The sequence below is a fragment of the Pseudomonas sp. Soil_N_39 genome (assembly GCF_057655955.1).
Genome location: NZ_JBDGLI010000003.1, coordinates 324,010 through 381,680, shown reverse-complemented (window position 1 = coordinate 381,680; position 57,671 = coordinate 324,010). Strand labels below are relative to the sequence as shown.

48 protein-coding genes, 2 pseudogenes and 1 riboswitch (1 of these 51 running past the window's edge) are annotated in these 57,671 nt (G+C 56.0%); of the genes and pseudogenes, 19 read left to right on the top strand and 31 right to left on the bottom strand.

Features of this window, described 5'->3' with window-relative positions:
- Both alaS and ltaE read right to left on the bottom strand, forming a co-directional pair.
- A protein-coding gene (gene alaS / locus AC3A5O_RS06510) for an alanine--tRNA ligase (RefSeq protein WP_305468152.1) crosses the window boundary here: on the bottom strand, nt 1-1,775 show its 5' portion. It extends 847 nt beyond the left edge of the window; only the first 1,775 of its 2,622 coding nucleotides appear in the window; it begins with the start codon at nt 1,773-1,775; its stop codon lies beyond the left edge, outside the window.
- 146 nt (nt 1,776-1,921) lie between these two features.
- Nucleotides 1,922-2,926, bottom strand: coding sequence for a low-specificity L-threonine aldolase (ltaE, locus tag AC3A5O_RS06505; RefSeq protein WP_487752978.1), 1,005 nt, complete (start codon nt 2,924-2,926; stop codon nt 1,922-1,924).
- A 267-nt stretch (nt 2,927-3,193) separates the two neighbouring features.
- Nucleotides 3,194-3,361: riboswitch (FMN riboswitch) on the top strand.
- Between the two features lie 100 nt (nt 3,362-3,461).
- On the opposite strand from ltaE, the gene AC3A5O_RS06500 reads away from it, so the two are divergent.
- Nucleotides 3,462-3,971, top strand: a complete 510-nt coding sequence (locus AC3A5O_RS06500) for a 6,7-dimethyl-8-ribityllumazine synthase (protein ID WP_122569283.1) — start codon at nt 3,462-3,464, stop codon at nt 3,969-3,971.
- Between the two features lie 122 nt (nt 3,972-4,093).
- Here the strand turns inward: AC3A5O_RS06500 and astE are convergent, their stop codons facing one another.
- The 13 genes from astE to acs form a co-directional block, all read right to left on the bottom strand.
- Nucleotides 4,094-5,101: a succinylglutamate desuccinylase gene (gene astE / locus AC3A5O_RS06495; RefSeq protein ID WP_122569284.1), complete on the bottom strand. Its 1,008-nt coding sequence runs from the start codon at nt 5,099-5,101 to the stop codon at nt 4,094-4,096.
- Nucleotides 5,102-5,113: 12 nt separating this feature from the next.
- Nucleotides 5,114-5,401 (bottom strand): hypothetical protein, encoded by a 288-nt coding sequence (locus AC3A5O_RS06490; protein WP_003178862.1) that lies wholly within the window; start codon nt 5,399-5,401, stop codon nt 5,114-5,116.
- A 69-nt stretch (nt 5,402-5,470) separates the two neighbouring features.
- Nucleotides 5,471-6,817, bottom strand: a complete 1,347-nt coding sequence (gene astB, locus AC3A5O_RS06485; RefSeq protein WP_122569285.1) for an N-succinylarginine dihydrolase — start codon at nt 6,815-6,817, stop codon at nt 5,471-5,473.
- 226 nt (nt 6,818-7,043) lie between these two features.
- Nucleotides 7,044-8,513 (bottom strand): succinylglutamate-semialdehyde dehydrogenase, encoded by a 1,470-nt coding sequence (astD, locus tag AC3A5O_RS06480; protein ID WP_487752977.1) that lies wholly within the window; start codon nt 8,511-8,513, stop codon nt 7,044-7,046.
- Complete coding sequence (gene astA, locus AC3A5O_RS06475) at nt 8,510-9,535, bottom strand: arginine N-succinyltransferase (RefSeq protein ID WP_122569287.1); 1,026 nt, start codon at nt 9,533-9,535, stop codon at nt 8,510-8,512. Before astA ends, astD begins: the two co-directional genes overlap by 4 nt.
- Nucleotides 9,536-9,589: 54 nt before the next feature.
- On the bottom strand, nt 9,590-10,609 hold the full coding sequence (gene aruF, locus AC3A5O_RS06470) for an arginine/ornithine succinyltransferase subunit alpha (protein ID WP_003178851.1): 1,020 nt from the start codon (nt 10,607-10,609) through the stop codon (nt 9,590-9,592).
- Between the two features lie 235 nt (nt 10,610-10,844).
- On the bottom strand, nt 10,845-12,065 hold the full coding sequence (locus AC3A5O_RS06465; RefSeq protein ID WP_305468160.1) for an aspartate aminotransferase family protein: 1,221 nt from the start codon (nt 12,063-12,065) through the stop codon (nt 10,845-10,847).
- A gap of 358 nt (nt 12,066-12,423) precedes the next feature.
- Nucleotides 12,424-13,404: a GlxA family transcriptional regulator gene (locus AC3A5O_RS06460; RefSeq protein ID WP_122569289.1), complete on the bottom strand. Its 981-nt coding sequence runs from the start codon at nt 13,402-13,404 to the stop codon at nt 12,424-12,426.
- Nucleotides 13,405-13,517: 113 nt separating this feature from the next.
- Nucleotides 13,518-14,282: an ABC transporter ATP-binding protein gene (locus AC3A5O_RS06455; RefSeq protein WP_053124413.1), complete on the bottom strand. Its 765-nt coding sequence runs from the start codon at nt 14,280-14,282 to the stop codon at nt 13,518-13,520.
- 56 nt (nt 14,283-14,338) lie between these two features.
- Nucleotides 14,339-15,037 (bottom strand): ABC transporter permease, encoded by a 699-nt coding sequence (locus AC3A5O_RS06450; protein WP_122569290.1) that lies wholly within the window; start codon nt 15,035-15,037, stop codon nt 14,339-14,341.
- Nucleotides 15,034-15,723: an ABC transporter permease gene (locus AC3A5O_RS06445; protein ID WP_014339811.1), complete on the bottom strand. Its 690-nt coding sequence runs from the start codon at nt 15,721-15,723 to the stop codon at nt 15,034-15,036. The genes AC3A5O_RS06450 and AC3A5O_RS06445 overlap by 4 nt, the downstream gene beginning before the upstream one ends.
- Before the next feature lie 90 nt (nt 15,724-15,813).
- Nucleotides 15,814-16,587: an ABC transporter substrate-binding protein gene (locus AC3A5O_RS06440; RefSeq protein WP_122569291.1), complete on the bottom strand. Its 774-nt coding sequence runs from the start codon at nt 16,585-16,587 to the stop codon at nt 15,814-15,816.
- 686 nt (nt 16,588-17,273) lie between these two features.
- Entirely contained in the window at nt 17,274-19,229 is a 1,956-nt protein-coding gene (acs, locus tag AC3A5O_RS06435) for an acetate--CoA ligase (RefSeq protein ID WP_122569292.1), read from the bottom strand.
- A 582-nt stretch (nt 19,230-19,811) separates the two neighbouring features.
- On the opposite strand from acs, the gene AC3A5O_RS06430 reads away from it, so the two are divergent.
- The 3 genes from AC3A5O_RS06430 (at nt 19,812) to AC3A5O_RS06420 (ending at nt 23,351) form a co-directional block, all read left to right on the top strand.
- Nucleotides 19,812-20,075, top strand: coding sequence for a DUF2790 domain-containing protein (locus AC3A5O_RS06430; RefSeq protein ID WP_487752976.1), 264 nt, complete (start codon nt 19,812-19,814; stop codon nt 20,073-20,075).
- Nucleotides 20,076-20,564: 489 nt separating this feature from the next.
- On the top strand, nt 20,565-21,815 hold the full coding sequence (locus tag AC3A5O_RS06425; protein WP_305490977.1) for a ribonucleotide-diphosphate reductase subunit beta: 1,251 nt from the start codon (nt 20,565-20,567) through the stop codon (nt 21,813-21,815).
- 402 nt (nt 21,816-22,217) lie between these two features.
- Entirely contained in the window at nt 22,218-23,351 is a 1,134-nt protein-coding gene (locus AC3A5O_RS06420; RefSeq protein ID WP_487752975.1) for a hypothetical protein, read from the top strand.
- A gap of 161 nt (nt 23,352-23,512) precedes the next feature.
- Here the strand turns inward: AC3A5O_RS06420 and AC3A5O_RS06415 are convergent, their stop codons facing one another.
- From AC3A5O_RS06415 to AC3A5O_RS06380, 8 genes are all read right to left on the bottom strand, one after another.
- Nucleotides 23,513-25,324 (bottom strand): hypothetical protein, encoded by a 1,812-nt coding sequence (locus tag AC3A5O_RS06415; protein ID WP_487752974.1) that lies wholly within the window; start codon nt 25,322-25,324, stop codon nt 23,513-23,515.
- 15 nt (nt 25,325-25,339) lie between these two features.
- Nucleotides 25,340-27,730 carry an ATP-binding protein gene (locus AC3A5O_RS06410; protein ID WP_487752973.1) on the bottom strand — a complete coding sequence of 797 codons (2,391 nt, stop codon included), beginning with the start codon at nt 27,728-27,730 and terminating at the stop codon, nt 25,340-25,342.
- Nucleotides 27,731-27,761: 31 nt separating this feature from the next.
- Nucleotides 27,762-28,589, bottom strand: a complete 828-nt coding sequence (locus AC3A5O_RS06405) for a phosphoadenosine phosphosulfate reductase family protein (protein ID WP_487752972.1) — start codon at nt 28,587-28,589, stop codon at nt 27,762-27,764.
- Nucleotides 28,567-32,028 carry a hypothetical protein gene (locus AC3A5O_RS06400; RefSeq protein ID WP_487752971.1) on the bottom strand — a complete coding sequence of 1,154 codons (3,462 nt, stop codon included), beginning with the start codon at nt 32,026-32,028 and terminating at the stop codon, nt 28,567-28,569. The genes AC3A5O_RS06405 and AC3A5O_RS06400 overlap by 23 nt, the downstream gene beginning before the upstream one ends.
- On the bottom strand, nt 32,021-32,926 hold the full coding sequence (locus AC3A5O_RS06395; RefSeq protein WP_039591847.1) for a DUF4007 family protein: 906 nt from the start codon (nt 32,924-32,926) through the stop codon (nt 32,021-32,023). Before AC3A5O_RS06395 ends, AC3A5O_RS06400 begins: the two co-directional genes overlap by 8 nt.
- A complete protein-coding gene (locus tag AC3A5O_RS06390; protein WP_039591846.1) occupies nt 32,919-33,119 on the bottom strand; it encodes a hypothetical protein in 201 nt (66 codons plus the stop codon). Before AC3A5O_RS06390 ends, AC3A5O_RS06395 begins: the two co-directional genes overlap by 8 nt.
- Nucleotides 33,120-33,893: 774 nt before the next feature.
- A complete protein-coding gene (locus tag AC3A5O_RS06385; protein WP_487752970.1) occupies nt 33,894-34,364 on the bottom strand; it encodes an antitoxin Xre/MbcA/ParS toxin-binding domain-containing protein in 471 nt (156 codons plus the stop codon).
- 158 nt (nt 34,365-34,522) lie between these two features.
- On the bottom strand, nt 34,523-35,425 hold the full coding sequence (locus tag AC3A5O_RS06380; RefSeq protein ID WP_487752969.1) for a site-specific integrase: 903 nt from the start codon (nt 35,423-35,425) through the stop codon (nt 34,523-34,525).
- Nucleotides 35,426-35,845: 420 nt separating this feature from the next.
- Between AC3A5O_RS06380 and AC3A5O_RS06375 the strand changes: the two genes are divergently transcribed.
- Nucleotides 35,846-36,151 carry a hypothetical protein gene (locus AC3A5O_RS06375; protein ID WP_487752968.1) on the top strand — a complete coding sequence of 102 codons (306 nt, stop codon included), beginning with the start codon at nt 35,846-35,848 and terminating at the stop codon, nt 36,149-36,151.
- 606 nt (nt 36,152-36,757) lie between these two features.
- Nucleotides 36,758-37,765 carry a DNA-binding protein gene (locus AC3A5O_RS06370; RefSeq protein ID WP_487752967.1) on the top strand — a complete coding sequence of 336 codons (1,008 nt, stop codon included), beginning with the start codon at nt 36,758-36,760 and terminating at the stop codon, nt 37,763-37,765.
- 74 nt (nt 37,766-37,839) lie between these two features.
- Here the strand turns inward: AC3A5O_RS06370 and AC3A5O_RS06365 are convergent, their stop codons facing one another.
- The gene (locus tag AC3A5O_RS06365) at nt 37,840-38,700 is read right to left on the bottom strand and encodes a hypothetical protein (RefSeq protein ID WP_487752966.1); all 861 of its coding nucleotides are present in this window, start codon (nt 38,698-38,700) and stop codon (nt 37,840-37,842) included.
- A 256-nt stretch (nt 38,701-38,956) separates the two neighbouring features.
- Between AC3A5O_RS06365 and AC3A5O_RS06360 the strand changes: the two genes are divergently transcribed.
- The 4 genes from AC3A5O_RS06360 (at nt 38,957) to AC3A5O_RS06345 (ending at nt 44,947) form a co-directional block, all read left to right on the top strand.
- The gene (locus AC3A5O_RS06360; RefSeq protein WP_487752965.1) at nt 38,957-39,646 is read left to right on the top strand and encodes a hypothetical protein; all 690 of its coding nucleotides are present in this window, start codon (nt 38,957-38,959) and stop codon (nt 39,644-39,646) included.
- A gap of 177 nt (nt 39,647-39,823) precedes the next feature.
- On the top strand, nt 39,824-41,749 hold the full coding sequence (locus AC3A5O_RS06355) for a transposase (RefSeq protein WP_487752964.1): 1,926 nt from the start codon (nt 39,824-39,826) through the stop codon (nt 41,747-41,749).
- Nucleotides 41,742-42,674: a TniB family NTP-binding protein gene (locus AC3A5O_RS06350; RefSeq protein WP_487752963.1), complete on the top strand. Its 933-nt coding sequence runs from the start codon at nt 41,742-41,744 to the stop codon at nt 42,672-42,674. The genes AC3A5O_RS06355 and AC3A5O_RS06350 overlap by 8 nt, the downstream gene beginning before the upstream one ends.
- The gene (locus AC3A5O_RS06345) at nt 42,671-44,947 is read left to right on the top strand and encodes a TniQ family protein (protein ID WP_487752962.1); all 2,277 of its coding nucleotides are present in this window, start codon (nt 42,671-42,673) and stop codon (nt 44,945-44,947) included. Before AC3A5O_RS06350 ends, AC3A5O_RS06345 begins: the two co-directional genes overlap by 4 nt.
- A 70-nt stretch (nt 44,948-45,017) precedes the next feature.
- On the opposite strand, the pseudogene AC3A5O_RS06340 reads toward AC3A5O_RS06345, so the two are convergent.
- Nucleotides 45,018-45,211, bottom strand: a pseudogene (locus AC3A5O_RS06340) (IS5/IS1182 family transposase); the annotation flags it as partial.
- 344 nt (nt 45,212-45,555) lie between these two features.
- Entirely contained in the window at nt 45,556-47,181 is a 1,626-nt protein-coding gene (locus AC3A5O_RS06335; protein WP_487752961.1) for a hypothetical protein, read from the bottom strand.
- Nucleotides 47,182-47,280: 99 nt separating this feature from the next.
- Between AC3A5O_RS06335 and AC3A5O_RS06330 the strand changes: the two are divergent.
- From AC3A5O_RS06330 to AC3A5O_RS06320, 3 genes and pseudogenes are all read left to right on the top strand, one after another.
- Nucleotides 47,281-47,573 (top strand): annotated as a pseudogene (locus AC3A5O_RS06330) (IS5/IS1182 family transposase); the annotation flags it as partial.
- Nucleotides 47,574-48,214: 641 nt separating this feature from the next.
- Complete coding sequence (locus tag AC3A5O_RS06325; protein ID WP_305468164.1) at nt 48,215-48,748, top strand: BRO-N domain-containing protein; 534 nt, start codon at nt 48,215-48,217, stop codon at nt 48,746-48,748.
- A 109-nt stretch (nt 48,749-48,857) separates the two neighbouring features.
- On the top strand, nt 48,858-49,391 hold the full coding sequence (locus AC3A5O_RS06320) for an HNH endonuclease (RefSeq protein ID WP_487752960.1): 534 nt from the start codon (nt 48,858-48,860) through the stop codon (nt 49,389-49,391).
- Nucleotides 49,392-49,601: 210 nt separating this feature from the next.
- Here AC3A5O_RS06320 and AC3A5O_RS06315 read toward each other — a convergent pair whose 3' ends face one another.
- Complete coding sequence (locus AC3A5O_RS06315) at nt 49,602-49,847, bottom strand: type II toxin-antitoxin system Phd/YefM family antitoxin (RefSeq protein ID WP_487752959.1); 246 nt, start codon at nt 49,845-49,847, stop codon at nt 49,602-49,604.
- Nucleotides 49,840-50,271: a helix-turn-helix domain-containing protein gene (locus AC3A5O_RS06310; protein WP_487752958.1), complete on the bottom strand. Its 432-nt coding sequence runs from the start codon at nt 50,269-50,271 to the stop codon at nt 49,840-49,842. The genes AC3A5O_RS06315 and AC3A5O_RS06310 overlap by 8 nt, the downstream gene beginning before the upstream one ends.
- A 314-nt stretch (nt 50,272-50,585) precedes the next feature.
- Here AC3A5O_RS06310 and AC3A5O_RS06305 point away from each other — a divergent pair, with 314 nt between their 5' ends.
- A complete protein-coding gene (locus AC3A5O_RS06305) occupies nt 50,586-51,575 on the top strand; it encodes a hypothetical protein (protein ID WP_305468171.1) in 990 nt (329 codons plus the stop codon).
- A 6-nt stretch (nt 51,576-51,581) separates the two neighbouring features.
- Here AC3A5O_RS06305 and AC3A5O_RS06300 read toward each other — a convergent pair whose 3' ends face one another.
- Nucleotides 51,582-52,397 carry a sulfite exporter TauE/SafE family protein gene (locus AC3A5O_RS06300; protein WP_487752957.1) on the bottom strand — a complete coding sequence of 272 codons (816 nt, stop codon included), beginning with the start codon at nt 52,395-52,397 and terminating at the stop codon, nt 51,582-51,584.
- 112 nt (nt 52,398-52,509) lie between these two features.
- Here AC3A5O_RS06300 and AC3A5O_RS06295 point away from each other — a divergent pair, with 112 nt between their 5' ends.
- Together AC3A5O_RS06295 and AC3A5O_RS06290 are read left to right on the top strand one after the other, a co-directional pair.
- Nucleotides 52,510-53,286: an AraC family transcriptional regulator gene (locus AC3A5O_RS06295; RefSeq protein WP_305468173.1), complete on the top strand. Its 777-nt coding sequence runs from the start codon at nt 52,510-52,512 to the stop codon at nt 53,284-53,286.
- Between the two features lie 83 nt (nt 53,287-53,369).
- Nucleotides 53,370-53,687 carry a helix-turn-helix domain-containing protein gene (locus tag AC3A5O_RS06290; protein ID WP_003204826.1) on the top strand — a complete coding sequence of 106 codons (318 nt, stop codon included), beginning with the start codon at nt 53,370-53,372 and terminating at the stop codon, nt 53,685-53,687.
- A gap of 15 nt (nt 53,688-53,702) precedes the next feature.
- Here the strand turns inward: AC3A5O_RS06290 and AC3A5O_RS06285 are convergent, their stop codons facing one another.
- On the bottom strand, nt 53,703-54,761 hold the full coding sequence (locus tag AC3A5O_RS06285; RefSeq protein ID WP_487752956.1) for an MBL fold metallo-hydrolase: 1,059 nt from the start codon (nt 54,759-54,761) through the stop codon (nt 53,703-53,705).
- A gap of 189 nt (nt 54,762-54,950) precedes the next feature.
- Between AC3A5O_RS06285 and AC3A5O_RS06280 the strand changes: the two genes are divergently transcribed.
- Nucleotides 54,951-55,559 carry a TetR/AcrR family transcriptional regulator gene (locus AC3A5O_RS06280; protein WP_122569303.1) on the top strand — a complete coding sequence of 203 codons (609 nt, stop codon included), beginning with the start codon at nt 54,951-54,953 and terminating at the stop codon, nt 55,557-55,559.
- A 3-nt stretch (nt 55,560-55,562) separates the two neighbouring features.
- Here AC3A5O_RS06280 and AC3A5O_RS06275 read toward each other — a convergent pair whose 3' ends face one another.
- Nucleotides 55,563-56,510 (bottom strand): LysR family transcriptional regulator, encoded by a 948-nt coding sequence (locus tag AC3A5O_RS06275; RefSeq protein ID WP_487752955.1) that lies wholly within the window; start codon nt 56,508-56,510, stop codon nt 55,563-55,565.
- A gap of 14 nt (nt 56,511-56,524) precedes the next feature.
- Between AC3A5O_RS06275 and AC3A5O_RS06270 the strand changes: the two genes are divergently transcribed.
- On the top strand, nt 56,525-57,235 hold the full coding sequence (locus tag AC3A5O_RS06270; protein ID WP_487752954.1) for a CTP synthase C-terminal region-related (seleno)protein: 711 nt from the start codon (nt 56,525-56,527) through the stop codon (nt 57,233-57,235).
- Complete coding sequence (locus tag AC3A5O_RS06265; protein WP_122569306.1) at nt 57,232-57,546, top strand: antibiotic biosynthesis monooxygenase family protein; 315 nt, start codon at nt 57,232-57,234, stop codon at nt 57,544-57,546. Before AC3A5O_RS06270 ends, AC3A5O_RS06265 begins: the two co-directional genes overlap by 4 nt.
- Nucleotides 57,547-57,671 lie beyond the last annotated feature (125 nt).

The following is a 57,671-nucleotide window of genomic DNA, read 5'->3' as shown; positions in this document are numbered from 1 at the left end:
AGGCGCTGACTGTCCACCAACGAGCCCTTCTGCTGGACATGCTCGCCCAGCACCTGGCGCAACGCTGCGTGCAGCAAGTGCGTGGCGGAGTGGTTCAGCGACGTGGCATGGCGAACCTCGGCGTCGACATGGGCGGCCACCGGAGCGGCAATCATCAAGCTGCCCGACGCCAGCACCCCGTGGTGCAGGAACGCACCACCGGTCTTGGTGGTGTCACGCACGTCGAAACGCGAGCTGCCCGCCTGCAGGTAACCGCTGTCGCCGATCTGGCCGCCGGATTCGGCGTAGAACGGGGTCTTGTCCAGCACGATCACGCCTTCCTGGCCTTCGCTCAGGATGTCGACCGATTGCCCGTCCTTATAGATGGCGACAATCTTGGCCGAGCCGGTGGTGCCGGCATAACCGGTGAACTCGGTGGCCACGTCAACCTTGACCAGACTGTTGTAGTCCATGCCAAAGGAGCTGGCGGAACGCGCACGCACCCGCTGGGCTTCCATCTCGCGCTCGAACCCTTCCTCGTCGAGGGTCAAGTTGCGTTCGCGGGCGATGTCGCCGGTCAGGTCCATCGGGAAACCGTAGGTGTCGTACAGCTTGAACACCACGTCGCCCGGGACCACGTTGCCCTTGAGTTCGGCCAGGTCCTGCTCGAGGATCTTCAGGCCTTGCTCCAGGGTCTTGGCGAATTGCTCTTCTTCAGCCTTGAGCACGCGTTCGATGTGCGCCTGCTGGGACTTGAGCTCCGGGAAGGCGTCGCCCATCTCGGCCGCCAATGCCGCGACGATCTGATAGAAGAAGCTGCCCTTGGCGCCCAGTTTGTTACCGTGACGGCAGGCGCGACGGATGATCCGACGCAGCACATAGCCGCGACCTTCGTTGGAAGGCAGCACACCGTCGGCAATCAGGAAGCCGCAGGAACGGATGTGGTCGGCGACGACTTTCAGCGAAGCCTGGTTGTCGTTGGTGCAACCGATGGCCTTGGCCGACGCGCTCAGCAGGCTCTGGAACAGGTCGATTTCGTAGTTGGAATGAACGTGCTGCAGCACCGCACTGATCCGCTCCAGGCCCATGCCGGTGTCCACCGACGGCGCTGGCAGCGGATGCAACACGCCATCGGCGGTGCGGTTGAACTGCATGAACACGTTGTTCCAGATCTCGATGTAGCGGTCGCCGTCTTCTTCCGGCGAGCCGGGTGGGCCGCCCCAGATGTCGGCGCCGTGATCGTAGAAGATCTCGGTGCATGGGCCGCATGGGCCGGTGTCGCCCATGGTCCAGAAGTTGTCGGAGGCGTAAGGCGCACCTTTATTGTCACCAATACGCACCATGCGCTCTGCCGGGACGCCGACCTCTTTGGTCCAGATGTCATAGGCTTCGTCATCGGTGGCGTAGACCGTTACCCAAAGCTTTTCCTTGGGCAGGTTCAGCCACTTGTCGGACGTCAGGAAGGTCCAGGCGAAGGTGATGGCGTCGCGCTTGAAATAGTCGCCGAAGCTGAAGTTACCCAGCATTTCGAAGAAGGTGTGGTGACGAGCGGTATAACCGACGTTTTCCAGGTCGTTGTGCTTGCCGCCGGCGCGCACGCATTTCTGGCTGCTCACCGCACGGGTGTAGGCACGTTTTTCCTGACCCAGGAAGCAGTCCTTGAACTGGTTCATCCCCGCGTTGGTGAACAGCAGGGTCGGGTCATTGCCCGGAATCAAAGAGCTGGAGGCTACTCGGGTGTGGCCTTGCTCTTCGAAGAAGCGAAGGAAGGCTTCACGGATTTCTGCGCTTTTCATTAGGTTCTTCCACGGAGGCTGCGGCCAAAGGCCTGTGCAAAACGTCAACAGACGAAGCAACGGCAAAGGGCCGCATTATATCGGCCCTGCGCGTGGGGTACAGCGTGTTTATGCGATAGAAACTGTCAATTGGCCCGGTTGCCAGGTCATTGGCAGGAAAATTCGACGAAAGTGGCGATCACCTGGTCGATTTGCGCCGAGCTTACGTCCATGTGCGTCACCATTCGCAGGCGTGGCGCCGCGCTGAGCTTGATGCCCCGTTCATCGGCAAACGCCTTGATCGCCTCGGCCCGCTCGCCCATTTGGACGTAGACCATGTTGGTTTGCACCGGCTCGACCTCGTAGCCCGCCGCACGCAAGCCCTCGGCAAGCCGTTGGGCATTGGCGTGGTCGTCGGCCAGGCGCTGGACCTGATGCTCCAGGGCATACAGCCCCGCAGCCGCAAGAATGCCGGCCTGGCGCATTCCACCCCCGACCATCTTGCGCAGCCGACGGGCCTTGCCGATCAGCTCGACGCTGCCGCACAGGACCGAGCCCACCGGAGCGCCAAGGCCCTTGGACAGGCACACCGACACCGAGTCGAAATGTTGCGTGATTTGCCGGGCATCGACATTCAACTTGACCGCAGCGTTGTACAACCGCGCCCCGTCCAGGTGCAGGGCCAGGCCATGTTCCTGGGTGAAGCGCCGGGCCCGGGCCAGGTATTCCAGAGGCAGCACCTTGCCCTGCATGGTGTTTTCCAGGGCCAGCAGGCGAGTGCGGGCAAAGTGAAAGTCATCGGGCTTGATCGCCGCGGCGACGTGCGCCAGGTCCAGGGAACCGTCCGCCTGCACCTCGAGGGGCTGGGGCTGGATCGAACCGAGCACCGCCGCCCCGCCACCTTCATATTTGTAGGTGTGAGCCTGCTGGCCGACGACGTATTCGTCGCCGCGCTCGCAGTGGGCCATCAACCCCAACAGGTTGCTCATGGTGCCCGTGGGCACGAACAGCGCTGCGGCAAAGCCCAGGCGCGCGGCCAGTTCGGCTTCGAGGCGATTGACAGTCGGATCTTCGCCGTACACATCGTCGCCGGTCGGCGCGCTGGCCATGGCGTCGAGCATGCCGGCGGTAGGTTGGGTGACGGTGTCGCTGCGAAGATCGATAACGCTCATGAATCTGGCCTCGGGTTCTGGTGGGGGAATTCCCTTTCGAAGGGCAATTACTGCGGGCATGGCGCGGAATAATCAAGTCTGATCGACGGAAAGGGCAACACTCCCCTTGTGTGCCGTGGGAGCAAAGCTTGCTCGCGATGGCGTCGGGTCAGACAGTATTGATGTTGACTGACCCACCGCTTTCGCGAGCAAGCTTTGCTCCCACGGCTCGCTCCCACAGGGGGTTATGTGTTAAAAATCCTCCGCTGCCACAAACCATGGCGGCAAAAACGTTCTCAGGGCGGGGTGTAACTCCCCACCGGCGGTAATTGCACGCAACGTGCATAGCCCGCGAGCGCTTGGCGATACACAGCTTTGGCGGTGTAGCGACAAGGTCAGCAGACCCGGTGTGATCCCGGGGCCGACGGTCATAGTCCGGATGAAGAGAGAACGGGATTGGCACCCAAGGGCCGACTGCGACTGTCCGTGCGCGGCGTACCCTCGAATCCCCTTCGATTCATGACGCCCTGTTTTTCACACAAACAGGAACCAGAACATGCAACCCACTGCAATCGACAGCAAAAGCAAAAGTCACCCGGGCGAGCGCGTCGCGTTCATCCAGGCCTGCTGGCACAAGGAAATCGTCGACCAAAGCCGTAAAGGCTTCGTCGCCGAAATGATCAACCAGGGTTATCAGGAAAGCGACATCGACTTCTTCGAAGTTGGCGGCGCCTTCGAGATTCCGCTGCACGCCAAGCTGCTGGCCAAGTCAGGCCGCTACGCCGGCATCGTCGCCGCCGGCCTGGTGGTGGACGGCGGCATCTATCGTCACGAGTTCGTCGCCCAATCGGTGATCAGCGGCCTGATGCAGGTACAGCTGGAAACCGAAGTGCCGGTGTTCTCGGTCGTGCTCACGCCGCATCACTTTCATGCTGGGGAAGAACATCAGAAGTTTTTCTTCGAGCATTTCGTGCACAAGGGCCAGGAAGCGGCGAAGACCTGCGCCGATACCTTGCACAAGACCCGGGCGTTGCGGCGTAGTGAACAGCGGGCGGTAGCGGTCTAAAAGCTGCAAAAAAACCTGTGGGAGCGAGCTTGCTCGCGATGGCGGAGTGTCAGTCACCTTCAGCATTGACTGATCCACCGCTATCGCGAGCAAGCTCGCTCCCACATTGGTTTGTGGGGGCTTTAAATCAGGTTTTCGTCCGTCGCCGGCACGATCAAAATCCCGGCCCGCAAGCCATTCTTCACCCTGGGGTTCGGGAAGATGATCCGCGCGCCCTCCTCTTCGATCACCCAGCGGGTCTGGGCGATGTCCTCAGCCAGCACATAACCTTTTTCAAGCTCGGAGAAGTTCTCGATATCCGCCGGCAGGTTCAGGCGGAAGCTGTCGCTGTGCTTGATGACTTCCCGCGCCACGCTGAACAGTTGAAGGCCGTCGAGCCCTTCATCCAGCTCCGGCTCGTTGCCTTCGATGATCTGTTGCAGCCGGGTTTCCAGCAGGCTGACGTTGACCCCGTCGTTCTGTCCGAATGGCCGGGCCTTGCCCAGTTCCAGGGTGAAGGACTCGGCGCCGAGCTGATCGTAGGTGTAGGCACTGAAGACGATGGACGGTTTGTTCTGCAGCAACACCGCCTCCATGCCCGCGGCACGCAGGCGCGCCAGTTCACGGCGTGAATGCTGGCGACCTTCTTTCCATGGGTAGAGGGCGAACTGCTCGATCTTCGAGCCTCGAATCGCGGTGTGCAGGTCGTAGTGCAAGCGGCTGCGTTCCGGCCGACTGAAGAAACTGGCAGCCAGCCGCTCCAGTTCACAGGCTCGCAACGCTTCAGGACCGCCGCTCAGTTCATGGCGGCCATTGAACAGCCGGTTGACGTCCTGTTCGACGAAACGCTCACCGCGCCGGATGGCCTCGGGGTTGCCGAACAGGAACAGAATGCGTGCCCGCGGTTTCAGGTCGCCACGGGCAATGTCGTGCAACAGACGGTCGAGCAATTCGATCGGCGCGGTTTCGTTGCCGTGAATACCGGCCGACAGCAGCAGGTCCAGGCCGTTATCCCGGGCTTCGGGCGGCTTGACCTCCAGCGCGCCCTCGCTCAACCAGCGCATCCGTACGCCTTCGACAGTCAGTTGAGTCTTCTCCGCCGGTTCACGGCCGGCGAGGGTCAGTTCAAGCAGTTTGCCGAGGGCGAGCATAGCGCGGTTTCCTTAGTGGTCGTGGCCGCAATCCGGGCCATGGACATGGTCATCGTCGCCGACGTCCGCCGGTTCCATTTCCAGTTGCAGGCTGACCAGGTTGGTCGCCAATGGACGCAACAACAGGTTGGCGTATTCCTCATCCCCTTCTTCGACATCGACGCCGATCAGCAGCTGACCGCGGCCGTCCTGCTGGATCCACAACTCCTTGCCTTGCCACATCACCGCGACACGGGTGCAGGAGGTTTCCAGTTGGGTGCCGTCGGTGTCTTCAAGGATCAGTTGCAGGGTATCGCTCATGTCTTTACGTTCTCGTCTGGGGATAAGGCAACGCGCCCTGCTTTGACTGTAGTCAGGTCGCGCGCGCTTTCAATTGATCTGGAAAGGATAAACCGCGCCAAGTTTAAGGATTTGTGTCAGTTCATCCAGTGCCGCACGGCATTCGAGCAGCAACTGCGGGTCTGCCAGGTCATTTTCGGTCATGCGGTCGCGGTAGTGGCGCTCGACCCATTGGGTCAGCGAATCGTACAGCGGCGCGGTCATGATAACCCCTGGGTTGACGGCCGCCAGCTCGGTTTCATTGAGGGCCACGCGCAACCTCAGGCAAGCCGGGCCGCCACCGTTCTGCATGCTTTGCTTGAGGTCGAAGACCTTCACTTCGCGGATGACCCCGCCAGCGCCCGTCAGGCCTTGCAGGTAGTGCCAGACGCGTTCGTTGCTGCGGCATTCTTCCGGCACGATCAACAGCATCGAGCCGTCGGGACGCGACAGCAACTGGCTATTGAACAGGTAGGAACGTACCGCATCATCGACGGTGACCGCCGAACGCGGCACGCACACCGATTGAAACTTCCCACCGACCTTGGCGAGTTTGCTGCTCAGTTCGGCCAGCATCTTGTCGGTCTCGAGGAATGCATCCTCGTGATAGAACAACACTTCGCCATTGCCCACCGCGATCACGTCGTTGTGGAACACACCCTGGTCGATCACCGACGGGTTCTGTTGGGCGTACACCACGCCCTCCTCCCTCAGGCCATGCAGGCGGGCAACGGCCTGGGAGGCTTCCAGGGTCTGGCGCGCCGGGTATTTCTGCGGTGCGGGGTAACGGGTGTCGAAGGCACTGCGACCGAAGACGAAGAATTCGACGCCGGCCTCACCGTAGGCGCGGCAGAAACGGGTGTGGTTGGCCGCACCTTCGTCGCCGAACTGCGCCACCGCCGGCAACGCCGCGTGATGGGCGAAGTGCTGCTGGTTGGCGAACATCGCCCCCAGCACGCGACTGGTGGTCGGATGCTCGATGCTGCGGTGGTACTTGCAGTTCAGGTTGGCGGCGGTGAAATGCACGCGGCCATCAGCGGTATCGGCGCTCGGGCTGACCGTGGCGGCGTTGGCCACCCACATGCTGGAGGCCGAGCAACTGGCAACCAGCAGCGGCATCGCTTCTTTCGCGGCTTGTTGGATGACCTGGGCATCGCTGCCGGCAAAGCCCAAGCGGCGCAGGGCCGCCACGTCCGGGCGCTCCTGCGGCGCCAGCACGCCTTGCTGGAAACCCATGTCCATCAGCGCTTTCATTTTCGCCAGGCCCTGCAGCGCCGCTTCCTTGGGGTTGGAGGACTGCTGACTGTTGCTCTGGGACGCGACGTTGCCGTACGAGAGCCCGCCGTAGTTATGGGTCGGCCCCACTAGACCGTCAAAGTTGACTTCATAGGATTTCATCAGCGAGGCTCCACGAGAATCTGTTTTTTTATAGGCATCAAGTAACGGTTGATCGAACACCGCAGCGCGGCTATCGCGGGCAAGCCTTGCTCCCACAGGTTTTCATAACGCCTGTGGGGACAAGACTTGCTCCCACAGGTTTTGCATAAGTCCTGTGGGAACAAGACTTGCTCCCACAGGTTTTGCATAAGTCCTGTGGGAGCAAGGCTTGCCCGCGATGGCGGTCTCAAGACATGCGCACGCCGGGGGTCAGGGCAGCCGGCATGACAAGGCTTGGTGTCTCCAGGGAAGCCACCGGATACGCGCAATAATCGGCCGCGTAATAAGCACTGGCGCGGTGGTTGCCCGAGGCACCGACACCGCCGAACGGTGCGCTGCTGGCGGCGCCGGTCAGCTGTTTGTTCCAATTGACGATACCGGCGCGGCTCTGCAGCCAGAACTGCTGGTAACGCTCCTGGGAATCGGACAGCAACCCGGCGGCCAGGCCATATTGCGTGTTGTTGGCCTCGGTGATTGCCGCTGCGAAATCTTTGTAGCGGATCACTTGCAGCAACGGCCCGAACAGCTCTTCATCAGGACGCTCGGCCACGGCCGTCACGTCCAGGATACCCGGCGTCAGCAATGCCGCCTGGGGCTGCGGCTGGGTCATGGTCAACAGCGGCACGGCGCCTTTGCCCAGCAAATGGTTTTGCGCATCCATCAGCGCCTTCGCCGCGCCCAGGGAAATCACCGAGCCCATGAATGGCGCCGGTTGCTGATCAAAGGCACCGACATCAAGAGTCGAGCTGACCGCCACCAGGCGCGCCAGCAAGGCATCGCCCCAGGCGCCTTCCGGCACCAGCAGGCGGCGCGCACAGGTGCAGCGCTGCCCGGCGGAAATGAAGGCGGACTGGATAATGGTGTAGACCGCCGCATCGACGTCCGCCACCTCATCCACCACCAGTGGGTTGTTACCGCCCATTTCCAGCGCGAGGATCTTGTCCGGGCGCCCAGAAAATTGTTGGTGCAACAGATTGCCGGTGCGGCTGGAGCCGGTGAAGAACAGCCCGTCGATACCCGGGTTAGCCGCCAGGGCGATACCGGTTTCCCGGGCACCTTGCAGCAGGTTCAGCACACCCGCCGGTAGGCCGGCTTCGACCCAGCACTTGACCGTCAGCTCGGCGACTTTCGGCGTCAGCTCGCTCGGCTTGAACAACACGCTGTTGCCGGCCAGCAGCGCAGGCACGATGTGGCCGTTGGGCAAGTGGCCGGGGAAGTTGTAGGGGCCGAACACCGCCACCACACCGTGGGGCTTGTGGCGCAGCACGGCGGTGGCGTCGCCCAGGGGGCCGCTCTTCTCGCCGGTCCGCTCGCGGTAGCTCTGCACCGAAATGGCGACTTTGTTGACCATGCTGGTGACTTCGGTCGCCGCTTCCCACAACGGCTTGCCGGTTTCTTCACCAATGCACTGGGCCAGTTCGTCCGCGTGGCTTTTCAGGGACGCGGCAAAGGCTTCCAGCACCTGGATGCGCTCATCCAGCGAGCGCCGTGCCCAGTCCGGGAACGCCTGGCGCGCGGCCTGCACCGCCGACTCCACTTGCGCCGCCGTGGCGCCGTTGCCCGACCACAACACCTGCTGGGTCACCGGGTTCAACGATTCAAAGAGGTCGCCCTGGCCTTCCAGCCAGCTACCGGCGATGTACAACGAGTTCATCATTTCGACTCCCGGGCAGCGGACAACGCGACGGCACGCACCTGATCGCCGGCGTTGAGTTGAAGACGTTTGGCGGTCAACGGATCGACCACCAGTGTGCCTGCGGCGAAGCGCGCCGGTGCAGCGGTGATGCGGCAGTCTTCGCGCTTGCGGTTATGGATGAGGAACGGCGTGGCGTCATCGCCCGGCGTGCCGATGGCCAGCACCAGCGCCTGGCTGTCGCGAATCGCGCGGATCTTGCCGGTTTCGCATTCCACCGCTGGGCCAGCGTCGAAGATGTCGACGTAACCCTGGTAGCTGAAACCTTCGCTCTTGAGCATCGACAATGCCGGTTCCGTATCCGGATGAACCTGGCCAATCACGGCCCGGGCATCTTCGGACAAGAAACAGGTGTACAGCGGAAACTTGGGCATCAGCTCGGCGATGAACGCCTTGTTGCCCACGCCGGTGAGGTAATCGGCCTGGCTGAATTCCATCTTGAAGAAATGCCGGCCCAGGCTTTCCCAAAACGGCGAACGCCCGCTGTCGTCGGACATGCCGCGCATCTCGGCGATGATTTTATTGCCGAACAGGTTCGGGAATTCGGCGATGAACAGCAGACGCGCCTTGGCCAACATCCGGCCATTGAGGCCACTGCGGAAGTCGGCATGGAGGAACAACGAGCACAGTTCGGAATTGCCGGTCAGGTCGTTGGCCAGGAACAGCGTCGGGATTTCCCGATAGATGTTCAATTCCTGGGAAGCGCTGACCGTCAGGCCGACCCGGAAGTTGTACCAGGGCTCACGCAACCCCACGGCACCGGCGATGGCGGAAATGCCCACCACGCGACCGTCATCGTCTTCGAGCACGAACAGGTAGTCCGCGTCACCGCGCCCGGCTTCGCCGCGAAAGGTCTTCTCGGCCCAGCCGACCCGATGGGCCAGGCGCTCTTCGTTGGCCGGCAAGGTGGTCAGGCCGGTGCCGGTGCTGCGGGCCAGAGCGATCAGAGCGGGTAAATCGCTGCTGCGTACGGGACGAACGATCATGCTATCTCCTCAAACGGGTCGCTTGCGCCACCCGCGAAACTCAGCGGTAAGGCGTTAAACAGCTACCAGACGCACGCTGGCGCCTTCGCCAACGCCCAAGGCTTCGGCCGCTTCCATGTCCAGGGTCACAGGCTTGCCCGGCGCGTAGTCGAGTTCGAGCAGCACGGCGCGGTAATCCTGCAATTGGGCATTGGCCACCAGGTATTGGCGACCGGCGCCCTTGACCGGTTCGCCGATCTTGACCGGCACCACGCGGCTCTGGGCGATCGAGCGAATCCCCGAGACGCGGGCATGCAGGGTCGGGCCACCGTCGAAGATGTCGATGTAGTGATCGGTCTCGAAACCCTCGCGCATCAGGATGTCGAAGGTGATCTGCGCCCGCGGGTGGACCTGGCCCATGGCTTCCTGGGCGGCGTCCGGCAACAACGGCACGTAGATCGGGTAATGGGGCATCAGCTCGGCGAGGAAGGTACGGCTTTTCAGCCCGCACAAGCGCTCGGCGGCGGCGTAGTTGAGGTCGAAGAAGTTGCGACCGATGGCGTCCCAGAACGGCGAGTCGCCATTCTCATCGCTGTAGCCGACGATCTCGGTCACCACCGAATCGGCGAACCGCTCCGGATGGCTGGCGACGAACAACAGCCGCCCGCGCGAGTTGAGTTCCGACCATGGCGAGCCCACCAGCTCCGGCACCACGTAGAAACTGGTCAACAAGCTGTTACCGGTCAGGTCGTGGCATTGGGAAAGCACGTGGATCTTGTTGTGGATCTTCAGCTCACGGGAAGCGTGAACGAAGGTCTCGTTGCGAAAGCTGTAGAACGGTTCGGAATAACCGGCCGACGCGACGATGGCCGAGCAGCCGGCCAGTTTGCCGGTCGCGGTGTCTTCAAGGACGAAAAAATAGCTTTCCTCGCCGTTGAAGCTGACTTCGGCGGCAAACGAGGCTTCGCTTGCGGCGATCTTGTCGCTCAGGCGTTCCACGTCATCCGGCAAGGAAGTGACACCGATCGGACTGTCCGCAGCCAGACGCTGTACCTCGCCCAGATCAGCCATTTGCGCGGGGCGCATCACCAGCATGGTGTCACTCCTTAACTTGAAATAAACGGTTCGACCGAAGGGTCGATACACAGAAAAATAACTAAACGACACGCTGACCCGCATTGCATCTGCGGCGGTCTTCAATTTTTCAGCCGCTGCAAGACTCCTGTGGGAGCGAGCTTGCTCGCGATAGCGGTGTGTCAGTCAACATCAATGCTGACTGATCCGGCACCATCGCGAGCAAGCTCGCTCCCACAAGGGGTCCGGTTCAGCCTTAGGCTTGCGTCAGCTTCGCCGCGGCCCGCTCGAAGCGGTCCAGGCCGGCGTCGATGTCGGCGTCTTCGACCACCAGGCTCGGGGCGAAGCGAATCACGTCCGGGCCGGCTTGCAGGATCATCAGGCCTTCCTGTTCGGCGGCGTTGAAGATGTCCTTGGCCTTGCCTTTCCAGGCGTCGTTCAGCACGCAACCGATCAGCAGGCCCAGGCCACGCACTTGGGTGAACAGGCCGTACTTCTCGCCGATCTGCTCCAGGCGCGCCTTGAACTTGGCGTGCTTGGTTTTGACACCACCGAGCACCTCGGGCGTATTGACCACATCGATCACCGCTTCAGCCACCGCGCAGGCCAGCGGGTTGCCGCCGTAAGTGGTGCCGTGGGTACCGACGACCAGGTGCTTGGCCAGCGCTTCGGTGGTGAGCATCGCAGCAATCGGGAAACCACCGCCCAGGCTCTTGGCGCTGGTGAGGATGTCCGGGACTACGCCGTAGTGCATGTAGGCGAACAGATGACCGCTGCGGCCCATGCCGGTCTGCACTTCGTCGAACACCAGCAGCGCATCGTGGGCATCGCACAGCTCGCGGGCGCCTTGCAGATAAGCCAGCTCGGCCGGCAGCACACCGCCCTCGCCCTGGATCGGTTCCAGCACCACGGCGCAGGTCTTGTCCGAGACAGCCGCTTTCAAAGCCGCCAGGTCGTTGTAAGGAACGTGGGTGATGCCGGTAATTTTAGGCCCGAAACCGTCGGAGTACTTCGACTGCCCGCCGACGTTGACGGTGAACAGGGTGCGACCGTGGAAGCTATTGAGCGCGGCAATGATTTCGTATTTCTCGCTACCGAAACGATCGAACGCAACGCGACGGGCCAGCTTGAAGGCGGCCTCGTTGGCTTCGGCGCCGGAGTTGCAGAAGAACGCGCGCTCGGCAAAGGTTGCGTCAATCAGCTTATGGGCCAGGCGCAGGGCGGGCTCATTGGTGAAGACGTTGGACACGTGCCACAGCTTGTTGGCCTGCTCGGTCAGTGCGCCGACCAGCGCCGGGTGGGCATGGCCCAGTACGTTGACTGCGATACCGCCAGCAAAGTCGATCAGCTCGCGACCGGATTGGTCCCATACGCGGGAACCGGCGCCACGCACAGGTATGAAGGCAGCAGGCGCATAGTTGGGAACCATAACCTGGTCGAAATCGGCGCGTTGTACCGCGGCTTGCTCAACGGACATCGGAGTCTCCTGATGAGGAACACCCGCCTGGAACTGGCGGGCTTGGTAAGGATTGTAAGGACAGTTTTCAGCCCGGCCTTGCCGCCAAGCGACAACTTCTTATAGCGCCAACCCACGTTTTTCGCGGGTTTACGGCAATGCGACAAATAGCGTCGCAAAGGCGCAGTTTAAACGTTGGCAAGGGATTTGAGGGACCTGCATCCACATTTCCGCTGCCAGGCAAAAAACACCTGTGGGAGCGAGCTTGCTCGCGATAGCAGTGGGTCAGCTGCAAATTAGGTGGCTGATACACCGCTATCGCGAGCAAGCTCGCTCCCACAATTTTTTGTGCTGACCGCCCTATCCGCAGTCTTGCCGCCTAGCCGCGCTCGGACGGCACCGAGGACAATTCGAACGGGCTGCTGCTGCGTCGCTGGTTGCGGTCTTCCCGCGGCGTGGCGCCGAAGAAGTTGCGGTAGGCACTGGAGAAGTGTGGCCCCGAGGAGAAACCGCAGGACAGGCCGATCTGGATGATGGATTTGCTGGTCTGCATCAACATCTGCCGGGCCTTGTTCAGGCGCAGCTCCAGGTAGTACTGGCTGGGCACGCGGTTGAGGTATTGCTTGAAGATCCGCTCCAGTTGCCGGCGAGACACGCACACATGCTGGGCGATTTCGTCGGTGGTCAGTGGCTCTTCGATATTGGCTTCCATCAGCAGCACCGCCTGGGTGAGCTTCGGGTGGCTGGAGCCGAGGCGGTTCTGCAGCGGGATGCGCTGGCGCTCGCCGCCTTCGCGAATGCGCTCGACCACCAACTCTTCCGACACCGCGCCGGCCAGTTCCGCGCCGTGATCCCGGGCCAGCACCGCCAGCAACAGATCCAGCACCGACATGCCACCGCAAGCGCTCAGGCGATCGCGGTCCCAGTCGAACAGATGACTGGTGGCGATGACCTTGGGGAAGCGCTCGGAGAAATCGTCCTGCCAGCGCCAATGCACGGCGGCACGGTAACCGTCGAGCAAACCCAGTTGGGCCAAGGGATAGACACCGGCCGACAAACCGCCGATCACACAACCGGCGCGTACCAGTTGCTTGAGGGCGCTACTCAGGGGCGAGGCCAGGGCGGTTGGTGGCTCATCGGCCAGCAGGAACAGCTTCTGGAACCCCTCGAGCTTGCCGGCCCAAGGCTCACCCGGCAGTTGCCAGGCGCCGTCGGCCGGGGGTTCGGCCTGCAAGAACGACAGCTCGTAGACCACATCCGGATGCACCCGCTGAGCGACACGCAAGGCGTCCTCGGCCAGCGCCAGCGTCAAGGCTTTAGTGCTGGGCCAAATCAGGAAACCTATTCGATGGGCAGTCATGGCGGGCGATCCGAAACGAAAACAGTGTTAAAGCCAAAAGCGGCTGCAACCAAATTAGACCATCTGGCGCACGGTGCGCAGCATGACCCAAATCAGGTGCGTAACGGGAGCGATTACTTGAGGCTGCCCGAAAGAAATTGTTGCAGGCGCTCCGATTGCGGATTGACCAGCACTTCGCGTGGGTTGCCGCTTTCTTCGACGATGCCTTTGTGCAGGAACACCAACTGGTTCGACACTTCACGGGCAAAGCCCATTTCGTGGGTCACCACCACCATGGTCCGGCCTTCCAGGGCCAGGGCCTGCATCACCTTGAGCACGTCGCCCACCAGCTCCGGGTCCAGCGCCGAGGTCGGTTCGTCGAACAGCATCACCTCAGGCTCCATCGCCAGCGCACGGGCAATCGCCACGCGCTGCTGCTCGCCGCCAGACATGTGGCCCGGGTAGGCATCCTTGCGATGGGCCACGCCGACCTTGTTCAGGTAGTGCTCGGCCTTCTCCCGCGCTTCAGCCTTGGCCACGCCCAGTACATGCACGGGCGCTTCCATGATGTTTTCCAGCGCGGTCATATGGGACCACAGGTTGAAATGCTGGAACACCATCGACAGCCGCGAACGCATGCGTTGCAGTTGCTTGGGGTCCGCGGCCTTCATGGCGCCATCCTTGCCGGCGACCAGCTTCAGCTCTTCGTTGTTGAGCAGAATCTTGCCGGCATGGGGTTGCTCAAGCAGGTTGATGCAACGCAGGAAAGTACTCTTGCCGGAGCCACTGGAGCCGATGATGCTGATTACATCGCCAGCGGCGGCTTTCAGGGACACGCCCTTGAGCACTTCGTGACTGCCATAGCGTTTATGCAGGTCTTGGACTTCAAGCTTGTACATGCGGTCGGTTCTCACAAAACGTCAGTCATTGAGCAGTCGATCGGATCGATGCGTTATCAGTGCTTGCGCGGGGCCAGGTAACCCAGCCAGCGGCGCTCGGCCAGTTTGAACAGGCGCACCAGGATGAAGGTCAGGCACAGGTAGAACGCGCCGGCCGTGATGTAGGCCTCGAACGGCAAGTAATACTGCGCATTCACCGTACGCGCGGCGCCGGTGATGTCGATCAGGGTCACGATGGAGGCCAGGCTGGTGGTCTGCAGCATCATGATCACTTCGTTGCTGTATTGCGGCAGCGCCCGACGCAAGGCCGACGGCAGCAGGATCCGGCGATACAGCTTGTAGCGCGACATGCCCATGGCCTTGGCCGCCTCGATCTCACCGTTGGGCGTGGCCCGCAGGCTGCCGGCGATGATTTCGGCGGTGTAGGCGCTGGTGTTGATGGCGAACGCCAGGCACGCACAGAACGTCGCGCTGGACAGCCACGGCCAGAGGAAGCTTTCGCGCACGACCGCGAACTGCGCCAGCCCGTAGTAGATCAGGAACAACTGCACCAGCATCGGCGTGCCGCGGATCACGTAGGTGTAGAGCCAGGCCGTCATGTTGACGATCGGCTGCTTCGAGACGCGCATCAGCCCCAGGGGCAACGCCGCCAGCAGACCAAAGAACAGCGACAGGGCCAACAATTTGAGGGTGGTCAGCAAGCCACTGAAATACAGCGGCAAGGCTTCATAGATGACGTTGTAGTCGAAGATCATAGATCAGCCGCCCTTACGCCTACCGAGTAGCGCTTCTCAAGGTGACGCAATGCCAGCAACGAGACACTGGTGATCACCAGGTACATCGCCGCCACTGCGAGGAAGAAGGTGAAAGGCTCGCGAGTGGCATCCGCCGCCTGCTTGGCCTTGAACATCATGTCTTGCAGGCCCACCACGGAAATCAGCGCGGTGGCCTTGGTCAATACCAGCCAGTTGTTGGTGAAGCCCGGAATCGCCAGGCGAATCATCTGTGGCACCAGCACTCGGAAGAACACCTGGAAGCCGTTCATGCCGTACGCCATGCCCGCCTCGGCCTGCCCCTTGGGGATCGCCATGAATGCACCACGAAAGGTTTCCGACAGGTACGCACCGAAGATGAAGCCCAGGGTGCCGATACCGGCCGCCAGCGGGTTCAGGTCGATGTAGTCGTCATAGCCGAGCATCGGCGCCACGCGATTGAGCAGGTCCTGGCCGCCGTAGAAAATCAGCAGGATCAACACCAGGTCGGGAATGCCGCGAATGACCGTGGAATACAGGTCGCCCAGCCACGCCAGCCAGCGCACCGGAGAGAGGCGCAACGCAACGCCGATCAACCCCAGGACGATGGCCAGGGCCATGGACGACAAGGCGAGCTCAAGCGTCAACCATGCGCCATCGAGGATGACAGCCCCGTAGCCTTTCAACATGATTCAGGTCCTCGAAAGTGGGATGAAAAAATGGCGCAAACCGCAGAGATCCTGTTGCTTGCGCCATTTCGCACGAGTGGCGGGACGTCGTTACTTGCCGTAGATATCGAAAGCGAAGTATTTGTCCTGGATTTGCTTGTACTTGCCGTTCTCGCGAATGGCGGTGATCGCGCCATTAATCTTGTCTTTCAGGGCATCGCCCTTGCGAACCGCGATACCGATACCGTCGCCGAAGTATTTCTCGTCGGTAAAGGCCGGGCCGACGAACGCGAAGCCCTTGCCGGCATCGGTCTTGAGGAAGCCGTCATCCAACAGCGTAGCGTCTGCCACGGTGCCGTCGAGACGACCGGCGGACACATCCAGGTAGATCTCGTTCTGCGAACCGTATGGCTTGATCTCGGCACCCAGCGGAGCCAGCACTTCACGGGCGAAACGCTCGTGGATCGAACCGCGCTGCACGCCGATGTTCTTGCCCTTGAGCTCAGCCAGGTTGTCGCCGACCTGGGTACCGGCCTTCATCACCAGACGGGCCGGGGTGTTGTAGTACTTGTTGGTGAAATCAACCGACTTCTTGCGATCTTCGGTGATGGACATGGACGACAGGATCGCGTCGATCTTGCGCACCTTCAACGCTGGGATCAGGCCGTCGAACTCTTGCTCGACCCACACGCACTTGACCTTCATCTCTTCGCACAGCGCGTTGCCGATGTCGTAGTCGAAACCGACGATGCTGCCATCCGGGGCTTTGGAGGCGAACGGAGGGTAAGCCGCTTCGATACCAATCTTCAGGGGCTTCTCATCAGCGAAAGTCGGCAGGGACAGCACGGACAGTGCCAGGGCGCCAAGCAGCACAAGTTTCTTCATCTTGGGACTCCATCGGTAAAGGGCAAAAACGGCAGAGTGAGCGACAGCCCAATATGCGAATGGGTGAAACGAACGTTGGCGCTGCGTCCTAGGAAGCTCACGGTTTAACCAACGCGAGCCACGACGAGCGAGTGATCGGCATTCTAACGACAGGCCCGAAGCCGATATTTCTTCAATGCGACAACAAATTACAGAAGCACCGAGAAAGCTGTTCGAGCACATTGACAGCCCCGCAAATTCATGCAAGAGCAAAAGAAGGGAAACCGATCTATGCTGCAAATAGCGGGCCCATTATTCGCAAACCCTTCTAATCCGGCAAGCACAGCGTGTCGGCTTATTTTCTGAAACGCCTGGATCCGCCCTATGACGGGGCTTCTCGTTTCACATCGCCCCGTTGTGGCGCCTTTGGTTACACATTTCGAAACACCGGTAACGTTCGGAAGCGTCCTGCTTTGAAGATCGATATTTATTCGCCGACTGCTCCAGGCGCGCTGATTTGTGGGAGCAAAGCTTGCTCGCGATGCAAGCGTCTCGGTTTCTGAAGGACCGCATCGCCTGCATCGCGGGCAAGCCTTGCTCCCACAAATCGGGGATATAGCCTCTCTCCACAAGGATCCACGCCGGACGCATAAAAAAGCCCCACCCGGCAAATACCGGGCGGGGCTTTTCGGTGTTACTGGCGACCGTCAGGCCACGTTCATGGTCTTGTGCGTCTCGATCAAATGCGCCACCACACCCGGATCGGCCAGGGTGGAGATATCACCCAACCCGTCGTATTCCGCCGTGGCGATCTTGCGCAGGATGCGGCGCATGATCTTGCCGGAACGGGTTTTCGGCAGCCCGGGCGCCCACTGGATCACATCCGGCGAAGCAATCGGACCGATCTCCTTGCGCACCCAGTTCTTCAGCTCCAGGCGCAGGGCCTCGCTGGTTTCTTCGCCGGCATTGAGGGTGACGTAGACATAGATGCCCTGCCCCTTGATGTCGTGCGGCACACCCACCACCGCCGCTTCGGCAACTTTCGGGTGGGCAACCATGGCGCTCTCGATCTCGGCCGTGCCCATGCGGTGACCGGACACGTTGAGCACGTCATCCACTCGACCGGTGATCCAGTAGTAGCCATCCTCGTCACGACGGGCGCCGTCACCGGTGAAGTACATGCCGCTGAAGGTCTTGAAGTAGGTGTCGACAAAACGATCATGGTCGCCGTACAGGGTACGGGCCTGGCCTGGCCACGAATCGAGGATCACCAGGTTGCCTTCGGCCGCGCCTTCGATCAGGTTGCCGAGGTTGTCCACCAACGCTGGCACCACCCCAAAGAACGGACGAGTCGCGGAACCCGGCTTCAACGCCGTGGCGCCTGGCAGCGGGCTGATCAGCACACCACCGGTTTCGGTCTGCCACCAGGTGTCGACGATCGGGCAACGCTCCTTGCCGACATTTTTGTAGTACCAGTCCCAGGCTTCCGGGTTGATCGGCTCGCCCACCGAACCCAACAGGCGCAGGCTGCTGCCATCGGCGCCTTCGACCGCGGCGGTGCCCGAAGCCATCATCGCGCGGATGGCGGTTGGCGCGGTGTAGAGGATGCTGACCTTGTGCTTGTCGATGACCTTGGCCACCCGGGTGATGTCCGGATAGTTCGGCACGCCTTCGAACAGCAGCGTGGTCGCGCCATTGGCCAGCGGGCCGTAGACGATATAGCTGTGACCGGTGACCCAACCCACGTCGGCGGTGCACCAGTAGACTTCGCCAGGCTTGTAGTCGAACACCCGCTCATGGGTCAGCGCCGCATACAGCAAGTAGCCGGCCGTGGTGTGCTGCACGCCCTTGGGCTTGCCGGTGGAACCGGAGGTGTAGAGGATGAACAGCGCTTCCTCGGCGCCCATTTCCTTCGGCGCGCAAACGGTGCCGGCCACCTTCATCAGGTCTTCGTACCAGATGTCACGGTGCTGGTTCCACTTGATGTTGCCGGCCGTGCGCTTGCACACGATGACTTTCTGGATGCTGCTGGTTTCCGGGTTGGTCAGCGCGTCATCGACGTTGGCCTTGAGCGGAATCTTCTTGCCGGCACGAACGCCTTCGTCGGCAGTGATCACCACTTTGGATTTGCAGTCGATGATCCGGCCGGCCAGTGCTTCAGGGGAGAAACCACCGAACACCACCGAGTGAATCGCACCGATCCGGGTACAGGCCAGCATCGCGACCACGGCTTCAGGGATCATCGGCATGTAGATGGTCACCACGTCGCCGCGATGAACGTCCTGGCCGCGCAGGGCGTTGGCGAACTTGCAGACTTCTTCGTGCAGCTCGCGATAGGTGATGTTGCGGCTCTCGGACGGGTCATCGCCTTCCCAGATAATCGCAATTTGATCGCCGCGCTCGGCCAGGTGACGGTCGAGGCAGTTGTAGGAAACGTTCAAAGTGCCGTCGGCGAACCACTTGATGTCGACATGATGGTCGTCGAAGGAAGTCTGCTTCACCGTGGTGAAAGGCTTGATCCAATCGAGGCGCTTGGCCTGCTCGCGCCAGAAGCCGTCCGGGTTGACGACCGACTGCTGGTACATGGCCTTGTAAGTCGCCTCGTCAGTCAACGTATTGGCCGCAACCTCGGGACGAACGGGATACACAGAAGCCGCACTCATCTTTCTTACCTCGGTGAATAGTTGTTTTTGTATGATCCCGTTGTAGCCCGGGGCGGGCCTATAGAACCATTCGACGATGGTAGTAACAAGTCCCTACAAAATGTCGGTACTAACGTGCAAGGCCCTGCCTGCCGGCATTTTCCTGTGGGAGCCGAGCCTGTGGGAGCCGAGCTTGCTCGCGATGGCGGTGGGTCAGCCAATATCCATGCAAACTGATCCACTGCTATCGCGAGCAAGCTCGCTCCCACAGTTGATCTCCATTGAACGCTCACTTTACGTCCAACGCCGCTCCCCCTGTGGGAGCGAGCTTGCTCGCGATGACGGCGGCAAATCCAACATAGATGCAACAGACAACACCCGCCACCTGCAGCGATTGTTACCAGATCAACCAACAGTGTTTATCAAAACCACGGCTTTTTACGACACCCACCCCCCCCTAAAATCCACCTCGCCAACCGGCAAACACGATTAACGCAACACAGCCCCCACGAAGGCCGTTAATCCAACTTCCAACACTTGCTCCACACGCAGCCCCAAAAAGGTTGCGTGACCCCACTCGACCTCAAAAAAGGTGAAATACAGATGAAAGCTTTATGGGTTCTGGTCCTCGGCAGCCTCTGCGCCACCGCGATGGCGGATGAGGCCCCGACCGACGCAACACAGCAAAAACCAGCCATCGAGGAGTACACCTACTCCACCCACCTGGACATCGCCAAAGTCATCTCCATGAGCGACATCCCGAACGTCTGCGAAGTGGTCCCGGCGAAGATGGAATACGACGACTCCAAAGGCCAGCGCCACATCCTGCGCTACAGCGTCATGGGCAGCGGCTGCTCCAACGGCTGATCACAACTGGCAATTTCCACGGCCCGATTCCGCGCGGGCCTGGTTGTGTCTGGAGCCACCAAAAACGGTCAAGAAACACAACATGTAGTGCAAAACCGCAAAAAACGCTGGTTTTTTGATCAAAAAAATCCGCGATCCGCTTCATGCAAAAAAAATCTTAAGCGGCCAAAGCCTTGTAAACCCTCGCTCCCACGCGGATCTGTCACTCGCCGCCCCTTCTGTGAGCCATTTCGCCGCAGCACGTAGGCAAAAAAGTCCTTATAATGCCGCCTCAAACGGGCCTGCAATATTCCCTTACAGGGGATCACGCCAGCCTGGAGCCCACGCAGAGGCCCATCGCCTCCTCGCGTTCACCGCCGCTCCGGAATGACCCGTACATTTTTCTGTTTATTGCCTGCGTCAGCTGCTGCAACAAACGATTTTTCAAGATCCACCGCGGCCAGTAGGCCTTCATCGGGCATCTGGCCCTCACGCAGGAGACGACACGTCATGCTGAGCTGGGACGAATTCGACAAAGAAGACAGCGGCGAAGTCGCGGTAAAAGGCGCTAACGCCGGCCACGCTTCCGAAGCCAACATGGACCGCCTCGACAGCGCCGGCGGTGCCGCCGCCCTCGAAGCCCGGGCCGTGACGGCCAGCGACTCGGCCGCGATCATTCGCGCCAAGGCCGCCCTCGACAAACTCGACGTCGCCGAAGGCCTCGCCGAACTCGAAGGCGCCTCCGCCCGTGTCGCCGTCGACGAAAAGCGCATGATCAACTGCCGCGCCGACCTCAACCAGCTCGTACCCTTCAAATACGACTGGGCCTGGCAGAAGTACCTGGACGGCTGCGCAAACCACTGGATGCCGCAAGAAGTCAACATGACCGCCGACATCGCCCTCTGGAAAACCCCGGAAGGCCTGACCGACGACGAGCGCCGCATCGTGATGCGCAACCTGGGCTTCTTCTCCACCGCCGACTCCCTGGTTGCCAACAACCTGGTCCTGGCCGTGTACCGCCTGATCACCAACCCGGAATGCCGCCAGTACATCCTGCGCCAGGCCTTCGAAGAGGCGATCCACACCCACGCCTACCAGTACTGCATCGAATCGCTGGCCATGGATGAAGGCGAGATCTTCAACATGTACCACGAGATCCCATCGGTCGCGAAAAAAGCCGCCTGGGGCCTGAAATACACCCGTTCGATCTCCGATCCGAAGTTCGAAACCGGCACCCCGGAAACCGATAAAGAGCTGCTGCGCAACCTGATCGCTTACTACTGCGTCCTGGAAGGCATCTTCTTCTACTGCGGCTTCACCCAGATCCTCTCCATGGGCCGCCGCAACAAAATGACCGGCGTCGCCGAGCAGTTCCAATACATCCTGCGCGACGAATCCATGCACCTGAACTTCGGCATCGACGTGATCAACCAGATCAAAATCGAAAACCCGCACTTGTGGGATGCCGAGATGAAGGAAGAAGCGACCCAGATGATCCTGCAAGGGACCCAACTGGAGATCGAATACGCCCGTGACACCATGCCTCGTGGGGTGTTGGGGATGAATGCGGCGATGATGGAGGACTATCTGAAGTTCATCGCTAACCGTCGCCTGTCGCAGATTGGTCTGAAGGAAGAGTATCCAGGGACGACGAACCCGTTCCCTTGGATGAGCGAGATCATGGACTTGAAGAAAGAGAAGAACTTCTTTGAGACGCGCGTGATTGAGTATCAGACCGGTGGGGCTTTGAGCTGGGATTGATTTGAAAGAACGTAGGTTTTCATGTACGACTGAAATTTTTTCAGGAACCGCTGAAACGGTAGTCTACACATAGTGAATACCTCAGCGTAAATTTTCAGCAACGTTTGAATTTTTCAGGACAACCTGAAACAGTAAAAGCTTGGACTTAAAGCCGCCTCAGCTATAGCAGCGAAGGCGGCTTTTTAACGAGAGTCATTTGTAAACTTTACTCTTTCAAAGGCTTGAGAATACAACGCTCACTTACTGCACAATAGAATAATAATCTCTTAGGTCTTTCTGCGCGAAAGAACCAATCTATGCAAACAATCTGAAAAATGACTTTATCGATACACCCTCAAACCAAGCCCGCTCGCGCCTAACAACCTTCGTATAACACAACTTCACGAAAAGGAATTTAATAGTATGACCGCGATTGCCGGATTTGAATTCAGAGGTACAGCGTTTCTATATGGCGACATAATTGCTACCGCTCCACTCCATCCTGGATTCCCTCACGTAGAAGTTCCCACCTACCTATCAGATGATGGCAGCGGTCCTATTTCAGGTGGGCGAGGAGTATCGGGACTGTATCAGAAAATTATTTTGCTGAGTGAAAGCTGCGCGATAGCATGCACTGGCAGGGTGGACGAGATCGTATCAATCATCCATGAGTTCCGAAAATTACCTTCTGAAAAACTCATAGGTACTTTGATGCTCCGAATGCTTGAGGAGGATACAGAGCTAAAAAGATATGATGTCGGAGTCATCATACTCACAGTGGAAGACAGTAACCCAGTTATTACCGCGCACAACGTTACTCAGATTGACTCAGCTCATTTCGAGAATGCCGTCGCCGCTGGTTCAGGTGTGGAGGCTTTTGAGAAGTACCTCTACATGTACGAAGAAAATCCTCTTGGTGAGATTGCAGAGGACGAAATCGTTGTCCATGGCACGTGTGCTGTACTCTTTCAGTTCAGCCTTCTTCTCCATCACGAATTCAATAAACAAGACTTCTCAGATACGTTTTACGATCACTTTGGCGGAGGTTACGAGCTAATAGCATTTTACGACGGGAAATTACAGAAAATTAACAATGCGTTATATGTATTCTGCAAAGGTCTTATCGATTCTGGCGGATTCCTATCAGTTAATACACCTTCACTTCTAATAAAGCAGGAACATATAGACAGTGAGCTTTATATACGTAGCGTTCATACAACACACAAATCGCACAATGAGAGCGCTGACATAGTTAGCGACAGAACGTTTTTGATCCCACCCATTCACCATATTAACGCTAAATCTCAAATTGTCACAGAAACGCCTATTGAACTGACCGGTGAGTTTCTGTGTTTAATCGTCGACGTTGAGTATCCAGATAATCACGTTGCTAGGATACCGTATATCAGAAAATTTTCGTCCCCGGCATCACTAGCGGAACAAGCCTTTCACCCTGAGGTGGTTGGCGATAAGATTTCATTTCAGTGGCAAGAAACAATATCAAACGAACTACCTGGCTATCTGATTCGAGCGCTAGACCATTGGCACTCAAACTAGAAAATCTTGATAATTACGAAAACACTTACGAACAAGCCAAGTACTGCAAAAAGAAAAGCCATCTCTTCCGGTCTGGCAAGAATGGCTTTTCACCCACATGCTTTTAATCTTTAGTCAATGCACAACCAGCGCCGTACTTACAAAAAATCCACGCTAGTAATTTAGCGATCAATTGACTCGACCAGCAGAACAATTTCTAGTAGTACTCTAGCCTGAAGCTCATCGGTCGGCGCAGACGTATCCACTCGAAGTAGAAGTTCATTTTTTCTCGCCGTATGATTTCCATCCAACGGGAATTGAGGACCTCCGAGAGCAGCTAAGCACTGAGTTAGCTTCTGTTCTATTTGGACGCCAGCAGTTATGGCCTCCTCTGAAACCTGTCGACCGACCCAATCCTTGAATTTGTCAGACAGAACAACTGTAGGGGCCGGTTTTCGGCCTCCCTCTTTGACTTGCTCAGAATAAGTTAGCACTGCTGAAATAAAGTCGCCCGCTGGAGTTTCATGGGTATGTACCGCGCCATTTGATCTCCAGCGAATTACCGCATTTAATGCAAACGGTGGAGCCGGGTTAATTGAAGTCCCAACACGACCTAAATTCCGCAAGACTTCTTCTTTGACTTCGTGAGCAAAGATCTCATTCATCAATCCAACCCGCTCGAATGCTTGCCCTGAGAGCTCTGCATATTTGTACGTATGAATCGAATCTTTTTGCCAAGTCAAGAGTAGCGATTGTTCTGAGTCTCCAGCACCGACTTTTAGAAGATGCCTGAGCCCCGAGTCGTGTTTCCCAAATAGTTTTTCCTTTGATTGTGTTCTAGGATCACTGTAATCCAACACACTGGCCTCAACACATAAGATATTTTTTGCCGCATCGCATCTAACCAAATCACACGCAGGTGTCAGGACGAGCAAATATCTGTTTTCTTCAGTTCTAAAGATATCACCAAATCTCGCCCCGCCCGTTGACAAAGCAGGAGAAAATACAATCTCAGAAAAGAAATCATACAAAACGCGTTTTTGGAGGATATCGCCAGTGAAGGTGGCCTCTTCAGATACTATGGTACTACTTGCTACTTTGGGCAAACCGAGACGTCTTGTTTTCGCTGCGAGGGCTTCTGAAAACAACCAGGTCAAGTATTCCGGAAGCGTTTGGTTCTCGGCATTTAACCGGAACAGTTCTAAAAACTGGAGGTCGTGAATTTCTAAATTTTCAGACTGCTGATTAAATTCCGCAGCGGCCTCATGGGCTGCCGCCATTAGCCCTTCTATAACGCCCTGAAGAGCCCAATTGCCCTCGTAGGTTTTGGTCTTATGCTCGATACGCGCTTGGACAAACCCTTCGTTCATCTGCGTTTTTGTCATCACCTCAAAAAACGCAGTACGTACTCCTAATATATCCCTCACCTTTTGTTGCGTTTCTACAGATGCGCGCGAGGACATAAAAAACACCAGCTTAGCTCTGCTAAGCACAGCTGTTGATGCTTTTATCCTAGCAAGCGCCTGATCTTCACTTTCATTATCACTCATGAAAAAATCAATGAACGCAACATCAGCACCAGATAAAAAATCGGCAGCACTCTGGATATTAGAGAACTGTCGCACACCATCTGGGTCGTCCACCATTCCCTTTAAAACTCTTGTTACCAGCTCAGCTTTCTCAGACTTCCCTATTCGATTCAGGCGCTCAGCCTTGAACAAATGCTCTAGGCCCAGCTTTTGGGCTTTTTCCTCCTCCATGCTCATCTCCCAAAGTTTTGAAAGAAGTTCATGCTTGGAGGTTAGCTCGGCAAAAAGCTCACCTACATCAGAGAAACCAAGATCTACAAACTCCTCAAGGAGAAAAGTCTGTACCTCGTCGCTTCCCAACAAAAAATCGAGCCAGTTATTTTTGTCTTCACTTTCCACAGCACCTGCCGCAGGTGCGCCTAAGGAGTCATCTACCACAGCAGCTTTAGAAATCTTAAAAACCATAGCATCCCTACTTAATCAATTAAATGAAATCACGAATTCCCTGTACATACCATCTTCATCCGGCTGTATCAGCGCCAAGGTTGAATCATTTTCCTCAGCCAGGCGGCGTGCAATGTAAAGACCTAAGCCACGACCTTCTCTGGGAGGCTTTGTGGTAACAAATTGATCAAATACAGACTCAATACGTTCAGCAGAAATACCCGGGCCATTGTCGGAAAATCGTACCGTCTGCGCTAGCCCATCAATATCAATATGAATACTCGCGGGCTCACTCTGATCATATCGATTTACCAACCAGTAAAATGAATTGCTGAATAGATTATCGAGAATCTGCAAAATCTGGCCCTTTTCAACTCTTCGGGACAATTTAGACTTGCTCGACTGCGTCAAGATCACTTCGATGCCATGCCGCTTGCATTTTGAAGAATGAAACTCTACAAGCATTGCAGCTATGTCGTAAATATTATGATCCGCCTTCCGTTGTCGACCAGGCACACTCAATTCGTCGAGAATACGAACTCTCTTTTCTAGTGTTTTTAGCTGTGCCTCAACCACTTCAAGAGGCACTTTCCCTGAGGAAACACTACGCAAAGTATCTTGCGTAACGCGGGTTAGCTCGTGAGCAATGAACTCAATCATCAATCCCACCCCAGCAAGATGCATAAACTGGTCTAGCTCTTCTTCAAAACTATTAATTCTAACCTTCGCTCTTTCCCATGCCTCACTGACTTCTTCCAAGTGATGCATTACCACTTCGAGATTTTTCGCTTCTTCGGGAACTCTTCCTTTTATCTGCTTTAAGCTAGCAATGGCTTTTTGCTTAGATCCCGTAATCTTTTCTTCAACTGCGGCCACAACCTCCTCAACCGGAGGGTTACTTTCTCTTTCTACAAGTTCAAGGAATGGTCGACAGACGCAGAGTATCACATAGCGCAATAGGCGAATTAAGGCTTCCTTGTCATAGGAGTCTCGAAAACCTTCTCGGTTTGTCTGGTCGTAAAGTTTGGGGTTTGCCGCCGAAGATATCCGCAAATACCCTACCATCTGCGCTCTATTTAGCTTATAAGCAGATGCAGCAAGGGCGTTTCGATCAAGATCGAGCCAGTCGTCGGAACGCTCACCATATGGATATACACGATAGCCATCACGGTAAACAAGAAATCCGCCACCCCATTGCTTTAAGAAAGGTTTAACAGAGCGATTCCATAGATCGTTCTGCTCCCGCATGATCTTGCCTCGGTTAAACCAATGAAACTCCATTTCCCAAGGCCCCAAGTCTTTGAGCGCTTTGGCCACTATCTCCCCATCAATTAACTGAATTTTCTTTTTCTTGGTCGTAGCCTCTTCTCTGACTGTCGCCCGCAAATGATCACCAGAGATATTGTCCGTTCGCTCTCTGGCATAGCGCTTATAGTCAACATTAATGATAAGGTGCGGATTACCGGTATCATCATACTCTAGCCGAGCTCTGCAAACAGCATCGGCAGCTGACAAGGGTTCTTGGTCAAGATGGGGAATGGAACGAGGCTTACCTTGAAACTTCAGATTAATGAATTTATTAGCTGCCACAGACTTAAACGGATCCGCTAACTTAGCAAGATCATTATTTATAATTCCATCAACTTTTTCAGACGACCAATCCCCTTGAAGATCACTGATATAAATTGATGTGCCTGCTTTGACGTAGTCATCTTGATTGCAGTCTTGCTGGAACGGTTCAAAATCTAGATCTGTTGCGTCCAAATTCGGATCTAAGAATGCTGGACGCCAATCTAGCTCTAACCAATTCCACACTTGCTCTCCTTCCATTTTGGATTTTACGTTAATTAAGTGCCCAAGCCGCATTGCGGAAAGTCGGCCAATGCCCTTCTCTCCCAGCGGCAACTTGTGGGATGACTTAATATTTCCCTGTATTTGATTTTTATCAATTTTTCCAATTAAAATATTTTTTTCGATCAGTCTTCCTGGAGTCCCCACGGTTAGATAGCAAGAGTTCAGCGCTTCAATTGACATTCCTGATCCATGATCCCGGATGACAATTGTGCTACCTTCACAAAATGCCGCCCTAAGGCTCCTCAGGGCTTCGGCAGCGCTCGAGGGCGCCCCGTAAGCCTTATCAAATCGACCCTTCGTTTCTGCAGTAACATCGTTTTCAATGCAGCTACTGACGAGAGCATTAAAAGCTCTCGCATCAAAATCGGAATCTTCGTCATTAATGACGTATAGCAAAGACTCTTCTAGCTGACTGTATGCGGAATACTGCAAGGCGATATCGATATCAATTTCAACTCGTTTCGAGCCTGCATCCAGCGCATTTTTCACTAGCTCATAAATAGCAACCGCATCAGAGCTAATTAACTCCGCCCCCAGCTCCAGCAGGACTCTTGCTTTAAAATTAATAGCCATATTTATCCCTAATTAGCAATTCCCACTTAATCTACAGCTGGCACACCAAGCACCCCTGATCATCGTCGTCATCCGGAACTTCCGTTCCTTCATGATCCGAGAATACCGCGATGAGTGTCGAGTTATCTTTGCGTTGAGATTGCCGTTCGACCCGAAGGGCATGATCACGCTTGATTTGAGCCATTCGCTCAGGCCTTTCTAACTCAGCAAGGCTCTCGCCTTGACTCCAGGTAAAGAAATTTCCCGTTTTTTCAAACGGCACTTCATATTCTTTTGCTTTTTCATACAGATCAGGATGAGTCTCCTTCAAACGCACCCACTCGATCTTCTGTTGATAGAAGCAGAAGAAGCAGCCAGAGCGCGTACGTCCCCATTTGGTGTAGGGCGGCATACCGACCCCCGAGGTTCGGAGAATCTCTTCGATGTCACGCAGTATCAATCCGTCTTCTTGGAACGGGTAGACCGCCTTAATATTGGTCTTGTGGCTGATGTAGCCCGAGCGATTCTCCTCCGCGCGTAGCCCTACGTAATTGATCACTGGTTGATCGCCGCAGAAATCTTCAAATGGTTTGAGCTTGAGCATCTTGGTGCACCAACGGCGGTGATTCGAAGGAATCATTCCGCCATACATGGTGTACCAATGATCAAAGCCTAGGTCTGCATTCAAGCGATTTAGTGGCTTGCCTAGATAATTCTCTAGGCGCTGCAAATAGTCGTAAGTTTCCGGCAGCTCCTTGCCCGTGTCGCTGAAGATGTACTCCATCTCCGGCACACGGTCACGCATGTAGATCGCCAGCGCCGCGCTGTCCTTACCACCGGACAGGCTGAGAATATGTCTAACCTGCGGTTCTTTGCTCATGCGCCCTCTCCTTTTTTTCCGTGTTGGCCGTGCTCTGAAGTTTCATCAGCGCCTGTGCCAGAGTGGCAGCAACACGGTCTCGATCACCGCCTGCCTGCTGTGTCATCTCTTCAACCAAGAGATCCGCAGCATTTTGAGTTTCCGTATCGGCGGTCAGCAGCATCGCTGCCTCTTCACCACTGGGCAGCGTCAGGGTCAAACCGACAAAACGCTGGGTATGACGCTCCAGTTCACCGTCAGACATGGCGACCTGAAGCCAGCGTTTGTAACGTTTGCAAAGCGCCTTGACCTGGCTGGCAAACAACGGAACCTGGGAATCCGTCCAGACATCCAAGGGTCGGTGGACGACCACACTCGCGATGGAGTCGAGCCACTTGTCATCGGTCAATGTGATGTCCGAGCAGCGCATGATGAAGGCCTTGAGATCAGCTTCCACCAATCGTCCCACCACATCGGCACATTCAGCCTGCAGTTGACTACGCAACAGTTTCAGCGAGCCTGCGATGGAAAAGGCTTGTCCCATCGCCTGACTGATCTCATCTTGCAAATACCTGAAAGCCAAGCCCAGTTCGGTCAGCGAATTGCCAAGCGAGGTGCGGAAATTCCCACCGGCGCTGCTTTGCCCAGCCGCAAGAACACGAGGAATATCCTGAGCCAGCAGAGCCACAGGGTCAGTTGCTCGCTTGAGTACATCACGTAGGGCCTTGGTGGTCGGAGAGACGCGCAGTGTTTCCTGGGTATATTGAGGCAACCGCATATACCAGCGAATCATCTCCCGAGCGACATCTAGGTACGTCGCATCGATGCCGACCTGTACCCCAACGCTACCCAGCGCGGCGGCATAGTCCTGAACCAAGTCTTTCCGTTCACTGACAGTGTCGAACCTCCGGAGCTTGAAGGTCTGCGGACTACGGAACATCCGCTGCAAATGCTCCGGTGTCATTGCAATGACCAAACTGCCGCGCTCGAATATCGCACAGGAGTCGCGGTTGACCAGCAAATAGGTGACGCACCAAATCGAAGCCGGTCCGTTGCGCACGCCCAGCGGTGGCAATGCGAGGCGCGCAATGACGTCTGCGAAGCTGATCTGGTCATCGGCTTTGAGGGCCGCATCCAACTCAGCCCAAACCTTGCGGATCCCTTCGCCGCTATCTTTGTCTGGAGCACTCAACTGCCAGCGCTTGCCCACTTGGCGATGCAGGCGGGTGGACTGGAGCAACGATCCGTACAGGAGACGCTCAGGAGGGAAGTCACTGAGCCCCAGCAGCTCTTGATCACCATTCTTGTCCAACAACTCGAAGAGCCGCTGTCGAGCCAGGGTAATTGCTGAGGACGGCTTGTCTTTGTTGATCAATTCATTGTGGATGACGGGCGCCGAGTTGAAGACGCTATCGAACAACCAAGAAGCCGCTTGACTCATGTTCATCGACTGACTGCCAACGACGACCTCGCCAGCGTACCAGTAGCTCAGACTGTTATTGGACTCGTGCTGACGATTCAGGATCGCCAGGACGAGTCGAGCGACCTGCTCCCTGGCCCGGCCCAGTTGGGTCTCCACATGACGCTCGGTCCAAGGATCCAAAAGACGGCTTTTTACCTGGTCGTGCACCCAGGCCCATCGCGAGTATTCGATCAACGCAGCCCGCTCCTGCTCCCCCACGCGAATGATTGCGCTCAGGGTCTGCGGGTCGCGCATCTCGACAACGATCTGCTGAGCGTTGTTGACCTGCTCAATCATCGCCGCATCGACAAACATCAAGCCAATGGTTCCATCATGCTGCGTAGGCTGAGCCAAGGCCGCCTTGATGGTTTCAGGAGCGCCGGCTACCACACGCGCCGAGCGCAAAGTCCCCGTCTGCTGGTAATGGCGGCTTGCGATAACACTTCGGTCAGACAAAACATGAGCAATGCCACTGAACATCAGTTCCTGCTCAGAACGCTGCAAGGTCTCCTGAAACAGTGCCTCAATATTTACGGCCGTGCTCACCGCAAACACGTAGTCATTATTGGCATGCCGGTGCTGCAGGATGGAGCGGAAGGCCAATCCAGCCAGGGCGTCCTGAACCTCTTCGACGGCACCGGCTTCGTTCATCACAGTGAAGGCCAGCAATTCGGCGGTCGTCACCACATGCAACGTGGCGGCAACCAGTTCGATGACCGCCAAGGCTTTGAGCAACTGAACTTGCAGCTCGGACAGATCCGCATCACCGCGTTCAATTACCGAACAAGCAAAATCCCAGCGACGCTGTTGCTCCAGATCCCGGAAGTGCAGTCCGCTGCCGGCGGCAAGATAGTCATAGAGATGTGGCAGGGTATACCAAGCGTCCGGACTCGCTGCCGTGGTAGTGGCAAAATCACGTAGAGCACCGACTTCATGCCCGCGCATGAAGGCATGGAAAGAACGCTCACTTTGGCCGAAGCGTTTGGAGATCACGGCGAGCGATGCAAGGGCAGCGGGGTGCAGCGGGTACAGCACCTCCGCCTGACCCAGCACGGTATCTCCGTCGATACTTCGGAAGAAATTGAACGTTGCACTGGTGGCGTAGAGGCTCCGTGCCTTTTGCTGATAATCCACCTTCTCGGTGATCGGTGCCTGGACGGCCAAGGCATGCTTGGCGAAGTACGCGTAACGCTCTACTGGTTCGTCGAACGGCACGTCATCGAAGCGCGCCGAAACCTTGTGCCACTCCTCAGATAGGGACCGCCCCACACCGCGTGCATAGGCATCGAAATGCTGGTGCAGCATGGCCATTACTAAAAGGCGGTCATCGGTCGAATGCGAGGCGGCTTCAGCGATCTGCTGCAACGCCATCAAGTCGCCACCCTCGGGATGCAACGCGGCGTGCTCGATGAACTTACCCAACTCATCGACCAGCAGCAAAGCACCGCGATAGCCGGCTGTTTGAACCACTGCCACAAAATCGCCCAGCATCGCTCCGACCGCAGCGTTGATCGGTAACTCGCGGTAGGACGAACTCGCGAGATCAACCTGCCGTGCAAATTGTGTCGCTATGCGACTCTTGGGCAGACTCGCCAAGGCGTCCAGCATCGCCTGGGCCAACGCCTCGCCTAAGGAAACACGTGAGCCCGAGACAGCAAGCGCAAATCGGTTATTTTGCGCGCGGAAAGCGGCCGCGATCTCAGGGGCGACTTCGTGCAACTGCTGCGCGAGTGGGCCGTCGGCATGCTTACTATCGAGCAGACGGGCAATCAACAACCCAAGGGCAGACTTGCCGCTGCCATAGGGTCCCATGACCTTCCACGCACGCTGTGCACTTCCGGCATGAAGAGCGCCGCCGATCTGACGCAGCACCGTAAGGACCGCCGGAGTGATCAGGTAATTGTCGAGCGACTCCGGCGAATGCAGATCGCGGGTAAGGGAGATCGAGCGAAGAAACGTACCATCCAGCTCAATTTGTTCAATCAGAAACTCAGACATTCAAATCATCCCGTACTGTCTGCAACTGCTGCGCCCACTCGGGCATCTGGGCAGGTTCAAAAATGACTTGCTGGGTATCAGCGGTATCCACAAAGCGCACAGCGCTGGGGAAGTCCCGTTCTACGTTTTCCAGCAGTCTACGCAGTTGAAACTCATCTAGACGGAACACAACGCCAGGGCTGAATGGGCCGTGCAACAAGGTCTCCAAGCTTAGGCTGCGCGCCTGCGCACGGCGCGAGTAATCACTCAGGGACAACAGGAAGACGCGGCTGGTAATGCCTAGCGGAGCATTGCGACCGATCAGGTAGACGGTCGCCCCATCATCGGCGGTGGCCTGCTCAAACAGATCCAGATCCTGCAATGGACACCAAGACGTGTCATCGAGCGCGGAGGCTTCGCGTCTGTAGGATTGCAAAAACAGACCGGCATGCTGTTCTAGCGTCGAGCCGGCAAGCTTCTTGCCATTATTTTCGGCGCGGGTCTGCAGGGCCTTAACCAGGGTCTTGCGATCGAAGCGAGAGAAACCTCCGGCGCCGAAGACTAAGTTCCACACCGCCACATCCGCGCGAGTAGACATCCACCAGTGCAGTAGCCATAAAGATTCAGGGTGTTCGAGGAACGGATCCCAGCCATCGTCACTAAGCAACAGTCGACCCAACGGCCCGGACTGCAAGCCTCCCCCCTGGGTACGCGCCTCCAGGACACCGAATGCCTCCGCCCAGAACTGCACCGACTTAACCATATTTCGGCCGATACCCAATGTCAGGGTAGCTCGGGCTTCATCCTTGAGGGCATAAGGATCTTGGCTGACAGCCGTATGAACCTTGGGCAACCACCCATAGCGACAGACAAACGACTCATGTCCGGAAAAACGCTCGTCGCGCCGCGGCTCAGCCATTACGCACCTCTCCTTGGACCGATTCCTGTTCTGCATCACGTGCAGCCGCTTCAATGATGATGCGCTTGGTCGCGGCATCAAAATAAATGTCGACCTGATCACCCTCTTCCAGCCCGGCATTCCGCAGTATCTGATCTCCGAGAGCTACCCGCCCCAGCTTCTGGATCCTACGGGTATCAAAAAACACCTTCATTCTGGTACTCCACGCCTGGTAACAGGCTCTTTGAATACTTGAATGATACTTTACTGACTGTCATTCGGCAGCGTTAAGAATGTCAAAAACAGTGTTTTTTGCAGATTTTTCAGCGTATTAGCTGATGGCAACAGGATAGCCAAGCATCAAGGCCAAATGATACTACGTCCGGCCCGCCTATTACGCATGCGCATAGTAGAAATGGAGAGCTAGCGCTACGAGCGCTGCACGGGGCGCCTGCGAGGCGAAAAAAAGAAGCGGTGCCGCTTGCTGAATCGACCTTACGGCAGAGCGTCAGCACCACGTGCTGCCGATGCGCGAAGATGGTGTTTTAGGCGAACCGCAACGCTTCGGGAGAGGACGTCCTACACCGCCCACCGGGGTAATCCACAGAAAAGCGGCGAAGGAAGCCGACAACCCCAGGCCTACCGCCGCGCAACGGAACTGCTTGGACCGCCTAACGCATCAACCTGCAAGCTGCACTGATATCCATGCATCGGCGATCGCAAACCGATATTCCTCGTGGCTGAGCCTCAAAAACTCATTAACTATTCCACGAGGAGATAAACCATTCGCGCCTAACCACGACCATCCCACCGCACCCAAACCAGTCAATGACAGTCGGCAGTTAAGTTGCTTAAGCCGCCTCGAGGGCTTTAACAGGAATCGGTTGCAGACGCCAAGCTTCCACGGCTCCAGCGCCGCAATCGACACTGAGCATTATTGCCGTCGCTGATTACTCATCAAGCAGAATGCCAAGCCCGAGCCAGGTACTCATTGGTAAACCCCCAACTCAATGCGCTGCAAATACGCTTCGACAATTTGGAAGCCGAGTGCGTTTTCGATCAACTCCAGCGGGACATTACCCGCCAGGCGCTTGCACGGCCTCCCAAGCCATTCTTCGGCCCGTGGCTGAGAACCAAACACTGAGGCGGCGTGCTCAAGGGCCTGCGCGTACTGGAAAGCCACCGCGCTCTGTTGAGCGTTAAGGCGCGCAGTGCCGCCCGCATTGCCCTGCTGTAGTGAGCGGGTGGACTTGCCGATGATCCGTCGCAAAATCTTACCGGTTGAGTACAATTCAGAGGCAGAGACCATGGCCTTCACATCGCTCAGTGCGAAGCCTTCTCTCACCCGCTGGTAGAGATCAAGCGGACTGAGCGACTCGGTCTGGGATTGGGTCAAGTACGCCGTCAGCCTGCACAGTGACTGCATCGACGAAGCTTGATGAGTGTCTACAGGTATCATGATGACTGTCTTCACTTGGCTCAGGGGTTAGCCTAACTCCATTTCCTGCTGTATGCCTACGGCGGCCTTTCTGCTCGACGGTCGTGCGAACCCGCCGACTTGCGGAATATCATAAGTAGCTGATCAAACACCTATCACGCTTCCGGCCCCCTGAGTTGTCAGCGGCGCCATACCCCGAACGGCGCATCCGCCTCCACATAGCGCATCGCCGACTGCACATCACGCCATCCTACATAGTCCATCAGCGCCTTGGCGCTCCACTGGTTGGCGTTGGCCCAGGTGGCGAATCCCCGACGTAGCGAATGCCCACTGTAGCCTTCCTCGTCAAGCCCGCTACGCTGTAGGGCCCGGCGCAAAATACGAGATACGCTGTAACTGTGCAGCCCCTCGCCCAAGCGCCCCCAGCGATCAACATTTCGCAGCAGCGGGCCATCCTCCAAGCCACTGCACGCCAACCAATCCTCGTACGCCTGCACCGGACACAGGCGAATCAGCGCCGGCACACTCAACTGACGACCTAGGTTGGCCCGATCAGTTTTGCTGCTGGTCAGAAACAGTGTCAGGCCGCGCGCCGGTTCGAGTTGAATGAACTCAATGCGCAAACGGCACAGTTCGTCGCTGCGCAGCGCACGCCAAAAACCGAGCAACAGAAGCAACCGATCGCGGCACGCGCGCAGGCGCACCACTGGTTGGTCCGAATGCTCTTCTGTCATCAAGGTCTCGATGCACGCGGCCAACTCCTGCAACTGCAGCGGCTCTGCCTGCCGAGGTGGCCGGGTATGCAACGCCTGAATACCACGCAGCACATCACGCACCGCCGGTGCCTTGGTCGGGTCAAGAAAACCATGTTCTTGGTGCCAGCGGGCGAGCGCCGCTAAGTGGGTCCGTAAGGTGCCGGGAGAAAACCGATCAGCGTGCTCAGCGAGGTAGCGCGCGACGCTCGCTTGGGTAGTGGGCAGCAAGCCACCCCACTCACCCTCAAAGTGCTCGATCACCTGGGCATAGCGGCGGGAGGTGCTCTCACGCCTCGCCGCTTGGCGATAGCGCTCGGGATCGCTCATGCTCTGCCCTCCGTACTGCCGAAAACGTCACCCACCGCCGTTTTACCGCCTGGAGTTTGAGAATCCTGGCTTCTCACACCTCAGAATCCGACGCCTCACGCGCCGCTTACAGCTGTCTGTACACCTGTAATTTCGTACCGCTTGAACGGTACGAAAAAATCCGATGTAACAGCGTTTGCCCTGCTGTAACAGCCAATCCGCGTGCGCTGTGTCGAACATGGTTAGGAGGCACGGGTGGCCCCTCCTGGATGAGTTCGGCACACCACAAGCTGGGCGTCCGCTTCCGTCAGTGTAGCCAACCCACGTCGCAGACTGCGGCAAACGAACTGCCCGCATTCCCCCGCCCATACTCGACCAACGGCCTACTTAGGAAGCTCCTGACTTCTACGCTTAGAGAAAGATAGCGAGCGAGGTAGGACCATGGAAATCCTTGGACGCGTGGAAAGCGAAGCGGTAAGCGATGTTCGCTGTAACATCTGCAATGAGTCCGCCCGGCTGGCGAACGGCAACCTGCAATATGCGACGCTAGCCGCGCATTGGGGCTATGGGGCGGCACACGACGGTGAGCGCTATGAAGTGCACTTGTGCGAGCACTGCTTCTTTGCCACCCTCGCCTACCTCAAGCAGGAGCGACGGATAGAGCAGTTGTTCGACGATGCCCCCCGACCCGGCGAGGACGAGCTGGGCTTGGTCAAGCGGAACGATTGGTTCCGCGACGGTGGCTGACCCGTGCCGCCAACCCATGTTGCTTTTGTTCTTGATGTCTAGGGTCTGCCAGCCAGCAGGACCAGCGACACTCCTCTTGACGCTGAACACGTGTATGCTGTCTTGGCTGGCTCCGAGATTTGTTGGCGCTAAGCCTCCCCTTGGAGACGATTGATAGCCCGCCTGCTCAGGCGGGCTTTTTCGTTTGGTCGCTTGTAACGTCAGCATCCCGCCAGTTATTGCCTGTTAAGCATCCCGCCCACCTCAGCCGGAATGTCATACCTTGATTGACTGTGGGGAACTGCTCGACCCAGCTAAGTGGGGCGTTCTCAGCTAAACGATTTTGTTTCGCGAAGCTGACGAATACCTTACTAAATGCCCCCAGGGCGCGCTCTACACACATGAGCGTGGCCAGATAGTGATCCTTCTGTTGATAGGCAGCGCCAAGTTATCTATTTCAACCCTATCGACGTCTGCATGTACCCGCCTAGAGTCCGATGCAGAACGAACTGGAGCTCGCGCGAGGTGACAGCGGACTTGGGGTTGCTCACTAACCAACGAGCATCGCCCAAGGCACTGCAATCGGTTTGCCTCCATACTGTGTAAAAACACTTTCGGATTGACACCATGGCCCGCAGCGGAATCAACAAAGCTTTGGTGCAGACGGCTCGCGACGCACTCTTGGCCCGAGGCGAGACGCCAAGCATTGACGCGGTGCGGGTTGAGCTCGGCCATACTGGTTCGAAAACCACAATCAACCGCTATTTGCGCGAGCTGGCAAACGAAGAACCTCGACCACCTGCTGTCAGCTTAAACGCGGAAGTACAAACCTACATGGAAGGCCTAGTGCAGCGTCTGGCAGCAGACGCCCAAGCAGCAGTGAGCGCAGACAGAGCTCGCCTTGAGCGGCAGAGACAGGCTTACGAACATCAACGCCAGGTCGATAACGCTCGCCATGAGGAGTTGAGGAAAAACCATCAATTGCTGCTCGACGAACGCCGCGAAGCTCGGGAGCGGGACCATATACTCAGTACACGTGTTCAACAACTGGAAGGTGAGCGGCAGGGCTTGCTCGCCGCAGAGCGCCATCTGCAACATGCCCTGAATGATCGCGGAGAGCAGATTCAGTCGCTGGAAGACAAGTACCAGCAGGCACGCGAATCCTTGGCGCACTATCTTGAGCAGGCTCGCGAGCAGCGAGACACCGATATACAGCGCCACGAAGCGCAGATTCAGCAGCTTCAGCATGAACAGCGGCGGCTTCAGGAGTTGCTACTGAACAAGCAAGAGGAACTCACCTTGCTGTACCGGGACCTGGAACGCCAGACCGCCGAGCACCAGGCGCAACGCCTTGCTCTACAGAACGAACAGAAAAAGGCCCAGCAACTGAACGCCAGTCACGTGCAATTGAATACTGCTCTCACCCAGATGCGACAGCGGGAGCAAAACCTCCAACTTGAAGTGACGAGCCTACGTGAACGTGCTCACCGCTACTTGCTGGATCGTCGCCAGGATCGAAGAAATCTCCGCGACCTCGCACAACAACTAAAACAAGTTCACCAATTGTTGGGCCGTCTGCCAAGCGCAGCGGTTGGAGTTCCACAAGCGCCTAACGCCGAAAGCCCAGCTCCGTAACTGCTTAGGTGCGATGGGGCTTGGTCCACTAGGGATACAACCGCCAAACGCTAAGGATTGCGGACCGGTGCATCCTAGTGAGAGAACTCGCAGCTGACCCCGTTCAGATGTACGGGATTATCCAGCCATTGCGCCTGCTTTCTGCACCATTTCTTTCGCAAAGAAAAAGGCAATCCGCAGCACGTTTTTTCCAATAACTGTTGTGGACTGACATCCAACTCGCGCTGCACCTCCTGGCGAAAATTCCAGATAAGCAGCGCGAGGTGCCGGTCATCCCCGAGAAGCCAACTTCGCAGTTGGAGAAGTTGTAATAGCGCTTCATCGGCCGCCCAGCTCGCAGTACAGGATTCTCGGTTGGAGTAAAGGGCAGACTCAGTGCCAAACATGGCAGGTCGGAGTAGGGCCAGAAGCTCGGCGCGAATGTGAATGATCGGTTGTTGCAGACTACTTAGGCCCAGCAAGGCCATAAAGTTTTTCTTGAGCCACAAACGGTGAAATGCAAAACGGGCTGCGTGCGTCTGCAATAGCACCAGGTGAACAGCCAGACAGGGCCAATCGGCACGGTCGAACAATAGCCGACTCGATTTTCCACCATACCCGTCGAGCGGTTTAGCCCCTATTCGAATGGTTTCAGCCAGCTCATCCCAGTCGCGCTCCCGTTTAGGGTTACCAGTGACCGCCCATAACGGATGTTCAAATAGGGAGCGCAAATGTGGGAAGTGATCAAACAACTGAGTCTGGGTGGTGGCTAGAGGCGCTGCACCATGCTGCATACGCTTCCACCGCGACAGGCTATCCTGCCAGGGACGGAGCCTCTGCCAGTACTTTGCCATGCTGTATGGAGTGTGAGGGCATCCCATGGATTGTGCCGTAGCGTGAAACAATGCAGTGCTGCGCAAAACACTTCCTGTCGTATCAACACTGAAAGTGTACATTTTGTACTCCTGCGTTACATCCGCTTGCGTTCCCCTTTGCGCGGAATTTTAGCTAAAGAGTAAACTCATGGAAGCCCCAAAATAGAGCCTTGCGCGGAAAAGGGAGAGGTATCTCCAAGGTTTCAACTCGACCTCTAGTATACGACCTTAATACGGGCAATAATTAATCCGTACACAAACCGTTCAATAATATTGACACCAAAAATTTGGGCCACGTATTAGTGAATACACGCTATCTATTGAAGTGGAGGCTGAGATGTCTTCCATCAATTCCCAATATGTCCAAGATCGATTGACTAACATCGCCACCATCGCCCCATGCCGCCTACCAAAGCATGGTCGTCACGGTAGCCGGGTCACCATTTTTCCGTCGAAGAAAAATAATGCTCCGTTGATGTGTGAATCACTGCTCGAAGCAGCATTTTGCTTGGAACTGGAACGTAGGAAAGACGTTGTCTGCTACCGAATCCACCCATACACATTGACGTTTGAACAAGCCAAGATTCGCTACACACCTGACTTTGAAGTGACATTCGCCAGTGGTGCGCAACAATTAATTGAGGTGAAAAACGACCAAAGTTTTGAGTGTCAAAAAACCAAAACAAGGTTTTTACGGATCGTTGAGTTGTTGGCGGAGCAAAACTGCTTACTCGAATGTTTGCCGATGCACCAATTCTACAATGTAAACCGTGCGGCCAACCTCAACTACTTATATCACCGTGGGTACAGCAGTGACGGGCAGGCAGACACAGCGATCCGGCGCCATATAGCTCAGCAAAAAAAACCAATTTTGCTGAAGCAACTAATGCAAACTCCATTCGAGCCACTGGATATCGCACATGCATTATTTTACAAGGTCATTGAGTGCAATATGCGAAAGGCCATTACAGACAACACCATGATTGGATTTAGTTCCCAATGGACGGATTTTTATTTTTCCACATGAACTCAAGGTGACGCTCAGGTTCGATTTTTTTTGCAGTTCTCTCACACCCTCGATCGGCTGCAAACATTAGTCACATCTGATGAAAAAAACGAGCACGTAAGAGCGACCAACATCATCCCCCCTAAATACTTAGGCGCAAAATCACAAATCGTTCTGCCAGCCCAGCGAGGAATAATCATGTCGATGATTAACATTTTCACCATGCAGGTTGGCGAGCAGTGGCGGTTTTACACCGAGGTATATCTGGTCATTGCTGTAGATGACAGGCGGGCTCAATTGCGCAGTATGGCAAGGCGAACTCATATTGCGATTCACACTTTGGACCGCCTGCGTAAGGCTTTCGAACGCGGCAACCTCTTCCGCATGCAGGATGCGCCATTGGAGCATAATATACAGCGTATCGTCTCAGACCTTCATGATGAACAGCGACGTGAACTAGACAAACGACTTCTATATGTTCGCTCGGTGGAAGATAAGCTTGGAGGTAGGCTGTCGCGCCCAGCGACCTTGTCGTTGATCCGCGAAATCGCCGAACAAATCAATGACCATCATCCCCCCTGCTACAGCAGTATGTACGGCTGGATGAGGCTTTATCGAGAATCAGGAGGCAGCCCGCTGGCATTAATCCGCTCGCCCCTGAAGCGCCGGCGGCGACTCCTTGACCGTCAACCTGCCGTGATCGCTGAAATTATCGATCACTGGGTCCGCGAACTGTATTTCATTGACCTGCCCCACAGCATTGTGGAAATCACCGATGTGATCCAATGCAGTCTTGAGGACCTTAATAGCAAGCGACCCATTACCGACCAACTGAGAATTCCCAGCAACTCGACCATCTGGCGCATTATCCAGCAATATGACACCTACGAAAAAGACCTAGCCCAACTGGGTCGACACCACGCCATCAAAAGACAAAAATTCAGCAGGAAAAGCCAGCAACCTATGCAGGTGCTGGAACGGGTTGAATGTGACACCCAGATGATTGACGTTGTGGCCGTCAACGATCGAGGGGCCGTTATAGGCCGTGCTTGGCTCACGGTACTGATAGATGTCCGTTCGCGGATGATTATCGGTTGGGACATTTCTATCAACCCTCCCTGCATTGAAAAGACGTTGCGTGCACTGAAAAACTCGCTCAGTTCCGACGGTGCGGCCACGGGCCTCGCATCCACCTACGTGATGGATAATGGCAGCGAATTTGCTGGCAAAAAAATCGGCTATATCATGCATTTGCTCGGTTCCAAGGTCGTTTACTGCGAGCCATATACTCCCGACCAAAAGCCCTTTGTTGAGCGCTGGTTCAAAACTCATAACATCCGCTTTGCCCATCACCTCAGCGGTACGACCTTTTCGAATCCTGACGAAAGGGGAGACTATGACTCAGAAAAAAATGCCACATATACCATTGCGGAGCTCAAAGAGGGCTTCGGCAAATTTCTCGACATCTATCACCAAGACTTCCATCGGACACTTAATGACTCACCGCTGAATACCTGGAACAAACTTCTCGATCCTACTTTTCCGCCCAAGCGGTACAGTACAGAGGATATCCAGCGCTTGTTCTGGAGCAAAACAACGGCGCTCCCCTGCAGTGGCCGGATCGGATTCTCCAACCTGCAATGGACCGGGCCGGCAGTGCCAGCGCTGGCTACACGCGGCCCCAAAAAAGCCAGACTCACAGTGTTCTATGACATCACTGATTTAGGCACAGTCTGGATTTGCCACCCAGATCGGCCTGAAGACCTGTTTCCGCTTGAAGCCGTCGACCCGGACTACCAGAACGGATTGACGATGCAGTTGCACCGGTTGGTGGTCAAGCAACTGCGCAGCGAAAAGAAAGCGTTCGATTTCAAGTCAGCACGCGAGCGCCGGGTCAGATATATCCTCGCGCTGCGCGATGACAAGGGAAAAGCCGCACAAAAGCGCTTGGCACGATTGGCAGAGAACCAAAAACCGAACGCTGAGGGATCAGTCAATATTTCTCCCCCCCTCCCCGCTCACGATCAGGCGCAACCTCCGAGTCCCGTTCCACTTCCACCGATTACGCTGCTCGAAGGCACCCCACTCAGTCCTATTACGACAGTACAGGTGCGCCATGAGTAACGCCGACACGCAATGGCTTTGCGACTTCTCGCAACAGCTGGTTTTGTTCCCTTCGTATCTGCATGCCTACACCATGTTGCAGAAAAGCGTAGAGACCGCTCGGCAACGAGGTATTCCCACGTCCGCCATGGTCGTAGGCCCATCCGGCAGTGGGAAATCGACGCTGCTTCAACTCTTCAGGGATTCGTTTGGCGCTCCCTATGAACTGATTGAGACGAGCGGCATCATTACCGTGCAGCCAGCCTTTTATTGCAGCGTCCCGTCGCCTGTAACCGTCAAATCCTTTGCCAAGACGTTGGTTCGAGAATTGGGCTGTTCGGACACAGGAGGCGATACTGTAGAGTTGAGCTATCGCGCCATGGCGTTGCTGAAGACCTGCCGAGTCTCAGTATGTGAATTGGATGAATTTCATCACTTGGCCAGACCCGAGGCCGACAAAGCACGAGGTACTGTTATTGATTGGCTCATCACGATGATGAACGAGACCATGACACCCTTTGTGCTCGCAGGTACACCTGAATGTAAGTTTCTGTTGAACCAGCGGCCAGCCCTCGCTCGACGTTTCCCTTTCCTGATTGAACTGCAATATCCCGTTTTCAGTGAGGATCGTGCGTCTGATTATATGGTGTTGCTTAGCAGCCTCGACCAGCAACTTTATAGTCGTGGATTACTTCGCCCCGGGGCCCATCTCACTGATTCAGACATAGCCGTCCGCTTGTATGTCGCTACATCAGGGAGCCTAGAGTACATCCGGTTGATTATTCACGGCGCGATTCAGAATATGCTGGCTAAACAGCGACTCACGTTGGAGTTCAATGATTTCAATCAAGCCAGTCGATTACTCGATCTGAAGCTCCGCATGAGCTCGGACCCGTTTGGTCTGACCCTGTCATCTGCCTATGACAATATTCGGCGCAAACAATGAAAGCACTTCATTTCATACCATTACCTCTGGCAGACGAGAGCCCCAGAAGCCTGATTCGGCGGCTGGCAATCATGAACGGTTACAGTACCGTCTCTAAGTTTACAGGACATTTTTTTGGTTATGGAATTTCAGCACATGGAAGCTCGCTTATCCAAGGTAACCGATACGAATCATTGATGACTTCACAAGTAAGTTCAATTTTCAAAGAGCGCATCCATAACGGCTTCTACCCCTTAGCAAACCAGAATAAATCTAGCGGTGCTTTTCTATTGGGCAGGCTTAAAGTCGGCAGACGACTATTGCGGACTCACTATTTCCCGGTATGCAGCGAGTGCAGCGGCTCCGATCATTTTCACTATATAACTGATCTTTGCTTATGCAAGCATTGCCCATTACATTTACGCGAGTTACTTTTCAAATGCCCAAGCTGCAATCGTCCCTTCATACTGAGACATCAGGGCCAACTAACCTGTAACTGCGGTGCTGATTGGCGGTCTCCGCCGTGCACAGAAGAAGACTGTCTACCTGAAAAGCGTTTGCTTCAGATAGTTGAGCAACAAGACCAGAAAAAGCTCGACGCACTTCTATCAGCGATCAGCACATTTGGCATAGCAAGGAATAAAATCCAACGAGTAACCCATACAATCTTTGATGCTGCCTGCTCTATTGTTTTTGACGACATCCCAAGACTGGAGAAACTCCTCCTCACCATTTGGAGCTCACTTGATTTCACCCAAGCTGAGATCTTGGTGGTTAAATTCAAAAAACACTACCCCCTGCTCGCGTACCTCATTGAGGTGCTACCCAAAAAATGCATGACCGCTTGTCAAGAACCTTCGCCACGGCCGCTAAGGGCCAACGGATTGAGAACCCTTCTTGGAGTTTCCACAGGAGTATGGACTCAGTATATTGCGACTCATCCAGAGGATGACAAACACAGCTATGATGGGCAGGATGTTGCACGTTTAAGTCAAACGATTAAGGAATTTAAAGCAAAAAAAATAGTACAGAGAGGACAACTTGAAGCCACTATTATTTCGTCCTGCTACTCCTTAAATGACACGTCCAAACTAATCGACCTATCCCTAGTAGAATGCAAAATCCTATCCGATCAGAATATATTGGCGCCCCTCACTACTATACGGACACGTCCCTATTACCGAAAAGAAGATGTGCTAGACTTCCAAACCTCATTCGTAACCACGCGGCAGCTAGCTTCTAGTCTTGGAAAAACCTATGTTGAAATTGCCGCTGCACTTAACCGTTGCAAAGAGATCAAGCCGATAATCAACAGGTCCGGCTACCCATTCCTTATACGCGCTGATGATATACCGAGGATATCATTATGGATCAGTACTATCCCCAAAAAAACAAACTCATTAAAAGGGCAAACAAAGCTCAACCGTTGCATCACAAGTGATCTAGAAACCTGCACCCTAGATCAAGCCGCTGACATCCTAAAAACGCATAAAAATACAGTTATCTATTATCGCAATATCGGAATAATTCGATGCTCAACCCACGACAGCCGACTATTCGTGTTAGAAGACGTCAACAATTTTTATAAGCGCTTCACAACTCCGCGAACTTTATGCAAAGAGTTAAACTTACCCTGCAATAAATTGAGTTCGATACTTGAGACCCAGAACATACGCGCCATTTCAGGAAAACTCATCAATGGCCACTCGATAACGGTATATGACCGAAGCACCTTCCCAGCAGACCTGCAGGTACTGCTGAACCCAACACACGATACGTTTGGATTTTACCTTTCTCGCAACCAAGTCGTAAGCTTGCGAGCGGCCGCACGATTACTGGGAATTAAATACAGTGAAATGAGGCGTTTTGCTAAGGACAAAATCCGAACTACCAGGTCGCCGCTGTATAGGTCATATCTGACCGTCTCTTACGATGAGATCAGTTCTGTAAGAAAACTGCTAGCCAGCTTAACACCACTATCACATATCCTTCAGACCCACAATCTTACACATCAATCATTTTCCAGGCGCTTCATCGCTCGGGGTTTCGTTCACCTTTTGAAATTTAACGGCCAAGAATATCTCACCCAAAGCGATGCAAATAAACTCAACATATTCAATGAGCAATATTGCACTTTAGATGAAGCATCTAAGATGCTTGAATTATCTAGCGGCTACATTAGCACGTTAGTTAAGCAGAAAAAAATTGCAATACACTGGGTGCCCGATTACGGCTACAGATCTCCACTTCTAAAGAAAAAAGATGTTCAAACCATGCTGAACTGCAAAAGATAAATTTCTGGACTACCTCAACTATTTTTAACTAATCGAAAAAGCTAGCTAAAACCGGTCATGTTCACCGAATTTACTCGAGCTTGATCCTGTACGAAAATAGATGTCGCAAACACCGCATGGAACAAACAGCTTGACAATAGCTGCATAGCTTTTCGTGAGCTTGTCGAAGCGTGTCACGATCCGGCGGTTCTCTTTCTGACAGCCAAACATGCGCTCGATGATGTTGCGCTGTCGGTACTTGGGCCGATCAAACAGTCTGTTAAGCCAGGTATCCAGAGCACGCCATTGAGCATTAGGCGGGGCCGCCCTCGCCCATGAGTTTAGATCGGAGACCACACCCCAGGCCTCGTCCGAGAGTGCGTAACGCTTTGCCATCACAGAATTCCTTTCCGTCGATGGCGAGGGACTCTACAAAAATTCAGCGTTCGAGGGGCGGCGATAGGGTTTCTCGGAATTTCGTACAGAGCCTAGGGATAACCAAGCCAAAAAGTCAGGATACCAATCCTCGAACCCTCTCTTAGCCAAAACGCTTCACCAGAGTTTTTGAAAAAGTTAACTGTCCCTATCTATGCTGAAACGGATGATAGCTCCGTTTCATAACGACAGGCTCAGGTTGACGTAATGTATCGCCTTGCCACATTTATAACCTCTTCTGGGACATACACACCCGCCATTGCTAATTCAGAGCTCCGCCTTTCTAAGAAATCAATGCGACCAGTTCCAGCAGAAATTCTAAGCCCGAAAACAAAGCAACATTCTGATTCGGTGCCACTTAAAGCCATTTGACCACAGGCGTATTGAAATGCTGCCTCCATTGCCTTAAAACTAACCCTCAGTTGATTAAAACCCATCTCTGCAAATAAATTTGGCGCATCAGTTTCCTGAGCAAATTTATCGCTCCATACTTGGGTAAAATTCGCCTGGGCGCTCCCCCAACTAAAATCTCGAGCGGTCATCTTTGCCTGTTTTTTAGACTTATCCATCAAAGCACCTAGTTCAGTGCCTAAACGGAAGGCGTTCACGGCTGACTCGTTATCACCCTCGATTTCGACTTTGGTCATGGACTCTAAAGGAGTCAGCCAAGTCAAAGGATGCCAAGTAGCGAGGTACATAAGATCTGGTACCACTGAGGATAACGCGAACCTAGTCCGCTGTCGCCAATCGCTAATGTAATCCCCAATCCCTCCAAAAGCGTCAAAACTAAAGATATTCGCGCCCTCTTTGTGAAGCCTCTTTTTTAAATCCCTCCACAGCCCCTCACACTCAGATGAGTAGCACTGTAACTCTTTCAAGATCTCAAGCTCTAAAAACAGTCGCGTTGCAGTATCATCATACAACTCACTCACGCTATTGAATAAAGCAAATTCAAAAGCCTCGTCTTCACTTTCGAACGCTGGAATCTCCTGCTTACGGATAGAGTTTCGCACCGCAATAGATACATACAGTCTGGTCTGCGATTGATCAGGCTTTTCGGTTGGGTGCCACCACGTAATCACAAAGCCAGACGCACGAGTTTTTTCCGCTTCTCTTAAAAGCCCAGATACAGAATGAGTTATTACATTAACCACATTTGTGCTAAACCATGTATCAGGAAGCCAAAACACCTTAGTTTCGACTCGCAACGCCTCAGGAGGAAAACTTATCACATCGTCTTCGACAAGTAACTCCGAGCGAACCCAGAGAGTTTGATAGTTTTCGGCGGCGCATTCCTCCCGATACTCCAATGCTACGCAAGGAACGCCCCAGTCGACTAGCTTAGCGAACGCATGCCTTTCAAGTGTAGACCAGGACGTAGATATGACTACGAAAAAAACTTGCGCCCCATGATGTTTACTAGACAAGGCCTTAGCATAAGCTAGCAATTCTGTAGCATACTCACGCGCAGCCTTACGACTGCGTTTTACTTCAATAATTACAAATGCGCCACTGATTTCATCTTCTAGGATTATATCTGGCCTTAGGATATCTGACAGCGTGCCAATGTTTTCATCAGCACTATAAAATCTTGGCTCAATGAGACTGCTCAATACACGACACGCTTCATGGACGGCCCGTGGACGATCACGGCCGACCTTTTGCTCAACGGAGTGCTCTACAGTTCCTTTGATCTCTTGGCTTAACTGGGTTTCATCATATCTAATCGCTTCATAAGGGCTGCCACTCCCAATAAGGCTCCCCTTACCGGCCAAAGCTTCAAGCCACCTCTGAATTTCTTTCTCAGGCCTCACTTGCAAACATCCCTCCTCCATGATGTATCGATTATATCCATTCAACAGTTTGTGCTGCCAGGTAGGCCCCCTGCCCTCGAGCGCGTTAGCAAACGGAGTACGAAGATCGACTCTACCGCTGTTCGCGCTAGCCGAGCCTCATCTGGCGCGCGGAAAAAAAGGGGGCCTGACGAGCCTGCCGATCACGCTCTAGGCCGCAGTCGCGGCAGCCTGACAACCAAAATCGATATACTCTGCGGCGCCAACGGGACACCGTTGCGCTTTCTCCTCTCTGGCGGTCAAGCCAGTGACATCAGCTAGGCCCAGCCACTGCTGGACGAAGTCAGCATTCGTCGAGCCAACGAGGCCGCCCGCGCAAGCGCTGTAAATGGCTGCTTGCTGACAAGGGAGCATCAGCCATTGATCCATCTCCACCGCTAGATTCCGCTTCGAGTGGATCCTCCTGAATTGTACCCTTCGTCAGCGCCGTCCTGCCTGGAGCAATCGCTGCCGCAAGAATGTGAGTGTTGAGCTGGCGCCCTGTCCAACACAAGATGAATACACACCTTAGTTTTCCAAAATTTTAGAAAAATTAGTTCAAGCCCTATGAACCGAGTCACGCGGCAGACGGTCTGGGACAATGGTTCGTTTCACTATGCACTGAAAACCTACGAAGAAAAATCCTAGGCTCCACGCGTAACTAAAAACCCCGTGAAAACGGGGTTTTTGTATTTCTACAGGACCAAAACTGCGTTTAACTCTGAGACCGGCACACTACCTTTACCCTACGAAAAACTCAGAATCTTTCCGCATTGACGCCGTATCGTCGCGTTACCTATCTTAGTCGCAGGTGCCTAAGAAACGCCCAACGTAGTAGCTAATCGCCAAACATAGAACCGCGTACTGTCTAAGGACATTTGCAACTCTGTGTGGAGAAAGTAGCTAGTTGGGATTTCTCTTACATCCTCTACGTCGGGCTCGCGCCGCTAACCTTTGAACGTAGAGGTGGTGATGCCCACAAAAATTTCACCCCGCTCTCCGTATACCTCGGAGACCCATCATGCCTGATGCTTACATTCCGGCGGTTTTCACCCGTCACAACCTCCACCTTCACGCCCTGCTTCTGGAAAACCAACCTTGGTTTTGCGCCCGCGACCTCGGACGGTTAATGGGCGTACATCTGAACGAACGCATGGTCAGCAAACTGGATGAGGACCAGCGACACATTCTGCTGATTCGTTACCACGGCCAGCCTGAAAAGCGGCCGATGCTTAGCGAGTCTGGTGTGTATGCCCTGTTGGTTTATCACTACTCCCCAGGGAATCGCTTGCTGCGTGAATGGCTGACGCATCAGGTCGTACCAGCCTTGCGGGACGCACAGGTATCAAGCGATACCGAGCGTCCCATGCTGAGTGTTTTAGATTGGCCGGAGATCTCCTTAAGCCTGTTGCATTGGCAAAATGACGGCTGGATTCGACTTCGGGACATGCCGTATCTGTTGCTCAACCGGACTCGGGGTCGGTCGGTGGCGGCTAAGCCTTGGTGGCGTAGGTTGCTTGAGGTATTTCACGTTTCTGGGCATTCAGTGTCGTAGGACGCCCGAGCGAAAGCTCTGCCTCTTCTGTAGGAATTTTCATAGACAGCCGTAATGGCCTGTCAGTATCGTCCGAAGGTTTAAACCCTCGGCGATTGTTGAATACCGCATGCAGAATATCTCGGCGGTGTTGGAACAGATGGGGTTGCAGCGAATCAGCGGCTACATGCCTGCCAAGAACATTGGTGCAGGTGTGGCTCAGCGAATTCGCAAGGTGCTTGTTAATAAAGTGACACCTGGGACGGGAGAGTCTGCTCCAACCTCTGACCACATGACGTTGATCAGCCGGGCCACCAAGCTGCAAAAGAGAGGCCTCAAGATCGAGCCATCAGGGAACCTGAATCCGCAGCAAGTCAGTACGACCACGACGTCTTACGTTCGAGATCCTAAAGTCCGGGCGTGGGTTGCGGAGTTGGCTAAAGGTGTTTGCGAAGGTTGCGGTCAGAACGCACCGTTCCAGGTGGACGGGTTGCCGTTGCTTGAAGTGCATCATGTGAAGCATCTGGCTCAGAAAGGATCGGATAGCGTTACTAACGCGGTTGCGCTGTGCCCGAATTGTCATCGACGTTGTCATCTTGCCAGTGACAGAGAGGCCTTCACTTTGTCGCTGTATCAGAAGGTTGGTCGACTGATCGTTGAGTGAAAAACATCCAGTTTTGTTGGACGAAAAAGAACACATGGGGATATGTAATGACGAAAAAAATAAGAAGTGAGGCCTTCGAATCGATTCACAGCTCGGCCGAAGCGCTGCTGAAAATCGGTGCTATCGACAAGGCCGCCATGCGAGAGTTTGATGAGGTCTGCATGGCTGAGGTATCTGCTGAAGTCTCAGTTCAAGAAAATTCGTCTGCACTCAGAACCAGCCCTCAAAACCCTCGATGATGTCCTCGGGTGCGCGGTCAAAATCCGCCGGCATCCGAATCCTCCCCTTCAACCGCCCAGGCTTGCGTGTCTGCGGCGTATCGATATGGGGCAGCAGATCCAGATAAGGCTTGCCGGTCTTGGTGATCACTACTCTGTCGCCCTGCCATGCACGCGCGCCCAGTTGAAAGAGCTGAGCCTTTGCTTCTTGCAAGGTTACGTGTAGCTGTTCACTCATACGGTCCCCCCTTGTCATCGTCCATGGCCTTTGCAGTGCTTGGCAGAGTAGCAACTCTACTGAGCTGTCCTACGGACTTGCGTTTAGGATTGGCGCCGCGAACGGGCATTTTAGAGTCCGTTTTTCTCTGCTCTGGAGGTGGTGCGTAAAGGTTTATGGCAACCTTCGTCAGCCCTAGTCGCAGCCCGAACTTTCTCAGAATGGCTTCGAGGGTGTTAATGGTCGGGTTACCCTTGTCCTTCTCGATCTGGTACAGGGCCTTGGTCGACATGTTGCACATGGCGGCAAAGGTTTCTTGATCCAGGCCGGTCACCTCAAGCCGTAGCCGGCGGATAGCGGTTCCCAGGGTTTCGTTCCCTGTCACATGTTGCATGACGATGTCGTCAATGATTTCCCTGCGTCGTTCACCGGTGTTCGCTTTCATCGAAGTTTCTTATTCACTGTTTCCGGCAGTATATTGCCGGTTATCTGAAAGGTCGGGCTATAACCGGCATTATGATACCGATTCATACAAGTTGGGGCCGTAAAACCGGGGCTGCTTCGCAGCCCAGCGGGGATAAATCCCCTCGCCACAGGTTGGTGTCAGGGCGCAGGTGGGTGGCAGGTTTGATGGCCGCGTTGGGTTTTGGAATCGCGAGCAAGCTCGCTCCCACAGGGCTTGTGGTGGATTGAAACAAGGGGTGCAGCCCGCCGCGTCCTTCGGTATTAATACACTTCCTCTCACGGACCCGAGCCCCGATGAAATTCGACACCGCCTACTGCCTCAGCCTCGATGCCAAGCTTTCGATCTATGACGTTCGGGATCTGAATTTCGATGAGACCATGGCCTTCGATTCGGCCAAGGAGCGCTTTCAGTGCCCCAACGATGCCTGTCGGGCGGCGTTTGACGAGGACAATCGGCTGACGACGTTCAACGCCAAGAACGTCAATTACATCCGCACGCCACACTTCAAGAACCAGCCAACGACCCAGCATATCGAGGGTTGTCCTTATGTCAGTCCGAAAACGCCGGGGTTGGGTGTAGAGAGTGGCGAGGCGGAAACGGATGACGACCGCGAGGAGCATTTTCCGTCGGAGCTGTTGCTGACTCGGCGTCAGTACGTGCGTAAACCGTCCGATCTGCCGAAGGATATTGAAGCGACTCGCCCTACGCCCCCCTCCGTATCGTCCCACGGTGATAACGCTCATTCCGCCCAGGACTCGACACCGGACAAGACCAGCGTCTTCGCCCATCCGGTGGAATGTTTCGTCTCGAACTTCGATAACAAGGATCTGCTCAAGCGCATGCCGCTGAAGATTGGCGAGCACACGGCGCCCTATGGCTCGTTCTTCAAGAAGATCGAGTACTTACAGGACAACAAGGGCTTGATTTACTGGGGCAAGATCAAGGAAATCAAGGATTACACGTTGAGCTTTCGCATCGACTTCGAAGCGAAGGTCTGGTTTAAGCAGCCGGACGAGGCGAAGAAGAAGCCTTACTCGGTCAACGTTTACCTGAGCAAGAAACTGATCGATAACTACCGCAAGCGCAAGGCGTTCCTGGAAGAGATCAAGCACGCCATCGACAGTGACGCGCCGTTGCATTGCTTCTTTTATGGCGTCACGCCGCAGTTGAAGCAGGTGCCGAGCAAGAAGAACCCCGAAGAAACGTTCGGGGTGTTCAGTGCCAATATCGAGAACCTGGATCACTTCATTATTCGGGAGGCACCGGGATTAGCGGGCCAATAACGCCCCCTATCCCAGGCACATCCCAATCATCACCCCTATCAACAACCCCACATACACCCGCGCATGCAACCGGTCTGGTATCCGTCCGATCCAAGGCGTTGCCAGACGGATACCCAGGAGCGCGCCAAGTGTGAGCACAGCGAAGGCCATCAAGTCGACGTAACCGACAAACCACGGCCCCAAATCAAACTCGGTAAACCCGGCCATGGCCATGTAAGTCAGCGTCCCGGCCACTGCAACCGGCAAACTCAGCGGGTTAGCCATGGACGTCGCGCGGGACATGCTCAGCCCGCAACGGCGCAACAACGGGACAGTCATGACACTGCCGCCCACACCCAGAAAAGTAGCAATGACACCGATGCTGACCCCGCCTGCAGAGACCTCTGCCCTACCCAATCGCCGTGGGATTACAGCCTCAGACTGAGTCAGGAAACCGCGTCTGAACAAGCAGTCCAGAATGGTCACACCCAGATAAACAATGAAGGCATAGCGAATCACTTCGCTGCTCGCCCACATCGCGGCAACGGCGCCGACGATAGCGCCCAGGCCGATAAAGCCGCCCAACGGCCACACGTAGTGACGAATGAGGTTGCCGGCACGGTGATGCTTCACGGTGGCGATCAGCGCGTTGACGATCATCACGCAGGTCGAGGTGGCCACGGCAATGTGCATCGCCGATTGACCGATAGGATCGTCGGCACCGTGGCTGGCGGTGAGCATGCGGTACAGCAAGGGCACCACGACGAAGCCGCCGCCGAAACCGAACAACACGGCCGTCACGCCACTCAGGCAGCCGAAACAGGCAAGCAATACATAGAACATCGAGACGAATCCGTGAAATGGGAGGCGCCCACGATAGGTAAGAGACGCTTGGCCCGCTGTAGCAAACAGGCCAATAATGTTCGCGTTTACGCCAATCCCGAGTGGCCCATCGATGCGCAACAGTTCGATCGATTTATTGGATGCGACACCCAGGGCCGTCGTTGCGATCGGCACCGATTACGCTCATGGACAAGTGCTGCCGATGCATCGCCATCGCCGCGCGCAGTTGCTCTATGGCGCCACCGGGGTGATGCAGGTCAGCACGACGGAGGGCAATTGGGTAGTGCCGCCGCAACGGGCGGTGTGGATTCCGGCGGGGGTCGATCATGAAGTGCTGATGCTGGGCGTGAGCACCCGCAGCCTGTACATCGAACCGGCCGCGATAACGGCCATGGACACGCGGTGCCAGGTCATCAGCGTGTCGCCCCTGATGCGCCAGTTGCTGATGGAAGCCGTGGAGCTTGTGCCGGACTACGACGAGGCTGGGCGCGATGGCGTGCTGATCGATCTGCTGCTGCACGAACTGCAGCGCAGCGCCCATCTACCACTGCACCTTCCACTGCCCCAAGACCCGCGCCTGCTCGGCCTGTGCCAGGCATTTCTGAAACGCCCAGACGCCCATGCCTCGCCCGTGCAATGGGCGGCGCAATTGCATATCAGCTTGCGCTCGTTCAATCGCCTGTTCAGCCGGCAGACCACGCTAAGTTTCAGCCAGTGGCGGCAGCAGGCGTGTGTCATGGCGGCGTTGGCCCATCTGGCCGAAGGGGATTCGGTGACGCGCATCGCCCTGGATCAGGGCTACGACAGCCCCGCTGCGTTTTCCACCATGTTCCGTCGGGTACTGGGCCACGCACCGAGCGCCTGGCTGGAGAAGACCGCCGGTCATTGATCAAAAAAATGGGATTGATCCGGACTCAAAACAACTGTACAAAAACACAGTATTTTTTGAATCCCATCGCTTTGGAGCACCCCATGGCCTCTCTCGCAATCAAAACCACCCTGGAACGTATTGCTGTCTATCAATTCACCCCTGCTCACAGTGCACAGGCCCGAGCCATGCTGGGCTGGAGTGTCGAGGAGCTGTCTCGACAATCCGGCGTATCGGTCCAAGCCATCCGCCGCTTCGAGGCCGGTGGCGAGTTGCTCGATGTGACTCGCCTGGCCCTGGCGTTTCGCCTGGAGGCCGAGGGGCTGGTGTTCTTCCCCGGCTTCGCACCGGGGCGCGGCATGAACATCAAGGGCGCAACCCCGGACCCGATGGGGCGGTCCGATTACGCGATGATCGAATAACACTGACCGCAGGTGCTAGGCAACACCGGCCTGGTCCTGATACGCCGAGGGCTCCACGTCCAGCCACCAGGCGCGGCCACGTTGCGGTTGCGCCAGGGTGAATGCTTCGCCCATTTGCGGCGTGGTGATGCAAACGTTGCGCTCCCAGGCCAGGGCCAGGATGCGATCGAAGGGTTCATACCAGGCATGCATCGCCAGGTCGAACGTGCCGTTGTGGATCGGCAGTAGCCAGCGGCCCTTCAGGTCGATGTGAGCCTGCAGCGTCTGCTCCGGCTGCATGTGGACATGGGGCCAATCAACGTTATAGGCGCCGGTTTCCATCAGCGTCAGGTCGAAGGGGCCGTATTGTTCGCCGATGCGTTTGAAACCCTCGAAATAGCCGGTATCGCCACTGAAGAAAATACGTGTGGCGCCGTCGATCATCACCCACGAGGCCCACAAGGTGCTGTTGCTGTCGAACAGGCCGCGCCCGGAAAAATGCTGGGAGGGCGTGGCAATGAACTCGATACCGTCCACCTCGGTGCCTTGCCACCAGTCCAACTGACGCACCTTGCTGGCGTCGACGCCCCATTTGATCAAGGTGTCGCCTACACCCAGGGGCGCCAGGAAATAGCGGGTCTTGGCCGCCAGCTTGAGAATCGCCTGATGATCGAGGTGGTCGTAATGATCGTGGGAAAGGATCACCGCTTCAATCGGCGGCAACTCTTCCAGGCTGATGGGCGGCTGATGGAAACGCTTGGGGCCGACCCATTGCACGGGTGAGGCACGTTCGGAGAACACCGGGTCTGTCAGCCAGAATTTATCCCGCAGCTTGAGCAGCACGGTGGAGTGGCCGAGACGGAAGACGCTGTGATTCGGCGCGGCCAGCAACGCGGCGCGCGTCAGCGGTTGAACCTCGATGGCGCCCGCAGGCCGGGTAGCGCGCGGCTTGTGGAAGGTCATGTTCCAGATGATGCGCAGGGTCGTACCGAACCCTTGCCGCGGAGTAAGAGCGTGATTGCGATACTTGCCCTGTTCGTGCCGGGATAAATGATGGGCAGATGGGCTGTCGGTCGAAAGAGAGGGAATGGTCATGGTGCGATAACTCCAAGGACGTCGTCGCCATTGCGCTTCGCCGTTGTGGGACGCTGGATGGCCGTTGCATGCACGCTTAGCCGCCTGACGAAAATCTACACCACTCGGTGTAGTTTCCAGATTGCATGAATCCCGGGAGCAAGTAAACTGCCGAGTGTAAGTTCTCTCACCTCAACCGACGAATTGCCCATGACCGTGCCGCAGCGCCTTACCGAGCGAAAACGCGAAGCCATCCTCCAGGCAGCGATTGCTGAATTCCGTAGCAGCGGTTTCGAGATCACCAGCATGGACAAGATCGCGGCGACTGCCGGCGTATCGAAGCGCACGGTGTATAACCATTTCCCGAGCAAGGAAGCGCTGTTTGCCGAAATTCTGAATCGGTTATGGAACAGCATTACCGCAGAACAGGACATGGCCTACAGCCCGCAAAAGCCGCTCCGAGAGCAGCTTCAAACGTTGCTGCAAGCCAAACTGCATATGCTGGCGGACGAGAATTTCCTCGACCTGGCGCGCATCGCCATCGCTGCGACGATTCATTCTCCGGAGCGAGCCCAGGACATGGTGTCGCGCATGGGCCAGCGTGAGGAAGGGCTGACGGCCTGGATTCGCCAGGCCCAGGCCGATGGCCGGTTGAAACCCGTGGAGCCGGCATTCGCCGCCCAGCAAATGCATGGGCTGCTCAAGACATTCGCCTTCTGGCCACAGGTTTCGATGGGCCAACCGAGCCTGCCCCAGGAGGAGCAGACCCAAGTGATCGAATCGGCCCTCGACATGTTCCTGAGTCGTTACCAGGCCTGAGGGTCAACCCCAACGCAGATTGCGCCCCAGCTCATCAAACAAGGTCACGACCGAACGCAAGGCTCGGCAGTCCGGGCGGGTCAGGAGCCACAGCGCCGTGTCGTAGCCCACCAGTGGTTCGCCAAGGGGCATCAAGCCCTGGTTTTCGTCGATCAGAAAGTCCGGCAGCGCCGCAACGCCCAAACCGGCCCGCACCAGTTCGGTGACCGAGAGCATGCTGTTGCAGCGATAGGCAGGCACTACGCCGGGCAAATGCTGGCGGCGCCAGGCCACGGTGGGGTGATCCGGGAGGAAATCGTCCGGCGCGATCCAGGTCATGGCGGTCAGGTCATCCGCATTCACCGAGCGCAGGTATGTGGCGCCGGCACATACCCGGAACGTCACGTTGCCGAAGTTGCGACCGACCAGGTGTTCCGGCGGCGTACGGGTCAGTCGCAGCGCAATGTCGGCATCGCGGCGACTCAGGTTGGCGAAGTCGTTCGAGGTGCTCAACTCAAGGCTCAACGCCGGATAAGCGGGCATGAAACGCGCCAGCGCCGGCAGCAACAACGCTTGCAGGACTGAATCACTGCACGTCAGGCGCACCGTCCCGCTGATGACCTCGCCGCCCTGCTCCACACCCACCCGCGCCGCCTCCAACGCCTGCTCGGCGCGCTCGGCTTGTTCGGCCAATGCCTGGGCCAGGCTCGTGGGCAAGTACCCGGAACGGCTTTTCTCGAACAAGGGCTGGCCCAGGGCTGCCTCCAGCCGACGTACCGAACGAAACACTGTCGACACGTCCACTTGCAGCAGCCGAGCGGCCCGGGCCAACGAGCCGCCACGGACCAGCGCCAGGATCAGGGACAGATCGGGATAGTCCAGACGATAGTGCGTCGCTGCATTGATCACTTGGGTAAACGCCAATATTGATTGCGTGAACGCCAATCTATAGTGGCCACCAGGAATCAACAAGCGGCGAGCCTCCCATGGAAAAACAACATCCGTTAAACATCGCCCTGGTCGGCGACCACGATCCACACATCACCGCCCACCGGGCGATCCCCCTCGCACTTGAGCTGGCGGGCACACACACCGGCCACGCCATTCGCTTGCAATGGCTGGCAACGTCGCTCATTACCGACAACGCCGTGCTGGAGGATTTCGACGGTGTCTGGTGCGTGCCCGGCAGCCCCTACCAAAACGAAGCCGGCGCCTTGCAAGCCATTCGTTTTGCCCGCGAACAGCGTCGCCCTTTCCTGGGCACCTGCGGTGGTTTTCAGCACGCCGTGCTGGAATATGCCCGCAACGTGATGGGGTGGGCCGACGCCGTCCATGGTGAAACCTCTCCAGAGGCTGAACGGGCGCTGCTGACGCCGCTGAGCTGTGCCTTGGTGGAAACCATCGACAGCCTTCAGTTCGAGGCGGGCTCGCTGATCGCCAATGCCTATGGCCGACAGACAGCGTTCGAGGGCTACCATTGCCGCTTCGGGGTCAATCCGGATTTTGAAAAAGACTTGCTGAGCCAGCGCCTGCACGCGGTCGCCCGGGATTCGGCCGGCGACTTACGAGCGGTGGAACTGCAGGACCATCCGTTCTTTGTCGCCACGCTGTTCCAGCCTGAACGTGCCGCACTGGAAGGCCGCGTGCCACCGCTGGTCCGCGGGTTTGTCGAAGCCTGCGCGAGGCAAGTGTCATGAGCGACCATTATTACGCAGTGATTTTCACCTCCCAGCGTACCGAGGGGGACCAGGGCTACGCCGAAGCCGCCGAGCGCATGCTCGCCCTTGCCCGGGAGCAGCGCGGATTTTTAGGCGTCGAATCGGCCCGTGGCGACGATGGTGTGGGAATCACCGTGTCCTATTGGAGCGATGAAGCAGCGATCCTGGCTTGGAAGCAGCATCCCGAACACAGCGCGATTCGTGAGCAAGGCCGATCCACCTGGTATACCCATTGCCATACGAGGGTGTGCAAAGTCGAACGGGACTATGCCTTCCAACGCCCAATCTAATGCCAAAACAAAAATCCCTGTGGGAGCGAGCTTGCTCGCGAAAACGGTGGGTCAGCGCAACGATGCTGAATGTGCCGACGTCTTCGCGAGCAAGCCCGCTCCCACACTGAATCTCGGGGACTCAC

Coding starts and splice junctions, on each gene's coding strand:
- ltaE (WP_487752978.1), bottom strand. CDS start 2,926: ATGAGCGTTATCGATCTTCGCAGCGACACCGTCACCCAACCTACCGCC.
- AC3A5O_RS06500 (WP_122569283.1), top strand. CDS start 3,462: ATGCAACCCACTGCAATCGACAGCAAAAGCAAAAGTCACCCGGGCGAG.
- astE (WP_122569284.1), bottom strand. CDS start 5,101: ATGCTCGCCCTCGGCAAACTGCTTGAACTGACCCTCGCCGGCCGTGAA.
- AC3A5O_RS06490 (WP_003178862.1), bottom strand. CDS start 5,401: ATGAGCGATACCCTGCAACTGATCCTTGAAGACACCGACGGCACCCAA.
- astB (WP_122569285.1), bottom strand. CDS start 6,817: ATGAAATCCTATGAAGTCAACTTTGACGGTCTAGTGGGGCCGACCCAT.
- astD (WP_487752977.1), bottom strand. CDS start 8,513: ATGATGAACTCGTTGTACATCGCCGGTAGCTGGCTGGAAGGCCAGGGC.
- astA (WP_122569287.1), bottom strand. CDS start 9,535: ATGATCGTTCGTCCCGTACGCAGCAGCGATTTACCCGCTCTGATCGCT.
- aruF (WP_003178851.1), bottom strand. CDS start 10,609: ATGCTGGTGATGCGCCCCGCGCAAATGGCTGATCTGGGCGAGGTACAG.
- AC3A5O_RS06465 (WP_305468160.1), bottom strand. CDS start 12,065: ATGTCCGTTGAGCAAGCCGCGGTACAACGCGCCGATTTCGACCAGGTT.
- AC3A5O_RS06460 (WP_122569289.1), bottom strand. CDS start 13,404: ATGACTGCCCATCGAATAGGTTTCCTGATTTGGCCCAGCACTAAAGCC.
- AC3A5O_RS06455 (WP_053124413.1), bottom strand. CDS start 14,282: ATGTACAAGCTTGAAGTCCAAGACCTGCATAAACGCTATGGCAGTCAC.
- AC3A5O_RS06450 (WP_122569290.1), bottom strand. CDS start 15,037: ATGATCTTCGACTACAACGTCATCTATGAAGCCTTGCCGCTGTATTTC.
- AC3A5O_RS06445 (WP_014339811.1), bottom strand. CDS start 15,723: ATGTTGAAAGGCTACGGGGCTGTCATCCTCGATGGCGCATGGTTGACG.
- AC3A5O_RS06440 (WP_122569291.1), bottom strand. CDS start 16,587: ATGAAGAAACTTGTGCTGCTTGGCGCCCTGGCACTGTCCGTGCTGTCC.
- acs (WP_122569292.1), bottom strand. CDS start 19,229: ATGAGTGCGGCTTCTGTGTATCCCGTTCGTCCCGAGGTTGCGGCCAAT.
- AC3A5O_RS06430 (WP_487752976.1), top strand. CDS start 19,812: ATGAAAGCTTTATGGGTTCTGGTCCTCGGCAGCCTCTGCGCCACCGCG.
- AC3A5O_RS06425 (WP_305490977.1), top strand. CDS start 20,565: ATGCTGAGCTGGGACGAATTCGACAAAGAAGACAGCGGCGAAGTCGCG.
- AC3A5O_RS06420 (WP_487752975.1), top strand. CDS start 22,218: ATGACCGCGATTGCCGGATTTGAATTCAGAGGTACAGCGTTTCTATAT.
- AC3A5O_RS06415 (WP_487752974.1), bottom strand. CDS start 25,324: ATGGTTTTTAAGATTTCTAAAGCTGCTGTGGTAGATGACTCCTTAGGC.
- AC3A5O_RS06410 (WP_487752973.1), bottom strand. CDS start 27,730: ATGGCTATTAATTTTAAAGCAAGAGTCCTGCTGGAGCTGGGGGCGGAG.
- AC3A5O_RS06405 (WP_487752972.1), bottom strand. CDS start 28,589: ATGAGCAAAGAACCGCAGGTTAGACATATTCTCAGCCTGTCCGGTGGT.
- AC3A5O_RS06400 (WP_487752971.1), bottom strand. CDS start 32,028: ATGTCTGAGTTTCTGATTGAACAAATTGAGCTGGATGGTACGTTTCTT.
- AC3A5O_RS06395 (WP_039591847.1), bottom strand. CDS start 32,926: ATGGCTGAGCCGCGGCGCGACGAGCGTTTTTCCGGACATGAGTCGTTT.
- AC3A5O_RS06390 (WP_039591846.1), bottom strand. CDS start 33,119: ATGAAGGTGTTTTTTGATACCCGTAGGATCCAGAAGCTGGGGCGGGTA.
- AC3A5O_RS06385 (WP_487752970.1), bottom strand. CDS start 34,364: ATGATACCTGTAGACACTCATCAAGCTTCGTCGATGCAGTCACTGTGC.
- AC3A5O_RS06380 (WP_487752969.1), bottom strand. CDS start 35,425: ATGAGCGATCCCGAGCGCTATCGCCAAGCGGCGAGGCGTGAGAGCACC.
- AC3A5O_RS06375 (WP_487752968.1), top strand. CDS start 35,846: ATGGAAATCCTTGGACGCGTGGAAAGCGAAGCGGTAAGCGATGTTCGC.
- AC3A5O_RS06370 (WP_487752967.1), top strand. CDS start 36,758: ATGGCCCGCAGCGGAATCAACAAAGCTTTGGTGCAGACGGCTCGCGAC.
- AC3A5O_RS06365 (WP_487752966.1), bottom strand. CDS start 38,700: ATGTACACTTTCAGTGTTGATACGACAGGAAGTGTTTTGCGCAGCACT.
- AC3A5O_RS06360 (WP_487752965.1), top strand. CDS start 38,957: ATGTCTTCCATCAATTCCCAATATGTCCAAGATCGATTGACTAACATC.
- AC3A5O_RS06355 (WP_487752964.1), top strand. CDS start 39,824: ATGTCGATGATTAACATTTTCACCATGCAGGTTGGCGAGCAGTGGCGG.
- AC3A5O_RS06350 (WP_487752963.1), top strand. CDS start 41,742: ATGAGTAACGCCGACACGCAATGGCTTTGCGACTTCTCGCAACAGCTG.
- AC3A5O_RS06345 (WP_487752962.1), top strand. CDS start 42,671: ATGAAAGCACTTCATTTCATACCATTACCTCTGGCAGACGAGAGCCCC.
- AC3A5O_RS06325 (WP_305468164.1), top strand. CDS start 48,215: ATGCCTGATGCTTACATTCCGGCGGTTTTCACCCGTCACAACCTCCAC.
- AC3A5O_RS06320 (WP_487752960.1), top strand. CDS start 48,858: ATGCAGAATATCTCGGCGGTGTTGGAACAGATGGGGTTGCAGCGAATC.
- AC3A5O_RS06315 (WP_487752959.1), bottom strand. CDS start 49,847: ATGAGTGAACAGCTACACGTAACCTTGCAAGAAGCAAAGGCTCAGCTC.
- AC3A5O_RS06310 (WP_487752958.1), bottom strand. CDS start 50,271: ATGAAAGCGAACACCGGTGAACGACGCAGGGAAATCATTGACGACATC.
- AC3A5O_RS06305 (WP_305468171.1), top strand. CDS start 50,586: ATGAAATTCGACACCGCCTACTGCCTCAGCCTCGATGCCAAGCTTTCG.
- AC3A5O_RS06300 (WP_487752957.1), bottom strand. CDS start 52,397: ATGTTCTATGTATTGCTTGCCTGTTTCGGCTGCCTGAGTGGCGTGACG.
- AC3A5O_RS06295 (WP_305468173.1), top strand. CDS start 52,510: ATGCGCAACAGTTCGATCGATTTATTGGATGCGACACCCAGGGCCGTC.
- AC3A5O_RS06290 (WP_003204826.1), top strand. CDS start 53,370: ATGGCCTCTCTCGCAATCAAAACCACCCTGGAACGTATTGCTGTCTAT.
- AC3A5O_RS06285 (WP_487752956.1), bottom strand. CDS start 54,761: ATGACCATTCCCTCTCTTTCGACCGACAGCCCATCTGCCCATCATTTA.
- AC3A5O_RS06280 (WP_122569303.1), top strand. CDS start 54,951: ATGACCGTGCCGCAGCGCCTTACCGAGCGAAAACGCGAAGCCATCCTC.
- AC3A5O_RS06270 (WP_487752954.1), top strand. CDS start 56,525: ATGGAAAAACAACATCCGTTAAACATCGCCCTGGTCGGCGACCACGAT.
- AC3A5O_RS06265 (WP_122569306.1), top strand. CDS start 57,232: ATGAGCGACCATTATTACGCAGTGATTTTCACCTCCCAGCGTACCGAG.